Origin of the sequence: Herbiconiux aconitum, assembly GCF_024979235.1 — a bacterium.
GTDB lineage: Bacteria > Actinomycetota > Actinomycetes > Actinomycetales > Microbacteriaceae > Herbiconiux > Herbiconiux aconitum.
This window is the reverse complement of the sequence record NZ_JANLCM010000001.1, coordinates 2327376-2382068: the sequence shown is the minus strand read 5'-3', so window position 1 is coordinate 2382068 and position 54693 is coordinate 2327376. Positions and strand designations below refer to the sequence as shown.

The 54693-nt window shown below is 68.2% G+C and carries 59 protein-coding genes and 2 tRNA genes (2 of these 61 running past the window's edge); 31 read left to right on the top strand and 30 right to left on the bottom strand.

All coding sequences use genetic code 11. The features are described from left to right. On the bottom strand, positions 1-280 hold the 5' portion of the coding sequence (locus N1027_RS11355; RefSeq protein WP_259507801.1) for a histidine phosphatase family protein. 509 nt of this gene lie to the left of the window's left edge; 280 of the gene's 789 nt are visible here — the first part of the coding sequence; its start codon is at positions 278-280; its stop codon lies beyond the left edge, outside the window. Between the two features lie 170 nt (positions 281-450). Here N1027_RS11355 and N1027_RS11350 point away from each other — a divergent pair, with 170 nt between their 5' ends. From N1027_RS11350 to N1027_RS11300, 11 genes are all read left to right on the top strand, one after another. Continuing rightward, on the top strand, positions 451-1305 hold the full coding sequence (locus tag N1027_RS11350; protein WP_259507800.1) for a hypothetical protein: 855 nt from the start codon (positions 451-453) through the stop codon (positions 1303-1305). Beyond that, positions 1302-1718 (top strand): phage holin family protein, encoded by a 417-nt coding sequence (locus N1027_RS11345; protein WP_259507798.1) that lies wholly within the window; start codon positions 1302-1304, stop codon positions 1716-1718. The genes N1027_RS11350 and N1027_RS11345 overlap by 4 nt, the downstream gene beginning before the upstream one ends. Beyond that, positions 1715-2278, top strand: a complete 564-nt coding sequence (locus N1027_RS11340) for a DUF3618 domain-containing protein (RefSeq protein WP_259507796.1) — start codon at positions 1715-1717, stop codon at positions 2276-2278. Before N1027_RS11345 ends, N1027_RS11340 begins: the two co-directional genes overlap by 4 nt. A gap of 105 nt (positions 2279-2383) precedes the next feature. Continuing rightward, complete coding sequence (locus tag N1027_RS11335) at positions 2384-2719, top strand: hypothetical protein (RefSeq protein WP_259507794.1); 336 nt, start codon at positions 2384-2386, stop codon at positions 2717-2719. 64 nt (positions 2720-2783) lie between these two features. Then, positions 2784-3113 (top strand): DUF7882 family protein, encoded by a 330-nt coding sequence (locus N1027_RS11330; protein ID WP_259507793.1) that lies wholly within the window; start codon positions 2784-2786, stop codon positions 3111-3113. Next, positions 3110-3361 (top strand): hypothetical protein, encoded by a 252-nt coding sequence (locus N1027_RS11325; protein ID WP_259507792.1) that lies wholly within the window; start codon positions 3110-3112, stop codon positions 3359-3361. The genes N1027_RS11330 and N1027_RS11325 overlap by 4 nt, the downstream gene beginning before the upstream one ends. 61 nt (positions 3362-3422) lie before the next feature. After that, positions 3423-3635, top strand: coding sequence for a three-helix bundle dimerization domain-containing protein (locus tag N1027_RS11320; protein WP_259507790.1), 213 nt, complete (start codon positions 3423-3425; stop codon positions 3633-3635). Positions 3636-3717: 82 nt separating this feature from the next. Beyond that, the gene (locus N1027_RS11315) at positions 3718-4221 is read left to right on the top strand and encodes a pyridoxamine 5'-phosphate oxidase family protein (RefSeq protein ID WP_259507789.1); all 504 of its coding nucleotides are present in this window, start codon (positions 3718-3720) and stop codon (positions 4219-4221) included. Positions 4222-4299: 78 nt separating this feature from the next. Continuing rightward, on the top strand, positions 4300-5769 hold the full coding sequence (qcrB, locus tag N1027_RS11310; protein ID WP_259507787.1) for a cytochrome bc1 complex cytochrome b subunit: 1470 nt from the start codon (positions 4300-4302) through the stop codon (positions 5767-5769). Between the two features lie 19 nt (positions 5770-5788). Beyond that, entirely contained in the window at positions 5789-6163 is a 375-nt protein-coding gene (locus N1027_RS11305) for a hypothetical protein (RefSeq protein ID WP_259507785.1), read from the top strand. Positions 6164-6293: 130 nt separating this feature from the next. After that, positions 6294-6719 carry an SHOCT domain-containing protein gene (locus tag N1027_RS11300; protein WP_259507783.1) on the top strand — a complete coding sequence of 142 codons (426 nt, stop codon included), beginning with the start codon at positions 6294-6296 and terminating at the stop codon, positions 6717-6719. Positions 6720-6768: 49 nt separating this feature from the next. Here N1027_RS11300 and N1027_RS11295 read toward each other — a convergent pair whose 3' ends face one another. From N1027_RS11295 to N1027_RS11285, 3 genes are all read right to left on the bottom strand, one after another. After that, entirely contained in the window at positions 6769-6933 is a 165-nt protein-coding gene (locus tag N1027_RS11295) for a hypothetical protein (RefSeq protein WP_259507781.1), read from the bottom strand. Positions 6934-6979: 46 nt separating this feature from the next. After that, complete coding sequence (locus tag N1027_RS11290) at positions 6980-7438, bottom strand: DUF6325 family protein (RefSeq protein ID WP_259507779.1); 459 nt, start codon at positions 7436-7438, stop codon at positions 6980-6982. 85 nt (positions 7439-7523) lie between these two features. After that, positions 7524-8714: an AI-2E family transporter gene (locus tag N1027_RS11285; protein WP_259507777.1), complete on the bottom strand. Its 1191-nt coding sequence runs from the start codon at positions 8712-8714 to the stop codon at positions 7524-7526. A 76-nt stretch (positions 8715-8790) separates the two neighbouring features. On the opposite strand from N1027_RS11285, the gene N1027_RS11280 reads away from it, so the two are divergent. Next, positions 8791-9285 carry a GNAT family N-acetyltransferase gene (locus tag N1027_RS11280; RefSeq protein ID WP_259507775.1) on the top strand — a complete coding sequence of 165 codons (495 nt, stop codon included), beginning with the start codon at positions 8791-8793 and terminating at the stop codon, positions 9283-9285. On the opposite strand, the gene N1027_RS11275 is transcribed toward N1027_RS11280, so the two are convergent. Next, positions 9275-9463, bottom strand: a complete 189-nt coding sequence (locus tag N1027_RS11275) for a hypothetical protein (RefSeq protein ID WP_259507773.1) — start codon at positions 9461-9463, stop codon at positions 9275-9277. The two genes, N1027_RS11280 and N1027_RS11275, sit on opposite strands and share 11 nt — an antisense overlap. A gap of 151 nt (positions 9464-9614) precedes the next feature. Here N1027_RS11275 and N1027_RS11270 point away from each other — a divergent pair, with 151 nt between their 5' ends. Together N1027_RS11270 and N1027_RS11265 are read left to right on the top strand one after the other, a co-directional pair. Further along, on the top strand, positions 9615-10328 hold the full coding sequence (locus N1027_RS11270; RefSeq protein WP_259507771.1) for a GAF and ANTAR domain-containing protein: 714 nt from the start codon (positions 9615-9617) through the stop codon (positions 10326-10328). Between the two features lie 152 nt (positions 10329-10480). Next, complete coding sequence (locus N1027_RS11265; RefSeq protein ID WP_259507770.1) at positions 10481-11575, top strand: fatty acid desaturase family protein; 1095 nt, start codon at positions 10481-10483, stop codon at positions 11573-11575. A 3-nt stretch (positions 11576-11578) separates the two neighbouring features. Here N1027_RS11265 and N1027_RS11260 read toward each other — a convergent pair whose 3' ends face one another. The 6 genes from N1027_RS11260 to N1027_RS11235 all read right to left on the bottom strand — a co-directional run bounded on the left by N1027_RS11260 (position 11579) and on the right by N1027_RS11235 (position 16718). Further along, positions 11579-11791, bottom strand: coding sequence for a hypothetical protein (locus N1027_RS11260; RefSeq protein WP_259507768.1), 213 nt, complete (start codon positions 11789-11791; stop codon positions 11579-11581). 67 nt (positions 11792-11858) lie between these two features. Continuing rightward, positions 11859-12818 carry a sugar phosphate isomerase/epimerase family protein gene (locus tag N1027_RS11255; RefSeq protein WP_259507766.1) on the bottom strand — a complete coding sequence of 320 codons (960 nt, stop codon included), beginning with the start codon at positions 12816-12818 and terminating at the stop codon, positions 11859-11861. After that, positions 12815-14002, bottom strand: coding sequence for a dihydrodipicolinate synthase family protein (locus N1027_RS11250; RefSeq protein WP_259507764.1), 1188 nt, complete (start codon positions 14000-14002; stop codon positions 12815-12817). Before N1027_RS11250 ends, N1027_RS11255 begins: the two co-directional genes overlap by 4 nt. Next, positions 13999-15150, bottom strand: a complete 1152-nt coding sequence (locus N1027_RS11245) for a Gfo/Idh/MocA family protein (RefSeq protein WP_259507762.1) — start codon at positions 15148-15150, stop codon at positions 13999-14001. Before N1027_RS11245 ends, N1027_RS11250 begins: the two co-directional genes overlap by 4 nt. A gap of 88 nt (positions 15151-15238) precedes the next feature. Continuing rightward, a complete protein-coding gene (locus tag N1027_RS11240) occupies positions 15239-16279 on the bottom strand; it encodes a LacI family DNA-binding transcriptional regulator (protein WP_259507761.1) in 1041 nt (346 codons plus the stop codon). 85 nt (positions 16280-16364) lie between these two features. Beyond that, entirely contained in the window at positions 16365-16718 is a 354-nt protein-coding gene (locus N1027_RS11235) for an MmcQ/YjbR family DNA-binding protein (RefSeq protein WP_259507759.1), read from the bottom strand. Between the two features lie 58 nt (positions 16719-16776). Between N1027_RS11235 and N1027_RS11230 the strand changes: the two genes are divergently transcribed. Beyond that, positions 16777-17379, top strand: coding sequence for a histidine phosphatase family protein (locus N1027_RS11230; RefSeq protein WP_259507757.1), 603 nt, complete (start codon positions 16777-16779; stop codon positions 17377-17379). A 19-nt stretch (positions 17380-17398) separates the two neighbouring features. Here N1027_RS11230 and N1027_RS11225 read toward each other — a convergent pair whose 3' ends face one another. Further along, entirely contained in the window at positions 17399-18043 is a 645-nt protein-coding gene (locus tag N1027_RS11225; protein WP_259507756.1) for a TetR/AcrR family transcriptional regulator, read from the bottom strand. A gap of 117 nt (positions 18044-18160) precedes the next feature. Between N1027_RS11225 and N1027_RS11220 the strand changes: the two genes are divergently transcribed. Then, entirely contained in the window at positions 18161-19189 is a 1029-nt protein-coding gene (locus N1027_RS11220) for an App1 family protein phosphatidate phosphatase (protein ID WP_259507983.1), read from the top strand. A gap of 566 nt (positions 19190-19755) precedes the next feature. Here the strand turns inward: N1027_RS11220 and N1027_RS11215 are convergent. Beyond that, a complete protein-coding gene (locus N1027_RS11215) occupies positions 19756-21195 on the bottom strand; it encodes a helix-turn-helix domain-containing protein (protein ID WP_259507754.1) in 1440 nt (479 codons plus the stop codon). 112 nt (positions 21196-21307) lie between these two features. On the opposite strand from N1027_RS11215, the gene N1027_RS11210 reads away from it, so the two are divergent. The 5 genes from N1027_RS11210 (at position 21308) to N1027_RS11190 (ending at position 29029) form a co-directional block, all read left to right on the top strand. Continuing rightward, complete coding sequence (locus tag N1027_RS11210; protein WP_372499707.1) at positions 21308-23146, top strand: phosphoenolpyruvate carboxykinase (GTP); 1839 nt, start codon at positions 21308-21310, stop codon at positions 23144-23146. 79 nt (positions 23147-23225) lie between these two features. Next, the gene (locus N1027_RS11205) at positions 23226-25622 is read left to right on the top strand and encodes a wHTH domain-containing protein (protein ID WP_259507751.1); all 2397 of its coding nucleotides are present in this window, start codon (positions 23226-23228) and stop codon (positions 25620-25622) included. A 65-nt stretch (positions 25623-25687) separates the two neighbouring features. Continuing rightward, complete coding sequence (gene valS, locus N1027_RS11200) at positions 25688-28306, top strand: valine--tRNA ligase (protein ID WP_259507750.1); 2619 nt, start codon at positions 25688-25690, stop codon at positions 28304-28306. A 14-nt stretch (positions 28307-28320) separates the two neighbouring features. Beyond that, on the top strand, positions 28321-28767 hold the full coding sequence (locus N1027_RS11195) for a GNAT family N-acetyltransferase (RefSeq protein WP_259507748.1): 447 nt from the start codon (positions 28321-28323) through the stop codon (positions 28765-28767). 22 nt (positions 28768-28789) lie between these two features. Next, a complete protein-coding gene (locus N1027_RS11190; RefSeq protein WP_259507747.1) occupies positions 28790-29029 on the top strand; it encodes a hypothetical protein in 240 nt (79 codons plus the stop codon). Positions 29030-29110: 81 nt separating this feature from the next. Here N1027_RS11190 and N1027_RS11185 read toward each other — a convergent pair whose 3' ends face one another. The 9 genes from N1027_RS11185 to N1027_RS11145 all read right to left on the bottom strand — a co-directional run bounded on the left by N1027_RS11185 (position 29111) and on the right by N1027_RS11145 (position 37249). After that, positions 29111-30103: an aldo/keto reductase gene (locus N1027_RS11185; RefSeq protein ID WP_259507746.1), complete on the bottom strand. Its 993-nt coding sequence runs from the start codon at positions 30101-30103 to the stop codon at positions 29111-29113. 28 nt (positions 30104-30131) lie between these two features. Continuing rightward, a complete protein-coding gene (locus tag N1027_RS11180; RefSeq protein WP_504923085.1) occupies positions 30132-31292 on the bottom strand; it encodes a benzoate/H(+) symporter BenE family transporter in 1161 nt (386 codons plus the stop codon). Between the two features lie 29 nt (positions 31293-31321). After that, the gene (clpX, locus tag N1027_RS11175) at positions 31322-32599 is read right to left on the bottom strand and encodes an ATP-dependent Clp protease ATP-binding subunit ClpX (RefSeq protein WP_092555411.1); all 1278 of its coding nucleotides are present in this window, start codon (positions 32597-32599) and stop codon (positions 31322-31324) included. Between the two features lie 90 nt (positions 32600-32689). After that, complete coding sequence (locus tag N1027_RS11170) at positions 32690-33115, bottom strand: AAA family ATPase (RefSeq protein ID WP_259507743.1); 426 nt, start codon at positions 33113-33115, stop codon at positions 32690-32692. A 254-nt stretch (positions 33116-33369) separates the two neighbouring features. Further along, positions 33370-34035, bottom strand: coding sequence for an ATP-dependent Clp protease proteolytic subunit (locus tag N1027_RS11165; protein ID WP_259507741.1), 666 nt, complete (start codon positions 34033-34035; stop codon positions 33370-33372). Positions 34036-34072: 37 nt separating this feature from the next. Further along, entirely contained in the window at positions 34073-34666 is a 594-nt protein-coding gene (locus N1027_RS11160; protein WP_259507739.1) for an ATP-dependent Clp protease proteolytic subunit, read from the bottom strand. 112 nt (positions 34667-34778) lie between these two features. Beyond that, positions 34779-35645, bottom strand: coding sequence for a CPBP family glutamic-type intramembrane protease (locus tag N1027_RS11155; RefSeq protein WP_259507737.1), 867 nt, complete (start codon positions 35643-35645; stop codon positions 34779-34781). 112 nt (positions 35646-35757) lie between these two features. Further along, entirely contained in the window at positions 35758-37134 is a 1377-nt protein-coding gene (tig, locus tag N1027_RS11150) for a trigger factor (protein WP_259507735.1), read from the bottom strand. A gap of 40 nt (positions 37135-37174) precedes the next feature. Then, positions 37175-37249 (bottom strand) — tRNA-Pro (locus N1027_RS11145). A 105-nt stretch (positions 37250-37354) separates the two neighbouring features. Here N1027_RS11145 and N1027_RS11140 point away from each other — a divergent pair. Then, positions 37355-37425, top strand: a tRNA-Gly gene (locus N1027_RS11140). A 112-nt stretch (positions 37426-37537) separates the two neighbouring features. After that, positions 37538-38611 (top strand): epoxide hydrolase family protein, encoded by a 1074-nt coding sequence (locus tag N1027_RS11135; protein ID WP_259507733.1) that lies wholly within the window; start codon positions 37538-37540, stop codon positions 38609-38611. A 15-nt stretch (positions 38612-38626) separates the two neighbouring features. Here N1027_RS11135 and N1027_RS11130 read toward each other — a convergent pair whose 3' ends face one another. Then, positions 38627-39673, bottom strand: coding sequence for a DUF4190 domain-containing protein (locus N1027_RS11130; RefSeq protein ID WP_259507731.1), 1047 nt, complete (start codon positions 39671-39673; stop codon positions 38627-38629). Positions 39674-39806: 133 nt separating this feature from the next. Here N1027_RS11130 and N1027_RS11125 point away from each other — a divergent pair, with 133 nt between their 5' ends. Both N1027_RS11125 and N1027_RS11120 read left to right on the top strand, forming a co-directional pair. Next, positions 39807-40280 carry a hypothetical protein gene (locus tag N1027_RS11125; protein ID WP_259507730.1) on the top strand — a complete coding sequence of 158 codons (474 nt, stop codon included), beginning with the start codon at positions 39807-39809 and terminating at the stop codon, positions 40278-40280. Positions 40281-40353: 73 nt separating this feature from the next. Then, positions 40354-40839, top strand: coding sequence for a Dps family protein (locus tag N1027_RS11120; RefSeq protein ID WP_259507728.1), 486 nt, complete (start codon positions 40354-40356; stop codon positions 40837-40839). A 138-nt stretch (positions 40840-40977) separates the two neighbouring features. Here N1027_RS11120 and N1027_RS11115 read toward each other — a convergent pair whose 3' ends face one another. From N1027_RS11115 to N1027_RS11100, 4 genes are read right to left on the bottom strand one after another with little or no spacing between them, the layout of a single operon-like run. Then, complete coding sequence (locus tag N1027_RS11115; protein ID WP_443669353.1) at positions 40978-42579, bottom strand: amidohydrolase; 1602 nt, start codon at positions 42577-42579, stop codon at positions 40978-40980. Then, positions 42576-43211, bottom strand: a complete 636-nt coding sequence (locus tag N1027_RS11110) for an FMN-binding negative transcriptional regulator (RefSeq protein ID WP_259507726.1) — start codon at positions 43209-43211, stop codon at positions 42576-42578. Before N1027_RS11110 ends, N1027_RS11115 begins: the two co-directional genes overlap by 4 nt. A 1-nt stretch (position 43212) precedes the next feature. Then, positions 43213-44292: an Fpg/Nei family DNA glycosylase gene (locus N1027_RS11105; RefSeq protein ID WP_259507724.1), complete on the bottom strand. Its 1080-nt coding sequence runs from the start codon at positions 44290-44292 to the stop codon at positions 43213-43215. Between the two features lie 29 nt (positions 44293-44321). Then, positions 44322-44810, bottom strand: a complete 489-nt coding sequence (locus tag N1027_RS11100) for a ribose-5-phosphate isomerase (RefSeq protein WP_259507722.1) — start codon at positions 44808-44810, stop codon at positions 44322-44324. A gap of 46 nt (positions 44811-44856) precedes the next feature. On the opposite strand from N1027_RS11100, the gene N1027_RS11095 reads away from it, so the two are divergent. Further along, complete coding sequence (locus N1027_RS11095) at positions 44857-45648, top strand: DUF4184 family protein (RefSeq protein WP_259507720.1); 792 nt, start codon at positions 44857-44859, stop codon at positions 45646-45648. A 275-nt stretch (positions 45649-45923) separates the two neighbouring features. Here N1027_RS11095 and N1027_RS11090 read toward each other — a convergent pair whose 3' ends face one another. Next, a complete protein-coding gene (locus N1027_RS11090; protein WP_259507718.1) occupies positions 45924-46535 on the bottom strand; it encodes a mycothiol-dependent nitroreductase Rv2466c family protein in 612 nt (203 codons plus the stop codon). Positions 46536-46630: 95 nt separating this feature from the next. On the opposite strand from N1027_RS11090, the gene pepN reads away from it, so the two are divergent. Next, positions 46631-49183 (top strand): aminopeptidase N, encoded by a 2553-nt coding sequence (pepN, locus tag N1027_RS11085; protein WP_259507715.1) that lies wholly within the window; start codon positions 46631-46633, stop codon positions 49181-49183. Positions 49184-49405: 222 nt separating this feature from the next. Here the strand turns inward: pepN and N1027_RS11080 are convergent, their stop codons facing one another. After that, positions 49406-49987: a dihydrofolate reductase family protein gene (locus N1027_RS11080; protein WP_259507713.1), complete on the bottom strand. Its 582-nt coding sequence runs from the start codon at positions 49985-49987 to the stop codon at positions 49406-49408. Between the two features lie 106 nt (positions 49988-50093). Here N1027_RS11080 and N1027_RS11075 point away from each other — a divergent pair, with 106 nt between their 5' ends. The 3 genes from N1027_RS11075 to N1027_RS11065 are packed head-to-tail and all read left to right on the top strand — an operon-like array spanning position 50094 to position 53171. Beyond that, the gene (locus N1027_RS11075) at positions 50094-51086 is read left to right on the top strand and encodes a mechanosensitive ion channel family protein (protein WP_259507711.1); all 993 of its coding nucleotides are present in this window, start codon (positions 50094-50096) and stop codon (positions 51084-51086) included. Positions 51087-51110: 24 nt separating this feature from the next. Further along, a complete protein-coding gene (locus tag N1027_RS11070; RefSeq protein ID WP_259507977.1) occupies positions 51111-51494 on the top strand; it encodes a globin in 384 nt (127 codons plus the stop codon). 39 nt (positions 51495-51533) lie between these two features. Next, entirely contained in the window at positions 51534-53171 is a 1638-nt protein-coding gene (locus N1027_RS11065) for an FAD-binding dehydrogenase (RefSeq protein ID WP_259507709.1), read from the top strand. Between the two features lie 282 nt (positions 53172-53453). On the opposite strand, the gene N1027_RS11060 is transcribed toward N1027_RS11065, so the two are convergent. Then, a complete protein-coding gene (locus N1027_RS11060) occupies positions 53454-54137 on the bottom strand; it encodes a DUF8185 domain-containing protein (RefSeq protein ID WP_259507708.1) in 684 nt (227 codons plus the stop codon). A gap of 79 nt (positions 54138-54216) precedes the next feature. On the opposite strand from N1027_RS11060, the gene N1027_RS11055 reads away from it, so the two are divergent. Continuing rightward, positions 54217-54693, top strand: the 5' portion of a protein-coding gene (locus tag N1027_RS11055; RefSeq protein WP_259507706.1) for an acyl-CoA thioesterase. 396 nt of this gene lie beyond the right edge of the window; the window shows 477 of its 873 coding nt (coding positions 1-477); the start codon lies at positions 54217-54219; the stop codon falls past the right edge of the window.

The following is a 54693-nucleotide window of genomic DNA, read 5'->3' as shown; positions in this document are numbered from 1 at the left end:
CACGCATCGAGAGCCCCGCCTCGGCCAGGGCCAGCTCGATCGTCTGGCGCGCTCGCAGATACGACGAGCTCCAGACCGCCGAGGGGACTCCGTAGTGGGAGTGATCGGCGATCCAGCGGCCGAGCGCCACCGCCTGCTTCTCGCCGGTGGGCGAGAGCGGCACATCGGCGTCGCGCCACCCCACGTCGATCGTCTCCTCGCCCGCTTCCTGCGCCGCCGACGCGATGACGTTCGCGACGCTCTCGCCGTGCCGCACCAACCAGATCTCCGTGGCTCCCATACGCCCACCGTATGCCGGTCATTCCGTCGTGCCACCTCCGAATCCGGCCTGCATCCCGCGGGAACCGGCCTGCGCTCCGTGTTGCATACGACAGCCCGAGAATCTACCCCCTAACGCGATTCGTCTACCGGACGCACGGTGGGGCCATCCGCTCAACGAAAGGGATGACCATGACGGACAACTACCCCACCGAACCTCCCTCCGGATTCGGCGCATCCTCCCGCGACGACCTTGCCGGCGGCACCTCCGGTGGCACCTCCGCTGGAAGCACCGGCGGCAGCACCGGCGGCGCGCACGAGAAGATGGACACCGCCAAGGAGCAGGCAGCCGACGTGAAAGACACCGTGAAGACCGAAGCGGGCAACGTCGCAGGCACCGCGAAGGATGAAGCCGCGAACGTGGCGAGCGAGGCCAAGACACAGGCGAAAGATCTGCTGCGCCAGACCCAGCAGGAGCTCAAAGAGCAGGCCGCCACGCAGCAGGAACGCGTCGCATCCGGCCTCCACTCGGTCAGCGCCGAACTCAACGACATGGCGTCGACTTCTGAGAACCCCGGCGTCGCATCCGACGTCGTGCGTCAGGTCGCCCAGCGCGCCGACGGCGCAGCCGCCTGGCTCGAGGGCCGCGACCCCGGTTCGCTCCTGACCGAACTGAAATCGTTCGCGCGCCGCCGACCCGGAGTCTTCATCGCCGGAGCTGCTGTGGCGGGCGTTCTCGCCGGCCGACTCACCCGAGCCCTTGCCAGCGAGGCGAAGGACGACTCCACCGCCGCCGCTGCCGGTTCTCCGGATGTCGCTGCGGCGCCCTCGGCGACCAGCTCGGCGCCCGCTGCCGCACCCGCACCGGTTCCCGCATCCGTCGCCTCTGCGCCGACGCCCACCGGCTCGCCGACGCCCACCAGCTCCGAGACCCCGCTCTACGCGGAGCGGGTCACGAGCTACGGCACCGACCCGGTCGCCGACGAGCACGACGTCGACGACCTCGGCATCGGGCTCGGCGGATCGCGAGGAGGGCAGGGGCTGTGACCGACTCCGCCACACCCTCCGAACAGAAGGCAGCCTCCACCTCCCTCGGAGACCTGCTCGGCGAGGTGACGAAGGACATCTCGACGCTGATGCGTCAGGAGGTCGAACTCGCCAAGGCCGAACTCAAGCAGTCGGCGAGCCGGGCCGGAAAGGGCGCCGGTCTCTACGGCGGAGCGGGCTACGGCGCCATGATGGCGATCCTGTTCCTCTCGATCGCCCTCTGGTGGGCCCTCGGCACCCTGATCGGCGGCGGTTGGTCGGGCGTGATCGTCGCCGTGATCTGGGCCGTCATCGCGCTGATCCTGTTCCTCGTCGGCCGCAACCAGATGAAGACGGTCAAGGGAGCCCCCCAGACCGTCGAGACCTTGAAGAACATCCCCGCAACGCTGAAAAGGAATGAGGAGAACCGATGACTGACTCACCGGATGCCATCCGTGCCGACATCGAGAACACCCGCCGCGAGCTCGGCAGCGACGTCGACGCTTTGGCCGACAAGGTCACTCCGTCGAAGATCGTGCACCGCCAGACCGACAAGGTGAAAGAAGCCGTCGGCGGCGTGAAAGAGCGCATCATGGGTGCGGCCGACGACGCCCGCGATTCGGCGAGCTCGGCTGCCGGCTCGGCCGGGGAACTTCCGCACAAGGTGGTCGCGAAGGCCGAGGGCAACCCGCTGGCTGTGGGGCTGATCGCGTTCGGGGTCGGCCTTCTCGCCGCATCCCTCATTCCGGCCAGCTCGAAGGAGAAAGACCTCGCCTCATCGATCAAGGACTCGGCGCAGCCCCTCGTCGACGAGGTTCGGAGTGCGGCGAACGACGTCGCGGGCAACCTTCGCGAGCCGGCCATGGATGCCGCGGCGGCAGTGAAGGAGACCGCGACTGACGCCGCGGCAGCGGTGAAGGAGCAGGCGACCTCCTCAGCCGATGAGGTCAAGTCCGGGGCGCAGGACGCCCGCGACGCCGTGAGCGGTTCCTGACCCCGCGATGAGCACGGCCGATCGCACGCGGGCCGGGGTGTCGAAAGACGCCCCGGCCCGCATCCGGGAGTTGCCGAACAACGATGATCGCGGGTGAATTGACTCATGGACAGAATCCACTACGCGGGTGACTCCTTGCTCACGGGCACGGAGATCGCCCGGGCCCTTCTCGAGTACGCGAAAGCGCTGGCCAAGACGGAACAGTCGGCCACCGTCGACATCCCGGTGCGGCACGACGACGGCACGGTCGGGCGGGCGAACTTCCTGGTGGGGCCGGCCAGCCAACTCGTCTCCGAGTCGGAGGCCAGCCCTTTCGGTGAACTCGACGACCCGGCGCTGGTCGACGTGCTGACCAAGGAGACCCTGAAGCTGAAGCCGGCGCATCCGATGTCGTCGGACGGTGCACCGGATGCCGAGCTGAATCGGATGGACGATCTCTGATGTGGCCTTGCCAATGTCGCCCAACAGGCGGATGGTGGCAGGGAACGGAGGCAGTAGGACGACCATGGGAAAACTGACATACGACTCGACCCTCACGGTCGATTTCGACGATCGCACGCTGGCCCACCTCCAGCTCGTGATCGGAGCAAAACTCCGCCGCAGCGAGGCGTTCTTCTTCGGCTGGAAAGACGACCCGGCCAGCGGCGACGGGCGAACGACCATCTGGATCCACCCCGAGATCCCGATCGCCTTCAAGTTCTACGGGGGCCGCCAGCCCACCATCAACCGTGCCTGGGTCGATCAGCTGATGCTCACCGCGAACTCTCCTCAGGGACTCCAGATGGTTCCGGAGCCCGACGAACCGGCCGATCACGTGGCGGCGGTGTCGGAATGAAGCGCGTCAACGTGTTCTACGGCGGCCTGCCGTACTCGATCGGACATCGATCGGTCGAAGACGTGCAGGCCGAGATCGAAACCGGACTCGACGCCGGCGGCCGCACCTGGCTGACGGTGAACTACGGCGAGGGCCTCGCGCAGCAGACGAAGCTGCTCATCACCCCGGGTGTCGACATCGCGCTCGTGGGCATCGACGACCCGGATGCCGAGGGCGACGACGAGGCCGTCTCGCCGCCCGCCGTCTGACCGAGCGCCCCGGCCGCCGGGTTCACAGGCACTCGTAACCTCGGGCGGGAACTCTGGCGACATGCCCCAGAAGAAGAGCGAACGCGAAGCCATCGACGACGTGATCCGGCGGTTGAAGAAGAAGTACCCCGACGTGCCCGGCAAGGATCTCGAAAAGATCGTCGAGACCAACTACGCCGCGTTCCAGAACGCGAAGCTCCGCGACTACATCGCGGTGCTGGTCGAGCACGGCGCGAAGTCGGAGATCACGGCCCGTAAGCACAAGCGCCACTGAGCTGCTGCACGTCGCAGGTCGACAGCCTGAGCATCCACTGCACGCCGCCCCGAATCGGCCCCATCGCAGTACGGTCGGTCGCATGACTGACGACACGACCACCACCGCCGACACCGACCACGCGCGCGCCGAACTCGCAGACCTCATCAAAGACTTCCGCTTCGCCATGATCACCACGCTGGATGCGCAGGGCAAGCTCGTCGCCCATCCCCTCACGATCCAGGAGGCGGAGTTCGACGGCGATCTGTGGTTCCTGGTGTCGAAGACCTCCTCCCCGGCCACGAACCTCTACGCGAACGACCACGCGGGCGTGTCGCTCAGCTCCAACGACCACTGGGTGTCGCTCTCCGGCTCGGCGGCACTGGTCGACGACCGCTCGAAGGTGCGCGAGCTGTGGAACCCGGTGGTCGAAGCCTGGTTCACGAACGGGCCCGACGACCCGGATGTCGGTCTGCTGAAGTTCTCGGCCGACTCCGCGGAGTACTGGGACAGCCCCGGCGGGCGACTCGCATCCGTCGTGAGTTTCGTGAAGGCCAAGCTCACGGGCGAGAGCTTCGACGCCACGAACGAGAAGCTCGACCTCTGACCCACGGCGCGACTTCCGGTCGCGCGCGTCACAAAACTCTGCTCCGTTCTGTCTTAAGGGGTGACGGAAGGCAGAGAGATGAGCAGAGCGAGGAACGCGAGAGGCGGCCGATCGCTCAGCGACCGATTCGCCGTCCACCTGACCGACAGCACCGTGTTCGGCCACCGCATCGGCGACCTGCGAGCGTCGCTCCGACACCGGATGGTTCCGAACCACTGGTCGAGCCTGTTCGGCGTGGTCGCCGTCGCCAGCCTCGTGGTGATCATGGTGACCGGCCTCATCCTCATGTTCTTCTACGTACCCTCGAGCGAGCCCGTCTCCAGCACGACTCTCTACCCGCCGCTCGCCGGTGCCGAGACGTCGAAGGCCTTCGCCTCGACGCTCGAGCTCTCGCTCGAGGTGCAGGGCGGGCTGCTGCTGCGGCAGGCCCATCACTGGGCGGCCCTGATCCTGCCGGCGGCGCTGATCCTGCAGCTTCTGGCAACATTCTTCACGGGCGGGTTCCGACGGCCCCGTCGCGGCCAATGGGTGCTTCTCTTCCTCATCCTCATCGTCAGCCTCGTCGGTGGGTGGAGCGGCTACGCGCTGCCCGACGACATGCTCTCGGGCACCGGGCTCCGCATCGTCGAGGGCATCGTGCTCGGCATCCCGGTGATCGGCACCTGGGCATCCGGGCTGCTCTTCGGCGGCGAGTTCCCGGGCGAGATCATCGAGCACCTCTACCCCGTTCATGTCGCCGTGGTGCCGGTGCTGCTGATCCTGCTGATCGGACTGCGCGCGTTCGCGGCGTGGGTGCAGAAGCCGGCGCAGTTCCCCGGGCAAGGGCGCACCGAGCAGAACGTGGTGGGCGTGCCCCTGCCGAACGCCGGCGTGCGCGCGGTGGGCCTGGGGGCGTTGGTGAGCGGGGTCATCCTGCTCATCTCCGCCACGGTCACCATCAACCCGATCTGGGCCTACGGCCCTTCGTCGCCCGGCGACGCCTCGGCCGGCAGCCAGCCCGACTGGTACACCGGGTTCCTCGACGGAGCGCTGCGACTCGTACCTCCGGGGTGGGAGTTCGAGTGGCTGGGGCGCACCTGGACGCTCGCCGTGCTCATCCCGCTCGCCGTGGTCTCGGTCTTCCTCGTCGCCGTGGTGCTCTACCCGTTCTTCGAGGAATGGATCACCCGAGACCACCGCGACCATCACCTGCTCGACCGGCCACGCAGCCGGCCCACCCGCACCGGCGTGGGAGTCGCCGGAATCGTGTTCTACGGCACGCTCTGGGCCGCGGGCAGCGCCGATGTCATCGCCACGCAGTTCCAGGTCACGTTCGAGGGCGTCATCCTCTTCTTCCAGATCACCCTGCTGGTGGGCCCTCTGGTCGCCTTCTGGATCACCCGACGCGCCTGCATCGGATTGCAGCGGCGTGATCAGGACATCCTGGAGCACGGCTTCGAGACCGGGCGGATCGTGCGATTGCCCGGCGGCGAATACGTCGAGGTGCACGAACCGGTCGAGGGCGCCGACCGAGCCCGGCTGCTCGCTCTCACTGGAGGGCAGCGCTGAATCCGCGTAGCGTCGACGCATGACGAATCTCATCGAGAAATTGGCGGAATCCGTGCCCTCCTGGGGTGCCACGATGGCCTATGGCGAGAAGACGACGGTGGGTGGGCAGGAACTCGTTCCCGCCGCCCTCGTCATCTTCGGCTTCGGAGCGGGCGAGGGCTCCGGCGAGTCGCCCGAGGGCGGGCCGACCCCGGCGGGCACCGGCGAAGGCCGGGGCGGCGGCGGGGGCGGCTACGCGCTGCCGGTCGGCGCCTACGTCGGAGGACCGGACGGGCTGACGTTCCGGCCGAACCCGATCGCTCTGATGGTGGTGGCGGTTCCGCTGGTGGCAGCCGCCGGCCTCGCCCTGGCGCGCATCGTGCGTGCAGCCACGGGCGCCCGCGACGTCGGCTGATCCGCACGTCCTGCCCCAGCCGTGTCACCTTCAGGTCATCCGGTTGGGATGACGACATCCGTGCGCCGCTCCCCCAGGATTCCCTTCAAGGCGACGCACCGGTTCGCCGCGGATGAAAGGACTACCCGACATGAATTTCTGGGACCTCATGGTCACGTTCTTCTGGACGTTCGCCTTCATCGCCTACCTCATGGTGCTGTTCAGCATCATCGGAGACATCTTCCGGGATCAGAAGCTCGGCGGCTTCGCCAAAGCGGTCTGGATCGTGTTCCTCGTCTTCGTGCCGTTTTTGACCGCGCTGGTCTACCTGATCGCCCGCGGTCGCGGGATGAACGAGCGTTCTGCCGCGAGCGCGCGCGCAGCGCGGGCGGACACGGATGCCTACATCCGCTCGGTTTCTGGATCGAGCCCCGCGAACGATGTCGCGCAGGCCAAGAGCCTTCTCGACTCGGGCGCGATCACGCAGGCCGAGTTCGAGGTGTTGAAGGCCAAGGCCCTCGGCACGACCGCTGCCTCGTCGGTGCCCCCGGTTCCGGCGACGCCCGCGGCGGTGTGACGCAGGGCGCTGTGACCCGCGCCGCCGCCGGCTGAGCTGCCCGACGCACTCAGATCCGGCGGCGGCGACCCGGGGTCACGGCAGCGCCCACGACGGCGGCTTTGGCCACCGGGGAGCGTCCTGGCGTGACGGCGGCGCCCACGACCGCCGCCTTCGCGACCGGCGCGCGACCGGGGCTCGCCACCGCAGCTCCGGCGACCGCGACACGGGCCACCGGGGCCCCGATGACTCCGACTCGTCCTGCTCGTCGTCCCAACATGTCACTGACCTGCCGTTTCGAGTTCGGCGTCGGCTTCGATCGACGCGATGATGGCTTGGATCGGGATGCGCCCGTTCGCGATGAGCTGACCGCCGGCCCGGCGAGCCGCGGCCGCGAATCCGGCGCTCCAGAGATTCTCGTAGACGAGCACGCCGGCGACACTGCCCGGTTCCATCGCGGCCGCGAGGTGGGCGACGTCGTCGGCGGCTAGGAGTTCGGCGAGTTCGGCCTCGATCGAGACGAGACCCCCGAGATCCCCGGCCTCGGACAGTTCGAGGGCTTCGACGGCTCCGTCGTCGTCCTTCGCGAGAATCAGGATGTCGACGACCCTGATCAGACCGGCATCGACCAGTCGCACCAGCTCGTCGGCCATCTCGCCGGTGAAGTTTGACTGGCCCGCGGGGAATTCGACGACGATGAAGTCGACGGGGCCCAGTTCATCCAACGCTGCATCTGTCATGGCACTCTTCTCTCGTTCGGTGCCACGACGGTACCTGCCGCTCCCCTCGGCAGTGTCACCCAGAGAATGTGATCTTGGTTCTCGCTTAGACGCGTTCTGCTTGCGACGGCTCCGCGAACGGAGGCGCGGGTTGCGCCGGCGGATTCCACGCCTTCACGATGGCCCAGGCCACGGCGGCGATGGGCACCGACAGCACGGCGCCGACGATCCCGCCGAGAATGGTGCCCGCGGTCAGGGCGACCAGGATGACGAGCGGATGCAGCTTCAGCGATCGCGCTTGCACCACAGGCTGCAGGAAATTGCCCTCGAGCTGATTCACGGCCACGACGATCGCCACCACGATGAGAGCGACGACCGGCCCGTTGGCCACCAGCGCGACGAGCGCGGCCAGGATGCCGGCGACGGTCGCACCGACGATCGGGATGAACGCCCCGATGAACACGATGACCGCCAGCGGCAGCGCGAGCGGCACCTGCAGGATGGCCAGGCCGATGCCGATGCCGGCCGCGTCGACGAACGCGATGATGGCCGTGCCCCGCACGTAGCCCCCGAGCGTGCGCACCGCGGTGGCGCCGATCCGGTGACCTCGTTCGAGTCGACGGCCGGTGAAGGGGCGGAGGAAGAACGCCCAGATGCGGTCGCCGTCTTTCAAGAAGAAGAACAGCACGACCACGGCGAGCAACGCACCGGTGATGACCTCGGCGGCGGCTGAGACGCCCGCGAGTGCGCCGGTGCCGAACTGGCTGCTGGTGAGGAAGCCGCTGATCGCCTCGCGCGCATCGTCGAGCTGCGCCGAGTCGATGGGCAGGGCGCCCGATTGCAGGAAGTCGCCGATGCGGTCGATGCCGTCGACCGCCGACTTCGACAACTCCTCCCACTGCCCACGCACGGCCATCACGATCAGGGTCACGATGCCGCCGAACACCACGATGCCGCCGATCAGGGTGATCCAGGTGGCCAGGATCGCCGAGAGACCCCGTCGGCGCATCCATCTGATCACCGGCGAGAGAGCGGCCGCGAGGATCAGAGCGATCAGCACCGGAATCACGACGAGCTTCAACTGCACCAGCCCGAACACGATCACGGCGGCGAGCGTGAGCCCGAGCAGGATCTGCGCGCTCCGGATGCCGACCTCCCCCAACCGGTCGGTGAGGAGCGCACGGAGGGTCGGCCGCGGCTCGGGCGGTTCGGGTGCCGCCGGCTGCTCGGTCAGCGGCGCGGAGTCGGGCTGCGGCGCCGACGGGACGGAGGCGGGCGAGGAATCATCGGTGCTCATCTCACCACCTTGCACCCGACGAGGGCCTGCAGCGAGGTCGGCCACGGCGTTCGCGCGAAGTCGGCATACTCGATCCATGACTGCCGATCGCATCGAGCGCGTCGATCCCTCCTCCGACGACGCCCGCGACATTCTGCGCCTTTACTACGGCGAATTGGTGGGGCGCTATCACGGGCGTGACGCCGAGCCGGTCGAGGTCGAACAGGCGATGGCCGATGAGCCGAGCGATGACCTGGTGGGCGAGACCGGCTTGTTCGTGATCGCGCGCGACGCGCACGGAGTCGCGATGGGATGCGGCGGGCTTCGCTTCGTCGACGCCCGCGTGGCCGAGCTCACCCGCGTCTTCGTCGCGCCCGCGGGCCGGGGCTCGGGCACCGGCTCGCTCGTCGTGAGCGAACTGGAGCACCTGGCGCGCCTTTCAGGCCGCCAGACGATACGACTCGACACCCGGCGCGACCTGGTGGAGGCTCGGCGACTCTATGCCCGGCTCGGCTATCAGGAGGTCCCGGCTTTCAACGACGACCCCTACGCGGAGCACTGGTTCTCGAAGTCGATCGTCGCTACCGGGTGAGCGGAGGTTCGCCACCGGGGCGTACGGCCGCGTCATCGCGGATCTCGATGCGGCGGGGCGATCCGTCGCCCTCCTCCACCACCTCGATGCGCGGGTCGGCGTCGGCTTTTCCCGACTTCGGAGCTGTCGTCAGCTGGTCGCGGCGCTTCTGGGCGTCGTCCATGTCGTTGCGGGCCACGATGGAACCTCTCTCGAAAACGACCCTGAGAGGGTCATCTTCCAGCCTGCTCCCGACACTGCGCGTTCGCCAGCGTGCAACCGTCGATTCCTGCGACGTCGGCGCCGATTCGACCCGTGACGTGATCGACGACCGACGGTAAATTGAAGGGATGACGCGTCGGACTCGAGAAGAGCAACTCGCGGAGGCCTTCGTGAGTCTCGCTGACACGCTCGTCGCCGATTACGACGTCGTCGAGCTGCTGCACACCCTGGTGGTGCGGAGCGCAGAAATCCTCGGTGTCGCGGATGCCGGCATCCTTCTGCCCGCCGACGACGGCAATCTCGAAGTCATCGCGTCGACGAGTGAGCGGAGCCACCTGATCGGCCTGCTGCAACTCTCCTCGGGCGAGGGGCCCTGCGTCGACGCCTATGCCACCGGGCACCAGGTGTCGGTCGACGACATCGCCGCCACCTCGCTCCGGTGGCCGAGGTTCGCGGCCCGGGCAGGAAGCCTCGGCTACCGATCGATGTACGCCCTTCCGATGCGCCTCCGCGACCGCACCATCGGGTCGCTGAACCTGTTCAGCGACGAACTCGGGCCTGCCGACCCCCGAGACATGGCCGCAGCCCAGGCACTGGCTGACGTCGCCACGATCGGAATCCTCCAGGAGCGTGCGCTCCGCGAAGCCGACGTCGCCCGCGACCAGCTGCAACACGCGCTGAACAGCCGGGTGATCATCGAGCAGGCGAAGGGCGTGATCGCCCACACCGACGGGGTCGACATGGAAGAGGCCTTCCGGTTGCTCCGCGCGCGGGCCCGCAACAGCGGACAGATGCTGTCGATCGTCGCGCACGACGTGGTCGAATCGGCACGACGGTCCTGACCGGGCGGTCGGCTGCCCGGTCGTCCTCAGCGGATACCCAGCCACTCGGTAGCCGGCTCCCCTTGTCGGATCGGTGCTCCGGAGTAGCGTGAGAACCAGACGTACCCCGGACCCGGTTGCGATGCAGCTGGCCGCTCCGGCCAGTGCCGCAGATGGCAGGGGCCTTCGTGAGCACAGTCGATTCTCTTCCCCAGACGCCGACGCCGCGTCGCGGGAACAGCGAGTTCACGGAACTCGCGCAGCGCATCCAGGAGTCCGGACTGCTCCGCCGCCGCTACGGCTACTACTGGACCAAGCTGCTGCTGGTTCCGGTCACTTTTGCCGTGTGCATCTGGGTGTTCGTGCAGATCGGCGACACCTGGTGGCAGCTCGCGACGGCGGCCGTCTTCGCCGTACTGTTCACCCAGACGGCGTTCCTCGGCCACGACGCCGCCCATCGGCAGATCTTTCAGTCCGGGCGATGGAATGACTGGACGACACTGGTGCTCGGCAACCTCTTCGTGGGCCTGAGCTACGGATGGTGGCAGCACAAGCACACCCGCCACCACGCCAACCCCAACAAGCAGGGCTCCGACCCCGACATCGAGCTGCCCGTCATCGCCTTCACGCCCGAGCAGGTCGACCGGCGGCGCGGCCCACTCGCGTCGTGGCTGATGGCGCACCAGGGAGCGTTCTTCTTCCCGATCCTGCTGCTGGAGGGCCTGTCCCTTCATGCCTCCGGCGTGCGCCGGGTGTTCAGCGGGGAGCCGCTCAAACGGCGCGCCGTCGAGATCGCGTTCCTCGCCATCCGGATCGGCGGCTTCGTCACCCTGACGTTCCTCGTGCTCTCCCCCGGCGTGGCTGCAGCCTTCCTCGGTGTTCAGCTCGGCCTGTTCGGGTTCTACATGGGGTCGTCGTTCGCCCCGAACCACAAGGGAATGCCGCTGGTGCCGAAATCGATGAAGCTCGATTTCCTGCGCCGGCAGGTGATGATGAGCCGCAACATCCGGGGCAGCCGCGTGATCGACGTGGCGATGGGCGGACTCAACTACCAGATCGAGCATCATCTCTTCCCGTCGATGCCGAGGCCGCACCTGCGTCGGGCCGCACCGATCGTCGCCGCCTACTGCCGCGACCGCGACGTGCCCTACCTGGAGACCGGTCTGTTCGAGTCGTATGGCATCGTGCTGCGCTACATCAACCACGTCGGACTGGGCGAACGCGACCCCTTCGAGTGCCCGCTGGCGGCCCAGCGACAGGCGATCTGAGCGCTAGTCGGGCTGGCCGGTCTCGAGCAGGTGCCGGATCTGCCGGTAGCGCACCTCGAAAGCGGGCCCCGGCGGTTGCCGATCGTGCCGTATCTCTTCGAGGATCACCGCCAGCCGGCGCAACTGCTCCGACGGTATCTCGTCGATGTGGATCTCGTCGACCGGAGTCATGACCGCCAATGCGGCCACCTCATCGGTCCAATAACCTTTGTCCATTGTGGGTCCCAAGCTCGGTGCGGGTTCACCAGGGCGGGGTCTGGGCGCAGGCTGCGGTGCACCCACGTTACGCTCTGGGTCGCACCGTGTCGAGGCCTGCGGCTCCGAGCCACGGCTCGACCAGCTCCAGGTAGCGTCGCGCCAGGGTGGCCAGCACCGCGGCGCCCGGCGCTGCCCAGACGTCGGCGTTGAAGATCTCGACCTCGACGTCGCCCGTGTAGCCGGCCGCCGTCACGGCCGACGTGAAGCCGGGGAAGTCGATGTGACCGTCGCCCATCATCCCGCGCGAGAGCAGCGTGTCGGCCGGCAGAGGCGTGATCCAGTCGCACACCTGGTAGCTCACGATGCGATCGGATGCCCGCATGATCTGCTCCTCGACCGCCGGCTCCCACCAGAGATGGAAGGTGTCGACCACGACGCCCACCTCGTCGGCCGGGAACTGCTCGGCGATGTCGAGAGCCTGCCCCAGCGTCGAGACCACTCCGCGATCGGCGGCGAAGATCGGGTTCATCGGCTCGATGCCGAGCACGACGCCGTGCCGCTTCGCCACGGGCGCGAGCGCGGCGATGGCTTCGGCCGCGCGCGCCCGGGCGCCCGCGAGATCTTTCGACCCCTCGGGGAGGCCACCCGGCACCAGCACGAGGGTACGGGCGCCGAGCGCCGCCGCTTCCTCGATCGCCCGCACGTTATCGTCGTGGGCTGCGCGGCGGGCCGTCGGGTCGGCGGCGGTGAAGAACCCCCCGCGACACAACGACGACACGCGGACACCGGATGCCCGCACCCACTCCACCGCGGTCGCCAGACCCACCTCGGCCACGGGTTCGCGCCAGAGACCGATCGAGCCGAGACCGGCAGCGACCGTGCCGTCGATCGCCTCGCGCAGGCTCCAGTTCGCGGTGGTGCGCTGGTTCAGCGAGAGCCGCGCGAGACGCGGGTCGCCGGGCTGCGGCGTCGGGATGCGCGCGGGAAGGCCGCTCGGAACGTCGACAGCGGTCTCGACCAGCACGTCGCTGGATGCGTCGCTCATCGGCGCGCTCCCAGCGAATCGGCCACGAGCCCGAGGCGGTGCACCGCGAGCTCGGGGTCGGGAAGCAACCGGGCGTCGTTGAGCAGCTCGAACACGCGGGCGAGGTGGGGCAGGCTCCGGGCCGACTGCAGTCCACCCACCATCTGGAACCCGCTCTGCGCTCCGGTCAGCCACGCGGTGAACGCGATGCCGACCTTGTAGTAGAAGGTGGGCGCCTCGAAGATGTGCCGCGACAGCGCGAGCGTCGGTGCCATCTCGGCGTCGTAGCGGGCGAGATCGCCGTCGTCGAGGGCCGCGAGAGCCGCGGAGGCAGCCGGCGCGATGGCCGCGAACGCGCCGAGCAGCGCATCCGAGTGGCCCTCGTCGTCGCCGCGGATCAGCTCGGGGTAGTTGAAGTCGTCGCCGGTGTAGAGGCGCACGCCCTTGGGCAGCGCGCGGCGCAAGCTGATCTCGTGCGAGGCATCCAGCAGCGACACCTTCACGCCGTCGACCTTCGCGGCGTGGGCGCGCACCAGGCCGAGGAAGGTCTCGGTCGCGGTTCCGACATCCGTCGACCCCCAGTAGCCGCGCAACTGCGGATCGAAGGCCTCGCCGAGCCAGTGCAGCACGACCGGCTGCGACACCTGGCTCAGGATGCGGTCGTAGACGGCGAGGTAGTCGTCGGGCCCCGCCGCGGCTCGCGCGAGGTGGCGAGACGCCATCACGATGACCTGCGAACCCGTGCCCTCGACGAAGGCCACCTGTTCGAGGTAGGCGGCCTCGACCGCGGCCAGGCTGGCGGGCGTCGCCGCGGTCGCCGCATCGGGCAGGTGGTCGGTGCCGGCGCCCGAGGCGATGCGTGCGCCGAACTCGGCTGCTTGGGCGGCGCTACGCGAGACGAGCTGCTGGATGGCGGGCCAGTCGAGCCCCATGTTGCGCTGCGCGGTGTCCATCGCCTCGGCGACACCGAGACCGTATTCGAAGAGTCGGCGCCGGAAGCCGAGGGTCGCGTCCCAGTCGATCGCGGCCGGTGCTCCGGGCACGTTGTTCCCGTGCGGGTCGGCCACGACGTGCGCCGCAGCGAAGGCCACGCGGGAGGAGTAAGGCTCCGGATGCGCGGTCCAGTCGCGCGGCGCGTTCAGCTCGATCTCCCGCCACCCCTCGGTGGTCGGGATGGACAGCCGACGACCTGTCGCCGTGGTCACCGGGCGACCTGCTCGATCTCGACCCGGCGGCCCTCCGCCGAGGAGGTGAGCCCGGCATCCACGAGCTGAAGCCCGCGCACCCCGGCGGCCAGGTCGTAGGCGTGCGGCCGGTCGGCCACGACATCCTGCAAGAACTGCTCCCACTGCGCCCGGAAGCCGTTCGTGAACTCCTGGTTGTCGGGGATCTGGGTCCACTGCGACGAGAAGTCCTGATCCGTCGGCAGATCCGGATTCCACACCGGCTTGGGGGTATTGACGCGGGGCTGCACCTTGCAGCCGAACAGCCCGGCGACGGCCGAACCGTGTGTGCCGTCGACCTGGAACTCCACCAGTTCGCCGCGGTCGACCCGCACCGCCCAGCTGGAGTTGATCTGCGCGATGATGTCGCCTTCGAGCTCGAAGATTCCGTAGGCGGCGTCGTCGGCGGTGGCTTCGTAGCGGTTGCCGTGCTCGTCCCAGCGCTCGTGGATGTGGGTGACGGCCTTGCTCGACACGGCCTCGACGCGGCCGAAGAGGTTCTCGAGCACGTAGTTCCAGTGGCAGTACATGTCGAGGGTCATGCCGCCGCCGTCTTCGGCGCGATAGTTCCACGACGGCCGCTGCGCCGGCAGGTAGTCGCCCTCGAACACCCAGTAGCCGAACTCGCCGCGCACGCTGAGGATGCGGCCGAAGAAGCCCGAGTCGATGAGGCGCTTGAGCTTCAGCAGGCCCGGCAGGTAGAGCTTGTCGTGCACCACGCCGTTGATGACACCCGCCTGGTTCGCCGCTGCGACGAGTTCGAGACCGTCTGCGACGGTGTTGGCGATGGGCTTCTCGGTGTAGATGTGCTTGCCGGCCGCGATCGCTGCGAGGATCGCATCCTTGCGCGCGCTGGTCACCTGCGCGTCGAAGTAGATGGTGGCGGTGTCGTCGGCGAGCGCCTCGCTCAGATCGGTGGTGTATTCCGCCACACCGTGCAGAGCGGCCAGCTCGGCGAGCTTCTCCTCATTGCGGCCCACCAGGATCGGCTCCACCTGGATGCGGTCGCCGTTCGGAAGCAGGATGCCCCCGTCGGCGCGGATCGCAAGGATCGAGCGCACGAGGTGCTGCCGGTAGCCCATGCGCCCGGTGACGCCGTTCATGATGATGCGCAGGGTCGTCGTCGACACATCGTCTCCGTTCTGGTCGTGCCGTCCACTATTCGGGAAAGCGCTTTCCACCCTGGCACAGAACAGCGCCGTCGTCCAGCCGGACGGATCAGATTCCGGGAGTGCTCTCCCGCAGCACGACCGCGCCGACAATGCCCTCCGCGAGGCCTGACGGGTCGTCCGCCAGCGCGATCTCCAGCGCCCGCTCCCCGATCGCAGCCAGCGGCAGTCGCACCGTCGTGAGTTCCGGATGCACGTCTTGCAGCATCGGGATGTCATCGAAACCGGCGACCGCGATGTCGGCTCCGGGTCGGAGCCCGTACTCCCGGATCGCCGCCATGGCACCCACCGCCATGACGTCGGTCACGGCGAACACGCAATCGGGACGGCGTCCGCCTGCCAGGAGGTCGGCCATCATCGTGTGGCCGCCGTCACGGGAGAAGGGCCCGGTCAGCACGGCATCCGGCGCGACCGGCCGCCCCACCGACGCAGCTCCTTCGAGGAATCCGGCCGTGCGCTCGCTCGGCGTCAGGAGGAGTGGCGATCCGGCGAGCACCACGAAGTCGCGGTAACCGAGATCGACGAGCGCCACCGCCACGTCGCGGCCGCCTCTCCGGTTGCGCACGTCGACCACGCGGGCCGCCGGGTCGCCCGCGCGCGCACCCTCCCCCACGAACGAGACGCGGCCACCCCGAGCCTGGAAGTCGGCGAGCTCCCGATCGAGCAGGTTCTCCTCGCCGCGGTCGATCTGGCGGCTTCCGGCGAGCACGATCGCGCGGGGCCTCTGGGCGCGGAGGGCCGCGACCGTCGCCCGTTCGTCGGCGGCGTCGGACCCGGTCGTCGCCATGGTCACCGTCAGATGTCGGCGACGCGCCGCCGCGATCACACCCGCCGCGATACCGGCGAAGTAGGGGTCGGCGATGTCGCCGAGCACGAGTGCCACGGTCTGACTGGCGCCCTTGGCCACAGCTTGCGCCTGGGCGTTCACCACATACCCGAGCGTCTGGGCACTGGCGGCCACCCGGGCATGCAGGTCGGGTTTCACGGTCCGGGCGCTGCCGTTCAAGGCGCGCGACGCCGTGGCCAGAGAGACGCCCGCGTGCGCCGCGACGTCGGCGAGGGTGACGGATGCCCGTGTCACGTCATCCATGTGCGCCCCCTCCCCGCCACCTGCGGTAAGCGCTTCCAGCGTACTCTCGCCACCGCCGCACCGACGCAGTCGGCCGAGTGCGGCGTCAGGGACGCTTCGCTCGCGGCAGCCCCGCCACCACCAGGTCGTAGGAATTCACGATGAGGTCGGTCACGAGCTCGCCATCGGTCTGCGGGCCGAGCGTGACGGTGATCCAGTGCCGTTTGTTCATGTGGTAGCCGGGAATGATCCAGTCATGGTCGCGCACGAGGGCCTCGGCATGCGGAGGTGCTGCCTTGAGCGTCACGGTGCACGGCTCGTCGTCGAGATTCGTCAGCGCGAAGACCTTGCCCACCACTTTGAACACCGACGTCTCGGGCCCGAACGGCCGCACATCGGCGGTCGCGGGCAGTCCGGCGCACACGTCGAGAACCTCTTCGCGGGAGATGCGCGTGCTCATGGGTCGAGCGTAGCGGGGGCCACCGACACCGGCCAGAGCCACCCGCTAACCTTCACACATGACCGAGAGCGCCCCGGATGCCTCCACCCGCCAGACCCTGTACCTCGCCCGGCACGGGCGCACGGCCCTGAACGCGGCGGGGCGTCTGCGTGGGCTCGCCGATCCGCCGCTCGACGAGACGGGTCTCGCCGAAGCAGCTCGCCTCGGCGAGGCGCTCGCCCGCGAGGCAGCACGCCCAGGGCGTCAGCCCATCGTGCTCGTGCTCTCGAGCCCCTTGCAGCGTGCGGTCAGCACGGCCTCGGCCATCGCAGCCGCGGTGGGTGCGCCCCACCGCGCCGACGAGCGGTTCAACGATCGCGACTACGGCCCGTGGACGGGCCACCTGAAGTCCGATGTGGTCGCCGAGTTCGGCAGTGTCGACGCCGCCCCCGGTGTCGAACCGACCAGCACCGTCCTCGCCCGGGCCCTCCCCGCACTCGACGCCCTCCGCGCCGCCGGCGAGACCGTGGTCGTGGTCACCCACGACGCCGTCATCCGCCCCCTCCTGCTCTCGCTCAACCCCACCCTCGCCGACCTAACAGTCCCCACGGCGAGCTGGGCCGACCTCACGCCCGTCGACGCCGGTTGGAAGGTCGAGAGTTTCGACAACACCCCGACCTGACCGCCCGGTGGGTACCTGGCTAAGCCGAAACGGTAGTCCCCGCGAGATAAGACGCAACCACCCCGCGAGCCGCCGCAATTGCGGCCTCGTTCCCCTCAGGCGCACCGAGGAACGCGCGCACGAGCAGGGCGTCGGCGATGGTGAGGGCGATGTCGAGGCGAGCGGCCAATCCGTCGTCGTCGATCCCGAACTCTTCGGCCAGGATGGCGGCCAGCGGCCCGGCGATGCGCGCGGCGGCGGTGCCTTCTTGCACGTCGGGCAGGGCGATCTCGTCGCTCAGTCGCATGGAGGTGTAACCCGGCTCGGTGCGGTGCAGCTGCACGGAGGCGTCGATCAGGCATTCGAACACGCCGTCGACGGTGGTGGGTCGCGCGCGATCGAGGTTCTCGACCCCGAGTCGCAGGAAACGCTCGAAGCCGCGCAGGCTCATGGCGCTGAGCACCGCGATGCGGTCGGGGAAGTAGCGGTACACGGTGCCGATCGACGCGCCGGCGCGCTCGGCCACCATCGCTGTGGTCAGGCGCTCGATGCCGACTTCGGCCACCACGGCCGACGCTGCGTCGAGGAGCGCACCGATGCGCTCACTGCTCCGAGCCTGGACCGGCTCGTTGCGAACCTGTCCGGTCGAGGTGAGCGCTCCGTTGATTAGGTCGTTGAATGACACTCCGCCCGTTCCTTCCCGAATCCTGACACCCAAGTCTAGTTCCGACATGCTGGCAGTCGCATACACGAACGACGGCCGGTCGGGAAGACGTGACAGACTGACTGCGTGCCAGAAAAGATGGTCGCGGCACCTCGGCTGCATCGAGCCGCCCGTATCGACGACACGATCCACGCCGTCCGCATGAAGTGGGCCAGGCGTCGAGGGCACCTTCCGACGGTCATTCCGTACACCGGCTACGGCTCCACCACTCGCATCCGGGTGCTCGGCCGAGTGCTGCTGACGAAGCAGCCGAAACCCGGGTCGCGCGCCGCCCGCAAGATGCACCGCCGCGAAGAACGGGTGCGCGGCTGGCGCAGCTTCACCAGTGTTCCGGTGGGCGACGTGGATGTCACGATCGAGGTCGAAGGCATCGTGCGCACCGTGCGGGCCGACCGAGGAGGAGTGGTCGACACCGCCGTCGACGTCGAGCTCGACCCCGGCTGGCACACCATCACCATGCAGACGGAGGGCTCGGATGCCGTGCAGGCTCCGATCTACATCGTCGCTCCCGACAGTGATTTCGGCGTGGTCTGCGACATCGACGACACCGTGATGGTGACCGCATTGCCCCGGCCGTTTCTGGCGTTCTGGAACACCTTCGTGCTCGACGAGCACGCACGCATCCCCACGCCCGGCATGGCCGTCTTCCTCGAACGGATGATGGCGGAGCATCCGGGAGCCCCCGTCATCTACCTCTCGACCGGCGCCTGGAACGTCGCGCCGACGCTCTCGCGGTTCCTCTCCCGCAACCTCTACCCCCGGGGTCCGCTACTGCTCACCGACTGGGGGCCGACGCACGACCGCTTCTTCCGCAGCGGACGCGAGCACAAGGAGACGAATCTGCGGCGTCTGGCCGTGGAGTTCCCCGACATCCGCTGGGTGCTGATCGGCGACGACGGGCAGCACGACGAGGAGATCTACGGCGAGTTCGCGCTCGACCACCCCGATCACGTGCGGGCGATCGCGATCCGTCAGCTCTCCACGAGCGAGGCGGTGCTCGCCGGCGGTCGCTCGAAACTCGACCAGGTGCCCGCCGAGAACGCCACCCCCTGGGTCTTCGCCCCCGACGGTGCGGGCCTCAGCGACAAGCTCTCGAAGCTCGGTTAGGTACCGCCGCCTGGGGCGCGGGACTTGGCGCTCCGCCGCCTGGGGCGTTGGACTTGGCGCTCTGCCGCCTGGGGCGCGGGACTAGGCGCTCTGCCGCCTGGGGCGCGGGGCTAGGCGCTCTGCCGCCTGGGGCGCGGGACTAGGTACCGACCCGCCACTGCCCGCGCTGAGCTGCCCTGCCGGGTAGCTCGGCGCTCATTGCTCGCGCCGGTCCTTGCCCGGCGCGAGGCGTCATGTTCGGCTGAGGTCGCTGACGCGGCCTCGGCCTCACCCTGGGTCGTCGAGCGCGGCCCGCGGCCTGCGCTCTCGTTTCCCAAACACTTGGGACGCTCAACGAAACGACGGAGGGGGCGCGGAACTGCGGGCTGAGGCTCCGTCGTTTCCGCTCTGGGGCCCGAAACTCCGTCGTTTCGCACACGACGGGGCGGCACGGCACGCAACAGGCCCTACTCGACGACCCAAGGTGAGCGCGCGGCCGCGGCAGCGACCGCACGCGAACATGTCGCGCGGCGCCGGTCAGGGACCGGCGACGCCCGTGGAGGCCGCGCGAAGCACGGCCCCCACGGTCAGCTAGCAGAGTGCGCCTCCAAGAACTGGTACACCTCGTTCTCGTCCACTCCCGGGAACTTGCCCGACGGCAGGGGCGCCAGGATGTGCGCGTGCAGCTTCGCACTCGGCCAGGCGGCCGACGACCATCGTTCGGCCAGGCCCGAGTCGGGCTTGCGGCAGCAGGACTCGTCGGGGCAGGTGGACTGCACCCGCCCCTGGGTGTCGCGCCCGCGGAACCACTTCGCTTGCGAGAACGGCACGCCGAATGAGATCGAGAACTCACCGGCATCCGTCTTTCCGGTCTGGGTGGCGCACCAGAAGGTGCCGGCCGGTGTGTCGGTGTACTGGTAGAACTCGGTGGTGCGGTTCGTGCGCCCGAGCGCCCCGCGGGCGGCCCACTTGCGGCACACCAGCTGGCCCTCCACCGCACCCGTCACGTCGGCGGGCAGCGGCAGTCCGTCGTTCTCGTAGGCCTTGTAGATCGCGCCGTCCTCCCCCACGCGCAGGAAGTGCACCTCCATGTCGAGGTGCGCGGTGGCGAGGTTCGTCATGCGCAACGCCGCCGCCTCGTGGGTCACGCCGAAGGCGTCGCGGAAGTCTTCGACCGAGAGGTCCTTCCGCTGCTTCGCCGCACGGAGGAAGGCGACCGATGCCGTCTGCGGCATGAGACACGCGGCGGCGAAGTAGTTGATCTCGAGTCGCTGCTGCAGGAACTCGGCGTAGCTCTGCGGGGGCTGGTGCCCGAGCAAGCGGTGCGCCATCGCCTGCAACGCCATCGAACGGAGGCCGTGCCCCCCGGGGATCGACGCCGGTGGCAGGTAGATGCGCCCGTTCTCGAGATCGGTCACCGATCGGGCCGAGTGCGGCAGGTTGTCGACGTAGATCAGTGTGAAGCCGAGGTTCTCGGCCAGCAGGGAGACGCTGCGGTGCGTGAGCGCGCCCGAGGTGTGGCCCACCGTGGCGAGCGTCTCCTCGGCCAGTCGCTCGAGCTCGGGCAGGTGGTTGTTCTTCTGCCGCATGGCGAGACGATTCTCCGTGTTCGCACGCCGAGCCTCTTCGGGCGTCGCGATCGACTCAATGGCGCGACGTCGCAGTTCGCGGTGCAGGCCCACGAGCGATTCGAGGGTCTCGAGCGGCAGCGCCCGACTGGCCGGCACCGAGGGCAAGCCGAGCGAGGCGTAGAGCGGCGCCTGCTGCGCTTTGGCGAGTTCGATCTCGAGCGCGGTGCGCGCATCCGGAGCTTCGGCGCTCAGCAGATCGGGAACCGGCACGTGCAGAGCTGTCGAAAGGGCCTGGAGCAGCGACAGCTTCGGCTCCCGTCGCCCGTTCTCGATCAGCGAGAGCTGGCTGCCCACCACCCCTACCTTCGCGCCGAGTTGATCGAGGGTCAGCCCGTTCTGCTTGCGGTGATGACGGATGCGTCGCCCGAGCGTGATGAGGTCGCTGCTGTCGCTCACATTTTCCTCCTGTAAAGATCGGCCGATCTTTTCGCGATGGTGACCCGAATTTACTCGCGATTGCTCGCATAGTGGAAGAACCGCCAGAGAATTGACGAGAAAAAGGTCTCCGATGAGCATCCTCGAAACCAGGCACATGATCGATGTAGACGGCCCGAGCAAGAATTCCGCAGTCAACGAGTGGGTGCACGACGTGGCATCACTCACGAAGCCCGACAGCATCGTGTGGTGCGACGGCTCGACCCGGGAGTGGGACGAGCTCACCAAGATGATGGTGAGTCAGGGCACCCTCATCCGCCTCAACCCGGAGTGGCGACCGAACAGCTTCCTCGCCCGCAGCGACCCCGCCGACGTGGCGCGCGTCGAGGATCGCACGTTCATCTGCTCCGAGAACGAAGCGGATGCCGGCCCCACCAACAACTGGCGCAACCCCTTCGCCATGCGCGAAGAACTCACGCATCTCTTCGCCGGCAGCATGCGCGGCCGCACGATGTACGTGGTGCCGTTCTCGATGGGGCCGGTGGGTGGCCCCATCTCGCAGCTCGGCGTGCAGATCACCGACTCCCCCTACGTGGTCGTGAGCATGCAGCTCATGACTCGGATGGGCGCGGACGCACTCGACCTGATCGAGGAGGAGACCCCCTGGGTTCCGGCTCTGCACTCGGTCGGCGCACCGCTCATCGACGAGGACGGCACCCGCCACGACGACGTGGTCTGGCCGCACAACTCGACGAAGTACATCGCCCACTTCCCCGAGACCCGCGAGATCTGGTCGTTCGGCTCGGGCTACGGCGGAAACGCGCTGCTCGGCAAGAAATGCTTCGCCCTGCGCATCGCGAGCGTGATGGCCCGCGACGAGGGCTGGCTCGCCGAGCACATGCTGATCATCAAGATCACTTCGCCCGAAGGCAAGGTCTACCACGTGGCCGGCGCGTTCCCCTCCGCCTGCGGCAAGACCAACCTGGCGATGCTGAACCCGTCGATCCCCGGCTGGCGGGTCGAGACCATCGGCGACGACATCGCCTGGATGCGCCCAGGCGCCGACGGCAAGCTCCGCGCCATCAATCCGGAGCGCGGCTTCTTCGGAGTGGCGCCGGGAACCGGCATCACCACGAATCCCACCGCCGTCGACACCGTCTGGGGCAATGCGATCTTCACCAACGTCGCACTCCGCGACGACGGCGACGTCTGGTGGGAGGGCCTCACCCCCAAGGCGCCGGCACACCTCATCGACTGGGAGGGCAACGACTGGACTCCGGATGCCTCCACGCCGGCCGCGCATCCGAACTCCCGCTTCACCGTCACCGCCGACCAGTGCCCCACCATCTCCGACGACTGGGACTCCCCCGAGGGTGTCGTGATCGACGCGATCATGTTCGGCGGCCGTCGCCCCACCACGGTTCCGCTGGTCTCGCAGGCGCGGGACTGGTCGCACGGCGTGTTCCTTGGGGCCACCATGGCCTCGGAGACCACCGCCGCTGCCGAAGGCGCGGTCGGGCGCCTGCGTCACGACCCGTTCGCGATGCTGCCGTTCTGCGGCTACAACATCAACGACTACTTCGGTCACTGGCTGAAGGTGGGCGAGCAGCTGGGAGCGGATGCCCCCCCGATTTTCTCGGTCAACTGGTTCCGTAAAGACGCCGACGGCCGCTTCATCTGGCCCGGCTTCTCCGAGAACTCGCGCGTGCTCGAGTGGATCGTGCGGCGCATCGAGGGTGAGGTCGAGGTGGTCGACTCCCCCGTCGGCAAGCTGCCCCGCGTGCGCGACTTCAACGTCGATGGCCTCGATCTGGAATACGAAGACCTCCTGTCGATCCTCTCGGTCGACCGCAGCGCCTGGAGCCGTGAGGTCGACCAGATCGGCGCCTACTTCGACGAGCTCGCCGAGGCGGGCACCCTCCCCACCCAGCTCACGCGGGAGCTTGCGACCCTGCGCGCGAACATCCGCTGAAGATCTTTGTTCCGGGGCCCCGGACACGTACTGGCGCCCCGGAACAGCGAGTCGTTCGCCGCTGAGCTAACATCAGAGAATGGCTACTCGATCATTCCTCACCTTCGACCAGGAGGAGGGTGAGCCCCTTTCGTCGAGCGTCGTCGCGAGTGGTTTGCGGTTCCATCTGGCGGAGGATCGCATTCGAGCATTCCTGATGGGCGAGAACCTCTACGGTGAGCCCGAGCTGGCGGTGCGCGAGCTCTACCAGAACGCGCTTGACGCTTGCCGTCTCGCGACCGCCCGCCGCGAGTTCCTCAGGCTCCCCGGAGCTCCATCGTCGCGAGAAGCGCCGGAGATCGAATTCTTCCAGGGAGTTGATGACACGGGCCGCCCGTTCATCGACTGTCTCGACCATGGTGCCGGAATGGGGATCGCGGAAATGTCGCAGGCGTTCTGTCAGGCGGGAGTGCGTGCATCCGATCTGGCTGACCGCGCCGCGGAGACGGCTGCGTTCGCTGCGGCGTCTCCGCCCGTGGAACTCTGGCAGAACTCACGCTTCGGCATCGGCGTGCTGTCGTACTTCATGCTCGCCGACGCGGTGAGCGTCACAACTGCGCGACTCGAGCGCGACGGCTCGATCGGTTCGCTCCTCTCGATGCACATCCCCGGCCCGGCGGAGGCCTTCGACGTCGTCGACCATGGAGCATCGACGGACTACGGCACGCGCGTGCGACTCTGGCTGAAGCCGAACGTGTCCGTCTCCGCCGTCGCGACGCTCCGCGATCTGGTGATCACCTGTCCCGTGAACCTCCGCGCCGCCGACCAGCGCGGACTTGAGCACCGCTGGTCACCCGGCGAGCTCAACCAGGCCACGTCGAAGCTGTCGCTCTCGCCGCACAACTGCGTGCCCGCGATCCCGGGCACGCTGTGGTGGGTTCACGCGGACGGTCTCGGCGCAGTCCTGGCAGATGGCCTTTGGGCGGGCGCCTGGTTGCCGGGAATGGTGATGAACCTGCACGGGGCTCACTCACCCGCTCTGACGGCAGATCGGCAGAAGATCGTCGGTCTCGATTTTCAAGCGATCGAGTCCCAGTGCGAAGCGGCCGCGAGCACGGCAGTCGCTGACGCTTGGCACATCGTCGGGAACCCGGATTGGCTGTTGGGAGCGACTGGGCGATTTCCCCGGCTGGCCGACGCGATCATCGCACGCGCCTTCGATCGCGATGACCGCGCCATCACGATGCACAAGAGGCAGGTCGATGTGGCCATGGCCGGCTTCGTTCCTGGGGACGAAGAACACTCGACGAACAGCAACACCACACCGGTGGTGAACTGGCGACTGTCCCGACTGGCGGCCGGTGGTCTGTACACAGAGCTGGGGGTTTCTGCGCCAGCCCATCGATCGGTCGCGCCGGGGCGACCTTCCGATGCGATCATGCTCGGGATGCCGATCCGCATTGAACGGTCCGGCACAAACGATCGACCCAGCCGATGGTTCGAGAGCGCCGTCTCGATCTATGACGCAGAACGGCTCCTTCGCTATCCGTTGCGTCAGATCATTGCGCGCGCCCGCGAGCTCGGTCTGCCGGTTGCCGAAAACGCTGACGCGCTACCCGACACGAATACCGTGGTGCGAACCGCGCTATCGTTCGCCCGACGACAGACCGCCGACGGCACATTTCGACCGCTCAGCGCATTCGACCTGCAGCAGACTTCATGGCGTCTCGGAATTCCGGTTTCAGACGTCATTGGCGAACTCGAGATGCGAACCATCGAATTTGACGAACTGGCTCGCACCCTTGTCATGCGCCCCCTGCCCACGGCAGATCTGATCGCAGTGAGCGAAGATGCAACCGGCATCGCACCATGGTTGAGGCCGTCCGACGCGGTCGGGATGGGACACGTATCACGAGCGGCGCGAGCCAGCGGAAAGCTCTGCAGCGAGATCATCGAAACTCTCCGCTCGCTGGGGTTCGTCGATGTCCCCGTGCTCGACCTGACGGGTGCCGAGCCGACCGACCACGACGTGCGCTTACTGAGCCGGGACCTCGACGGCGAAGCACCGACTCTCCGGGCAGACCAGGTCTCGCCCATGGCACATCTCCATGACGTGTCGCGGGAGTTGGGCGAGCCGGTATCGGATCTGCGGCGGCGACTCGGCCGATTCGGAATCACCTTCTCTGATGACGTCCCCGTCCCAAGCGAGCACGGCGAAAGCAAGAGAACCCTTCTCCGAAGGCTTGGCCTGCCAAAGGAGAAGCGCCGTCTCGTGCGGTGGCGACACCTGAGAATGATCAGCCAGGATGGCGACGGGCAAGCACCGTGGCTCGATCCGTCGACGCCGGTGCCGGCCTGGCTCGTGGCGACAGTCGCATTGCACATGGGGTCGATCGACGAGGTGATCGCTGGATACCGATGGCTCGGCTACGACGTGAACGATCCGCGTACCGCATCGGTCACGGCCATACCAGGTGCGGCCGCCGCTCACCCGTAGAATGGCGTTGTCACGACTATCAGGCACCTTGGACTCGGTGCCGTCTATAGGGCTGGAGGCTCACAATGACCGCGAATGTTCCGGAGAAACCCGCGCTCGAAGGGCTCGAAGCCAAATGGGACGCCGAGTGGTCGACCCGCGGCACTTACCTCTTCCCCCGTGAAGGCGCGACACGCGAGACGGTCTACTCGATCGACACGCCACCGCCGACCGCCTCCGGCTCGCTGCACATCGGCCACGTCTTCAGCTACACCCACACCGACGTGATCGCGCGCTACCACCGCATGCAGGGTCAGCGCGTCTTCTATCCCATCGGCTGGGACGACAACGGCCTGCCCACCGAGCGCCGTGTGCAGAACTTCTACGGCGTGCGCTGTGACCCCTCGCTCCCCTACGACGCCGGCTTCGAGCCGCCGTTCGAGGGCGGCGACAACAAGAGCTCCAAGGCGGCCGATCAGCTGCCGATCTCCCGCCGCAACTTCATCGAGCTCTGCGACCGCCTCACTGTCGAAGACGAGAAGCAATTCGAGGCGCTCTGGCGCGACCTCGGCCTCTCGGTCGACTGGACTCAGACCTACCGCACCATCTCCCTGGAGTCGCAGACCGCATCGCAGCTGGCGTTCCTCCGCAACATCGAGCGCGGCGAGGCCTACCAGGCCATGGCCCCCACCTTGTGGGACGTGACGTTCCGCACCGCGGTCGCCCAGGCCGAGCTCGAAGACAAGGAGCAGCCGGGCGCCTACCACCGCCTCGCCTTCCACGCTCCGAACGGCGACGACGTGCTCATCGAGACGACCCGCCCCGAGCTGCTGCCCGCCTGCGTGGCCCTGGTGGCGCATCCGGATGACCCGCGCTACCAGGAGCTATTCGGCACCACCGTCACCACCCCGCTGTTCGGCGTCGAGGTGCCCGTAGTGGCCCACCACCTCGCCCAGGCCGATAAGGGCTCGGGCATCGCCATGATCTGCACCTTCGGCGACCTCACCGACGTCATCTGGTGGCGCGACCTCGATCTGCCCAACCGCGCGATCATCGGCTTCGACGGGCGCATCGTGAGCGACGCTCCGGATGCGATCACCACCGAAGCGGGCAAGGCCGCCTACGCGCAGCTGGCCGGCAAGACGGTGTTCTCGGCGAAGCAGGCCGTCGTGGAACTGCTGCGCGAATCGGGCGAGCTGATCGGCGACCCGAAGCCGATCGTGCACCCCGTGAAGTTCTTCGAGAAGGGCGACCGCCCGCTCGAGATCGTGTCGACACGCCAGTGGTACGTGAAGAACGGCGCGCGCGACGAGGAACTGCGCGCCCGCCTCCTCGAACTCGGCGCCGAGCTCGACTGGCACCCCGACTTCATGCGCGTGCGCTACGAGAACTGGGTGGGCGGCCTCACCGGTGACTGGCTCATCTCGCGTCAGCGCTTCTTCGGCGTGCCACTGCCGGTGTGGTACCCGCTCGACGGCGACGGCAACCCGAAGTTCGACGAGCCGATCCTCGCCACCCGCGACATCCTGCCGGTCGACCCGTCGTCCGACCCGGCGCCCGGGTATTCCGAGGCGCAGCGCGGTGTTCCCGGCGGCTTCCAGGGCGAGGTCGACGTGATGGACACCTGGGCCACCTCCTCCCTCACCCCGCAGCTCGCGGGCGGCTGGATGCGCGACGAGGAGCTGTGGGGAATGGTGTTCCCCTATGATCTGCGGCCGCAGGGGCAGGACATCATCCGCACCTGGCTCTTCTCGACGATGCTGCGCTCCACGCTGGAGACGAACGAGAAGCCCTGGGCGCACGCCTCGCTCTCCGGCTTCATCGTCGACCCCGACCGCAAGAAGATGTCGAAGTCGAAGGGCAACGTGGTGACGCCCGCCGACATCCTGAAAACCCACGGCTCGGATGCGGTGCGCTACTGGGCCGCGTCGTCGCGGCTCGGCACCGACGCGGCCTTCGACGAGAAGAACCCCACCCAGATCAAGATCGGGCGGCGCCTCGCCATCAAGGTCTTGAACGCGGCGAAGTTCGTCTACGGTTTCGAGCTGCCGTCGGGTCATACTGCGATCACCGAGCCCGTCGACCAGAGCATGCTCACTGCCCTCGACGAGGTCGTGCGCCAGGCCACGACCGCGCTGGAGAACTACGACCACGCCCGCGCGCTCGAGATCACCGAGACCTTCTTCTGGACCTTCTGCGACGACTACCTCGAACTCGTGAAGGAGCGCGCCTACCGCGAGGAGTCGGAGGCGGCCGGCAAAGCCTCCGCCGTGCTGGCTCTGCAGACCGCAGTCGACGTGCTGCTGCGTCTGTTCGCGCCCTACCTGCCGTTCGCCACCGAAGAGGTGTGGTCGTGGACGCACGAGGAGTCGGTGCACAACGCCGCCTGGCCCGCCTCGGTCAGCTCATCGCTGCCAGACGGCGTGAGCGCCGAGCTGCCGGCGCACGCCCCCCTGCTCACTCTCGCCGGCAAGGCGCTCGTGGGCATCCGTGGCGCGAAGACCGCTGCCAAGGCGTCGCAGAAGACCGCGGTCGCCTCCGCGACCATCGCCGGCCCCGACGAGCAGATCGCCCTGTTGCAGCTCGCCGCCGCCGATCTGAAGGCGGTCGGCCGCATCGCGGAGTTGCGGTTCGCCTCCGCGGCGGAACTGGTGGTCAGCGATATTGTTCTAGCACCCGACGAGACGACGGAGGGCAACCAGTGAGCCAGGAGGCGACGATGCCGATCGAGGTCAGACCCGTCCAGACGAGCGAGTTCTTTCCGTGGCACGCGGTGTACACCGGCTACGGAGAGTTCTACGAGACGCCGCTGCACGACGAGAAGGCCGTGCTGGTGTGGAGCTGGATCATCGACGACTCGAACGAGCTCGAGTGCCTGGTGGCGGTCGACGAGAACGGCGAGGTGGTGGGTCTCGCCCACTTCCGCGAGTTCGCCCGCCCCCTCGCCGGGAGCCGCGGGCTCTACCTCGACGACCTCTACGTGCTGCCCGAGAACCGCAAGCAGGGCATCGCCAGCGCGCTGATCGAGGGCGTTGCGGATGTCGGCCGTGCCCGAGGCGCGAGCATCGTGCGCTGGATCACCGCGAAAGACAACGAGACCGCGCGCTCGCTCTACAAGAACGTGGCCGAGAAGACCCAGTGGGTCACCTACGACAAGGAACTCTGATGATGCAGGGCGGAACCCTCTGATGATCCAGCTCGGAACCCGGTGGCTCGTCGGCGACGAACCGCCGTCGCGCCTCCCCCAGCCCGTGATCGACGCGATCTACGAGGTCGAGGGCGAGCTGGCCGAGGCGGGAGTCGCAGCATCCGAATGGAGCTGGACGCTGACCTGGCTCGAGGGCAAACCCGTCGTCGAGCTCGACGACGAGACCGTGATCGAGTACGACGCGGACACGGACGCCGCCGTCGTCACCCCCGGGGCGTAGCGCGCGCCCATCGAGTCGCCACAACACGCCGCAACGCTCCCCCGCATTCCGTCAGTTTTTGGCGATTCGGCGGCGGGCCTCTCAGAACCCTTCGGGAAGGCGGGGAGTGTAGGGCGCCTCGAGCGCGGCGAGCTCCTCGGCGTCGAGCGTGACGTCGAGCGACGCGATCGCGTCGTCGAGCTGCGACAGCTTCGTGGCGCCCACGATCGGCGCTGACACGGCGGTCTGCTGACGCACCCACGCCAACGCGACCTGCGCGCGACTCACACCGCGGGCATCCGCGATCCGCCCCACCGCCTCGACGATCGCGCGGTCGGCCTCCTCGGCCTGCCCGTACATCCGTTTCGTCACCTCGTCGGTCTCGGTGCGCGCCGTCTCCACACCCCACGGCCGCGTCAGACGCCCGCGAGCCAGCGGGCTCCACGGCAGCACACCCACGCCCTGATCGAGGGCGAGCGGATGCATCTCCCGCTCCTCTTCGCGCTGCAGCAGGTTGTACTGATCTTGCATCGATACAAAGCGCGTCCAGCCGTTCCGCTCGGCCGTGTGCTGCGCCTTGGCGAACTGCCAGGCCCACATCGACGAGGCGCCGATGTACCGCGCCTTGCCGGAGCGCACGACGTCGTTCAGGGCCTCCATCGTCTCTTCGATGGGCGTCTCGTCGTCCCACCGATGAATCTGGTAGAGGTCGACGTAGTCGGTGCCGAGACGGCGCAGACTCTCGTCGATGGAGGTGAGGATGTGCGCCCGCGAGAGCCCGCGGCTGTTCGGCCCGTCGTGCAGCGGACTGTGCTGCAGAGGGAAATACACCTTCGTCGCGATCTGGATCTCGTCACGCCGCGCGAATTCGCCGAGCGCCCGGCCGGCGAACTCCTCGCTCGACCCGGCCGAGTAGCTGTCAGCGGTGTCGAAGGTGGTGATTCCCGCCTCGAGGGCACGACGGTAGAACGGCCGCGACTCCTCCTCGGGCAGCGACCACGGGTGGGTTCCGCGGCCCGGCTCGCCGTAGCTCATGCACCCGAGCACGATCGCCGAGATCTCGAGCCCTGACCGACCGAGGCGTGTGTACTGCATCCGATTCCCTTCGACGCGTGACGGGGTCTCAGGACCCCTCGATCACTTTACGACGCCGCCACGGGAAGGCGCTCCACAGCATGATCACGCCCCCGACGAGCAGGCCCCAGAAGGCCGATCCGATGCTCACGATGGAGACTCCGGATGCCGTCACCAAGAAGGTGGCGATGGCCGGGATGCGGTGCGCCGGGTCTTCGATGGCGTTCGACACTGCCGCCACCAGGGCGCCGAGGAGCGCCAGCCCCGCCACGGCGGTGATGAGGATCGGGGGCGCCGCCGCGATGAGCGCGGTGGCGACGCCGGCCGCCAGGCCGAACACCACGTAGAGGATGCCGGCGGTCACCGAGGCCACCCACCGCTTGTCGCGATCGGGATGCGAGTCGGGCCCCGCCATGATGGCCGCGGTGATGGCAGCGAGGTTGACGGCATGACCACCGAAGAACGAGGCTGTCATGGTGCCGATGCCCGAGGCCAGCAGGGCCGGCCGAGGTGGCACGGCGTATCCGAAGGTCGACATCACGGCGAACCCGGGCACGTTCTGGCCCGCCATCGTCACGATGAACAGAGGAAGGCCGAGGCTCACGATCACCAGTGGATCGAACTCGGGCACCACGAAACTGAGACTCGGCGCGAGACTCGCCTCGGTCAGCCAGCCCGACCCGCCGGTCACGCCGATGCCGATGGCGGCCACCACCATGGCGGCGGGCACTGCCCAGCGCGGTGCGAGGCGGAAGAAGAGAAGCCAGGTGATCACCACGGGCAACGCGAGCCACGGGATCTCGACCGAGGCCTGGATGGGAGCCAGGCAGATCGGGAACAGGATGCCCGCGAGCATGGCGCTCGCCAGCGGCTTCGGGATGCGCGTGATCGCGCGCCCGAGCGCCGGCCACAGCCCACAGAGCACGATCAGAGCGCCGCAGACGAGGAAGGCGCCGACAGCAGCCCGGAAGTCGTCGGTGGTGGCGGCCGCTGCGACGAGCAGGGCCGCGCCCGGTGTCGACCACGCGAACGAGATCGGCATCCGGAACGACCACGCGAGCAGGATGCAGCAGAGCCCGCTGATGACGCAGACGGCGAGTAGACCGCTGGAGGCTTGTGCATCCGTGGCGCCGACGGCATGGAGGCCGGCGACCACGAGCACGAACGAACTGGCGAACCCCGTGATGGCGGAGACGATCCCCGCCGAGATGGGTTGGATGATGAGAGTGCCTTGCGCGCTTAGGCCGACTTCTCCTCGCGCCGCGGTTTGCGGGGAACGATCGTGGGCGCTGCGTTCTCGAGCACGGCCTCGCGGGTGACGATGACGCGGCCCACCTCGTCGGTGGAGGGCACCTCGAACATGATGGGCCCGAGCACCTCCTCCATGATGGCGCGGAGGCCACGGGCGCCGGTCTGGCGGAGCACCGCGAGATCAGCGATGGCCTCGAGGGCGTCGTGCTCGAAGTCGAGTTCGACTCCGTCGAGCTCGAACATCCGCTGGTATTGCCGCACGAGCGCGTTGCGCGGAACCGTGAGGATCTGCATGAGCGCGGCCTGATCGAGCGGCGTGACCGTGGTGACCACGGGAAGCCGGCCGATGAACTCGGGGATGAGCCCGAACTTGTGCAGATCTTCCGGCAGCACCTCGCCGAACAGGTTCGCTTCGGCCTTCTTGCTGTACAGCGGCGAGTTGAAGCCGATGCCGCGGCGGCCGGCGCGCTGGGAGATGATCTCTTCGAGCCCTGCGAAGGCTCCCGCCACGATGAACAGCACGTTCGTCGTGTCGATCTGGATGAACTCCTGATGCGGATGCTTGCGCCCACCCTGCGGCGGAACGCTCGCGACCGTGCCTTCGAGGATCTTCAGCAGCGCCTGCTGCACGCCCTCGCCCGAGACGTCGCGGGTGATCGACGGGTTCTCGGCCTTACGGGCGATCTTGTCGACCTCGTCGATGTAGATGATGCCGGTCTCGGCCCGCTTGACGTCGTAGTCGGCGGCCTGGATCAGCTTCAGCAGAATGTTCTCGACGTCTTCGCCGACGTAGCCCGCCTCGGTGAGGGCTGTCGCATCCGCCACGGCGAACGGCACGTTCAGCCGCTTCGCCAGGGTTTGCGCGAGATAGGTCTTGCCACATCCGGTGGGACCGATGAGCAGGATGTTGCTCTTCGCGATCTCGACCTCGGAGGCCTGCGCCTCGGCCGACACGATCGCCGTGCGGGCGCGGGTGCGCTTGTAGTGGTTGTAGACCGCGACGCTGAGGGCGCGCTTCGCTGCGTCTTGCCCGATCACGTACTCCTCGAGGAAGGAATAGATCTCCTTCGGCTTCGGGAGTTCGAACTCGCTGGCCGCCTCTTCGCTGGCCTCGGACAGACGCTCCTCGATGATCTCGTTGCACAACTCGACGCATTCGTCGCAGATGTAGACACCGGGACCGGCGATGAGCTGCTGAACCTGCTTCTGGCTCTTTCCGCAGAACGAGCACTTGAGCAGGTCGGCGCTCTCTCCTATGCGTGCCATGCCCAGCCTCCTAAACGCTGTGTTCTGTCGAGCCTAACCTGAACCCCGGACAAGCACGGCCAACGACGCCACATTCCCCTCATCCGTCGCTCAATCGACGATGTGACGCAGGTAACGGCCCGGCGCATCCAGAAAGCTGCGCCAGTGGTGCACGAGTTCGAGGTCGTGCCAGGCCGACTCGCGGATACCCCACTCGCCGAGTTCGAGGATGGTCGCACCGGGCAGCGAGGCCAGCACCGGCGAGTGCGTGGCGCACACGACCTGTGCGCCGGCCTTGGCCAGGGCGTCGAGCTGCCCGAGATACCGCAGCGTGGAGCCGAAGGAGAGGGCAGCCTCCGGCTCGTCGAGGCAGAAGAAGCCGGGCGAGTCGATCTTGCGGTCGAGCAGGGCCAGAAACGACTCGCCGTGGCTCATCTCGTGGAAGTCGCGATCGGGCGAATCCGGCAGCGCCTCGAGGTAGCTGTAGTAGCCGTGCATGGTCTCGGCCCGCAGGAAGAACCCCCACTTGGGTCCCACAAGCCCGCGGAGAACACGCGAGAGCCGCGCCTTTGCAGCTCCAAAATCACCGAATGGATGCGCTGGCTGCTGGTGAAATCGCATCCACTACGCCGGGATGCGAATCGAAAGCTGCGGGCCGTACTCGACGACCCTGGGTGGCGGCCCGGCCGCGAAGCGACCGGACCGCCACATGTCGCCTCGCGCCGCAGAAGCGGCGGCGCGAGCGGAGGGGCCCGCCGCCACAGGCGACGGGCCCCTCCGGACCAGCACAGCTAGCTGACGAGCGCCGGGACGTTCTTGCGCGACGTCAGAACCTGGTCGATGAGGCCGTACTCCAGCGCCTCGTCGGCCGACAGGATCTTGTCGCGGTCGATGTCCTTGTTGACCTGCTCCAGCGTGCGGTTCGAGTGGTGCGAGAGCGTGCCCTCGAGCCACTCGCGCATGCGCAGGATCTCGCGAGCCTGGATCTCGATGTCGGACGCCTGTCCGCCGCCCTGGCCGGTGGCCGGCTGGTGGATGAGGATGCGCGCGTTCGGCAGAGCGAGGCGCTTGCCGGGCGTTCCGGCCGCGAGCAATACGGCCGCAGCGGAGGCCGCCTGGCCGAGGCACACGGTCTGGATCTGCGGACGCACGTACTGCATCGTGTCGTAGATCGCCGTCATCGCGGTGAACGAGCCACCGGGTGAGTTGATGTACATCTCGATGTCGCGATCCGGGTCCTGCGACTCGAGCACGAGCAGCTGGGCCATGATGTCATCGGCCGAGGCGTCGTCGATCTGCACGCCGAGGAAGATGATGCGATCCTCGAACAGCTTCGCGTACGGGTCTTGGCGCTTGAAGCCATAAGCCGTGCGCTCTTCGAAGGTCGGCAGGATGTAGCGATCCGTCGGCATGGTGCCGTTGCGGTATGCACTCGCACCGAACGTGGGTGTCTCCATTAGTTGTATCCCTGTTTCTCTCGAAATCCGGTGCTGATCAGACCTGGTCGGCCGCGGTGCCGGCGCCGCCGATGACGTCGCTCGCGAACTCGCGAACGTGGTCGACGAATCCGTACTCCAGCGCTTCCTGCGCGCTGAACCAGCGGTCGCGGTCGCCATCTTCGTTGACCTGCTCGACGGTCTTGCCGGTCTGGGCGGCGGTGAGCTCGGCCAGACGCTGCTTCATGCTCAGGATGAGCTGGGCCTGGGTCTGGATGTCGGATGCGGTGCCGCCGAACCCGCCGTGCGGCTGGTGCAGGAGCACGCGGGCGTTGGGCGTGATGTACCGCTTGCCCTTGGTGCCCGACGTGAGGAGGAACTGGCCCATCGACGCGGCCATTCCGATGCCGACGGTGACGATGTCGTTCGGAACGAACTTCATCGTGTCGTAGATCGCCATGCCGGCCGTGATCGAGCCGCCGGGCGAGTTGATGTAGAGGTAGATGTCGCGCTTGGGGTCTTCAGCCGCGAGCAGAAGGATCTTGGCGCAGATCTCGTTCGCGTTGTCGTCGCGAACCTCGGACCCGAGCCAGATGATGCGGTCCTTCAACAGACGGTCGAAGACGCTGGATGGAAGAGCCGTTTCGGCCATGTGTGTCGCTCCAATTCACTTGCAGTGGTTTGAATCTACTGGAGCGGAGGTTCCGCGGCGCCCGTGTTCGCCGTCGGCAGAGTGTTCGGTTCGCTCCAGGGCCCGCGCCGGCTCAGCCCACGAGGAACATGGGGGGCCATTGCGGATTGTGCGCTCGGGCGATGACGAGGAACACCACCGCGTCGAACAGCAGGTGCACCGTCACGACGTAGCCGAGCGACTTCGTGCGACTGAAGATGAAGCCCTGCAGCAGCGCGAACGGGATGGTGAGCAGCGGACCCCAGGCCTGGTAGCCCAGTTCCCAGAGGAAGGAGACGAACACCGTCGCCTGCAGCAGGTTCGCCAGCCAGTCGGGGAAGTGCCGACGGAGGAGGGCGTAGATCGTGCAGATGAAGAACAGCTCGTCCCAGGTGCCGACCGCGTTGACGCCGATGAACAACCGGATAACCTCGTCGGGCTCACTGACCGTCGGCCAGTTGAGGTAGACCCCCGAGGTGATGAAGTAGAACGGCAGGATCAGCCAGCCGAGGCCGATGACGAGAGCGATGTAGCCCCAGTGGAACCGCCCCCAGCGCCCGCCACCACGCCAGGGGAAGCGGATGGCCCGGTCGCGGTAGAGGAACCGGGAGATCAGGTAGGGCACCGCCACCGCCAGGGCGAGCACCGTGCCCATCAGCGCCATGTTGCCGTAGCTGATGTCGGCCTCGACCGAGATGGTGTTCACGATGGCTTGGCCGAGAGCCACCAGCAGGAGATCGCGGCCGAACCCCGCGGTGGTGAGGCCCCGCCGTTCCAACAGGAACGCCAGCACGACCCCGCCGACCAGCATCAGGTATCCCGGCACCGGGAGCCGCAGCCCGAACAGGAGGATGGCCGCCCCGCAGACCAGCACGGCGGGCAGGAGGGCCCAACTCGCGGCGCGTCGATCGCCCGCGACACCCGCGTGCGGGTGGAGCGCGTCGGATGTCGGCGCGGTCATGCCCCCAGTCTGCCCTGGGTCGGGCGCCGGCGACACCCGTGAAACAGAAGAAGGGCCCGCATCCGTCTGGATGCGAGCCCTTCCCGAGTGCGGTGCGTGACCGCCGATGCGACTAGTGCGAGTGACCCGCGTGGTCGTGGTCGTGGTCGTGGCCGGCGTGGTCGTCGGCGCCGAGGGTGCTGGCCCCGACCAGGTTCTCGCCCTCGTCGTCGGCCGCGAGGGTGGTGAACTCGGAGATGTCGACGGCCTTGCCGTCGGTGTCGACGACCTTCGCCTTCGACAGGATGATCGCGAGTGCCTTGTTACGGGCCACCTCGGCGACCATGGCCGGGATCTGGTTCGACTCGGAGAGGATCTTCACGAACTCGTTCGGGTCCATGCCGTACTGGGCCGAGGACTGCACGAGGTACTGGGTGAGCTCGTCTTGCGAGACCTTGACCTCTTCTTTGTCGACGACCGCATCGAGCAGGATCTGCGTGCGGAAGGTGTTCTCGCTCGACTCGGTGACCTCGGCGCGGTGCACGTCGTCTTCGAGGCGGTTCTCGCTCTCGAGGTGACGCTGCACCTCGTCTTCGATGAGAGCCGGGGGAACCGGCACGTCGACCTTCTCGAGCAGGCTCTCGACGATCTTCGTGCGGGCCTCTGAGGCCTGGCCGAACGCCTTCTGCTTCTCGACCTGGCTCTTGAGGTCGGCCTTCAGCTCGTCGAGCGTGTCGAACTCGCTGGCGATCTGCGCGAAGTCGTCGTCGGCCTCGGGGAGCTCGCGCTCCTTCACCGCGTTCAGCGTGACCGTGACGAGCGCGTCGCGGCCGGCGTAGTCGCCGCCGAGCAGCGGGGCCTCGAAGGTGGTGGTCTCGCCCGCGGTGAGCGTGTCGAGCGCCTCGTCGATACCCTCGAGCAGCTCGCCGGAGCCGATCTCGTAGGAGATGCCGGACGCGGTGTCGACCTCGACGTCGTCGACCATGGCGACGAGGTCGAGCTGGGCGAAGTCACCGGTCTTGGCCGGGCGGTCGACCGTCACGAGCGTGCCGAAGCGGCTGCGCAGGCGCTCGAGCTCCTCGTCGACATCCGCGTCGCTGACGACGGCGGGCTCGACAGCCACCTCGAAGCCCTCATAGTCGGGCAGGTCGATCTCAGGGCGCACGTCGACCTCGATGGCGAGCTCGAGGTCGCCGGAGAAGTCGTCGGCCTTCGGCCACTCGACGATGTCGGCCTGCGGGCGGCCGAGCGGGCGGAGCTCGTTCTCGTCGACCGCGGCACGGTAGAAGCCGTCGAGACCGTCGTTGACGGCGTGCTCGAGCACGGCTTCTTTGCCGACGCGCTGATTGATGATGGGCGGCGGCACCTTGCCCTTGCGGAAGCCGGGGATGTTGATCTGCTCGGCGATGTGGCCGTAAGCGTGATCGATGCTGGGCTTCAGTTCGTCGGGGGTGACGAAGATGGCGATCTTCACACGCGTGGGGCTGAGCTTTTCGACCGTGGTCTTCACGTTGGGGTCTCTCCTGATGGTTGTGAGGTTCGGCGTCGTGTCGGGGCGACAGGATTCGAACCTGCGACCTCCCGCTCCCAAAGCGGGCGCTCTAGCCAAGCTGAGCTACGCCCCGGCGGCGAAATGGCCTCGGCAAGTCTACTGCACGCCCAGGTGCTGACACACAGCACCCCCGAAGCTGTACTACGATGTTCGGGTGCCTGGGGTGAAAGCCCCTCACGGGGATGTAGCTCAATGGTAGAGCCTCAGTCTTCCAAACTGATCACGCGGGTTCGATTCCCGTCATCCCCTCTCCTCTTTTCGCGACGCCGCCGCTCCTGCGGCGTCGCGCGGCCCGTCATGGCGCACCCTCACCCGGGCCGCTTCTCACCTCATCGCTTCGTCGTACGACTAGCTTCGGGGGATGGACGCTTTTCGTATCTCCGTTTCCGATGAGGTTCTCGACGACCTTCGGGCTCGACTGGCTCGCTCTCGGTTCACCTCGCCGAGTGCTGCGGGGTGGGATGCGGGGGTCGATCCCGCGTATTTGCGATCACTCGTGGCGTATTGGGGCGGGGAGTTCGACTGGCGGGCGGCGGAGACGCGGCTGAACGCGTATCCGCAGTTCATCGACCGGGGGCAGCACTTCGTGCATCGGCGACGCGACTCGAGCCGACCGCCGGTGCTGCTGGCGCACGGGTGGCCGAGCAGTTTCGTGGAGATGCTGCCGCTCGCCGATCTGCTCGACGTCGACGTCGTCATCCCGACGCTCCCCGGATTCCTCTGGTCGTCGCTGCCCGAAGGACCCCTCACCCGGGCGGCGATCGCCGAGGGGTTTCACCAACTGATGACCGAGACGCTCGGGTACGAGCGGTACTTCGCCTTCGGGGGTGACATCGGTGGCGCGGCATCCGGATGGCTCGCCACGATGTATCCGGGCGAGGTGGCGGGCCTGCATGTCATCCACGGGCCGTTCCCGGCCGACTTCGACGCGCATCCGATCACCCCCGCCGAACAGGCCTTCTTCGACGCCGAGGCGGCGCGCGACGAGTGGGACTCGGGGTACAGCGACATCATGAGCACCCGCCCCGACACGATCGCGGCCGCCCTCGCCGACTCCCCCTCCGGGCTGGCCGCCTGGATCCTCGACAAGTACCGCGCCTGGAGCGACTGCGACGGCGACCTCGAATCGCGCTGGGACCGCGACACCCTCTGCACCGCGCTCACGCTCTACTGGGTCACTGAGAGCATCGGCACGTCGTTCCGGCAGTACCTCGACTATCCCTCGAACGCGCCGCGGCCGACGATCACGGTGCCCGTCGCCGTCACGCAGAGCCACGAGATCGACATGGATGCGTTCCCGCGCTCCATCGCCGAACGCGCGGCCAGCGACATCCGGCAGTATTCGGCGCCCCATCGCGGCGGGCACTTCCTCGCCCTCGAGGAACCTCAGCTCATCGCCGATCAGCTCACCGCGTTCATGCGCGCGGTGAGCTGATCGGGATGCTGACGCTCAGTTCGTGAAGCGGGCGGTCGTGTATTCGAAGCCGGGCGCCACGTCGAAGACGACGTCGTTCGCGTCGGCGACCGAGTAGGCCTCGACGTAGGTCACGGTCTGCCCGGCAGGGATGGTGTCGACCGGCGGCAGCCCTTCGGCCCCGTTGTCGGGGTCGATGATGAGGCTCGCCTCTACGCCGCCGGAGGTGACGGTGGAGAACGAGAACGGCTGGTAGTCGGTCGCGGTGCCGTTGACGATCGTGACCGTGAACGAGAGGTTCGTCGCCTGGTCGGCGCCGACCGCATTGCCTGATGGTGTGAACGGTGTCGGCTCCGAAACCGAGATCTCCATGCCGTCGTCGTAGGTGACGACCTGGCCGAACTGGGCCGCGATCACGTCACCGAGGCCCCCGTCGTCGGTGCCGTCGTCGGTGCCTTCATCGGGCTCGGTCGTGGCGAAGGGGTCGTCGCTCGGCAACGGGTCGGCGGGGATCGGCGTGATGGTGGCCAGGCCCTCGTCGACGGCCTGGTTCACCGCGCCGATGAAGCCGACGGTGTAGACGATCGCGAGCACGATCGAGAGGATCAAGGCCACCGCGGAGAGGATCGTGCCTCCGATGGCGAGACCTTTGCTCTTGCCCTTGCGCACGAGTGCGATGATGCCGAGCACGAGACCGACCAGCGCGACGAACCAGACCGCGTAGTTGAGGAACGGGATGAACGCGCCGATGAAGGCGACACCGCCCACGATGATCGACGCGATCGCCAGACCGTTGACGCCGCCCGGCGGGGCTGCGGGCGGGGGGCCGCCGTACTGGGGTGGCTGGCCGTATTGGCCGGGAGGCACCTGCCCGGGAGGCACCTCCGCGTACGCCGGCGGCGGAACATACGCGGGCGGCGGCTGGTAGGGGGGCGGCGCATCCTGGCCCGAGGTCCCGGCGGGAGGCGGGCTGACCGGCGGCACCGGAGGTAGCGGAGGAACAGGCGGAACGGGCGGAACCGCGCCGTTGTTCTCGTCGTCGGAATTGTCGGTGGGCCCAGCTCCGGGCGGAAGATTCGTCACCTTTCCCAGTGTGGCACTGGGCCCAACGGATTGCACCCGTGTTCGAGGGTGAATTCGCCGGCCGCAGAAGTCAGGAGCGATAGTCTCGTCAGCACACAGCCGACGATCAGCACCGCCGACGAAAGGCCAGAACATGTCCGATGACGAACTCTCCGGTCCGGAATTCACCGACGAGCCGGCCCTGCTCGCCTCCCCCCTGGAGGTGAAGATCTCGTTCTGGCTCTGGATCGCCGAGGGCATCCTCACGGTCATCGGCGGGCTCGGCTTCGCACTCATCGCGGGCGCCATCCCGCTCGTCGTCGGGGTGGAGAACTCGGAGGCGGCAGCGCTGGTGGGCCTGTTCATCACGGCCGGCGTCCTGATCGCGCTCGTCGCAGTGCTCCGCATCGTGTGTGCGGTGTTCATGCTGCGGGGGCGGGTGTGGGCGCGCAACACCCTGACGGTGTTGGGTGTCATCGGTCTGGTCGGGGTGTATTACGAGTTCCTCAGCAACCCGGGCACCGCGATCGCCCATGCGCTCGTCGCGGTGGTGGCGATCGTGACCATGTACCTGCCCAACTCGAACGCGTACTTCCGGCGCCCGTTCCCGGCTTCTGAAGACATTTAGCCGAGCCTCAGCTTGCTTGCGGCATTTTTCTGGCTGAGTACCGTTGAGGCATAGGGAATCGGAAGGACACCCAATGACTGAGGTAATCACCACCCCCACCAGCACCACGAGCCCGGATGTCGCCGCAGCTGCGGCGCAGTTCCTCGGCCCGGTGGTCATCGAACTCCAGGCCCTCGCCGTGAACGGCAAGCAGGCGCACTGGCACGTGCGGGGCGCCAACTTCATCGGAGTGCACGAGCTGCTCGACCAGGTCGTCGACCACGCCCAGGACTACGCCGACACGGCCGCCGAGCGTGTCGTGGCCCTCGGCCTGCCGATCGATGCCCGCATCCAGACGGTCGCCGAAAAGACCGGCGCCGCCAAGATGCCGGCCGGATTCCTCGCCTCGGATGCGATGATCGCGACGATCATCGAGCAGATCGACGTGGCGCTCGTCGTGGTCAACAAGGCCGTGAAAGAACTCGACCTCATCGACCAGACCAGCCAGGACGTGGCGATCGAGATCGCCCGCGGCCTCGACAAAGACCGCTGGTTCCTCTTCGCGCACATCGCCGCGTAGTTCTCGAGCCCTTCGCGAAAGCGGGCGCGCCCTCCGGGGTGGCGCCCGCTTTTTCGTGCTCGGCGGCGTTTCTCGTCGAGTCGCCAAAATCCGTCGCTACGACCCGACACGTCACGGCGTGTTTTGGCGATTCGCGGGTCAGAGGGTGCGGTGGGTGGCACGCCCGGCGAGGAGCGTCAGCGCGACGGGTATGGTGCGCAAGCGGTCGGCAGCGGCGGTCGGGTCGTCGCTCGGCACGAGGGGGTCGAGGTCGGTCACCGCGAGATCGGCGGGGGCGCCGACACGGATGCGCGTGCCCGCCCGGGTGGACGCCGCGAGCGCCGCGGCAGCCGAGATGCGCTGCTCCGGATGCCACGGCTCGCGCCCGTCGCGGGTGCGCCCCACCGCGGCCGCCATCGTGACCCAAGGGTCGAGAGGCGCGACGGGGGCGTCGGAGCCGAGGGCCAGCGCCGCGCCGGCCTCGAGCAGGCTCGCGAGGGCGAAGGAGCGGCCGGTGCGGCCGGCCCAGAAGCGGTCGGCGACATCCCGGTCGTCCATCGCGTGCTCCGGCTGCACGCTCGCCACGACGCCGAGGGCGGCGAAGCGGGGGATGTCGGCGAGCGCGAGCAGTTGCGCGTGCTCGAGCGAGCCCGAGCATCCGATTCGCTCGAACGCATCGAGCACGAGGGTGTTGGCGTGGTCGCCGATGGCGTGAACGGCCGGCATCAGCCCGGCGGCGGTGGCCCGGGCGAGCAGCGCCTCGAGTTCCGCGGGCGGCACGGTGAGGAGTCCGCGCGAGTCGGGTCGGCCCTCGAGCCCCGGATATTCGTCGAAGCAGTAGGCGGTGCGGGTGTTCAGCGACCCGTCGGTGATGACCTTGAACGGGCCGACGCGCACGATGCCGCCGTCGACGACGTCGCCCGTGCGCAGGCCCGCCGCGATCGCGCGATCGAGGTGCTGCGGGTAGATGCCGAACTCGACGCGCAACAGGTCGTGACCAGCAGCCGCGCGGCGCCGCCAGACGTCGTGGTTCCAGGCCATCTCGAGATCGACGACACCCACCACGCCGCGAGCCGCAGCTGCCCGCGCAGCATCGAGTGCCCAGGCGTCGATCGTGGCGGTGGGCACGTCGTCGAGTGCGCGCTGCACCGCGAACGCGTCGTCTTCACGCAGCACGCCGGTGGGATGCCCGGCGCGGCCAAACCGGGTGAGCGCGGCCGAGTTCAGCCAGCAGCAGTGCAGGTCGCCGGAGACGAGCACGACCGGGCGACCGCCCGACACGGCGTCGAGGCCCGCGGCGGTCGGCTCGTCGGCCCACAGACCGTCACGGAACCCGAACCCCACGAGCACCCCGCCCCCGACTGCGGCTCCGCCCGTCGGCACGCCGTCGGTCGCTCGCGGCCGACCGTCCATCGCGTCGCGCACCAGGGCGATGACTTCGGCAGCCGAGCGGGCGGCCGAGACGTCGAGGCGGCGCGAGACGGCCGCCCAGGCGCTGAAGTGCACGTGGTTGTCCCAAAGGCCCGGGATCACCCAGCGGCCCTCGAGATCGATCCGTTCCGCCGATGCGCTGTCGTTTCGGGCGAACGTGGAGCTAAGCGACGCCTCCACAGGGCTCGCTCCCGTGCTCGTACGCCCGAAATCACCACGGCCGGCAGGAACGACGGCCATGACCCGGCCGTCAGCGATCGTGACGTCGACCGGCTCCGTCTCACCGGGCATCCGCGCCCCCGCCAGGAGCAACGAAGTCGCAGCGCTCACGCCCCGAAGACCTCGGGGTTGGCCAACCGCATCTCGCGCGCCAGCTCGGCGCTCGCGTAGGGCCCAGAACCCTCGAGCTCCCCCACGATGCGCTGCTGCGTCTCCTCGTCGCGGTTCTGGCTCATCTTGACCTTCGCCGTGAACCGCGTCACCGGCAGCCGGAACCCCACCGTTCCCGCGCTGATGCGATCGGCGTAGGCCGAGTTCTCGAGGGTGCCGCGCATCCGCCGCGGATTCGGCATCGGGTCTTCGAAGTGATCGACGAGCTGTTCGAGCACGCGGAGGTTCTCGTCGGCGGGGAGGATCTCGGGCACGCCGTAGAGGTGCGCCGTCACGAAGTTCCAGGTGGGCACCGCGGGCGACGGATCGTACCAGCCGGGCGAGATGTAGCCGTGCGGGCCCTGGATGATCACCAGCACCTCGTGGTCTCCCCACTCGTGCAGCCGCTCATCCGGCCGGCCGACGTGGCTCACGATCGCGAGCTCCTCGCGCGAGTCGTCGACCAGCACGGGGTAATGGGAGGCGACGAGACCGTTCGAGGTCGACGACACGATCGTGGCCCACGGGTTCTCGCCGATCAGCCGACGGATCTCGTCGGGGTCGGTGAGGTCGAAAACGGGATTGTGGCGCATGTCACACCTGATCGATCGGGCACCAGTAGAGCTTGCGGCCGCCGAGCTCCTCGAGCAGGATATGGGTTCCGCAGATGCGGCACGGCAGGCCTTCTCGCTTGTAGACCCAGTGCCGGTCGGCGCGGCTCGCCATCGCTTTGGCATAGGCCTCGTCGTCGAGGTCGTCCATCGTGAGCATCTGCCCGGTGCGCACGCCGAGGTCGAGCAGGTAGGCCCAGTCTCGCCAGAGAGCGCGCACGGTGTCGGTGGGCACGAGCTTGCCAGGAGTGTGCGGTTCGAGCCGGGCGCGGAACAGCATCTCGGCGCGGTAGACGTTGCCGATGCCGCTGACGACGCTCTGGTCCATGAGCAGCAGGGCGATCGGTGTCGGCTTCTTCGTGACCGCGGCGACGAAGCGCTCCTCGGCTGCCGCGGAGTCGTCGAGCAACGGATCGGGGCCGAGCTTCGCGATCACCGCATCCACCTGCGCCGGGTCGAGCACCTCGCAAGCGGTCGGGCCGCGCAGGTCGGCGACGGCCGTCTCCGTGAGCAGACGCACGCGAACGGCGCCGACCGGTTCGGGCGGGAAGCTGCCGTACTCCTCACCGGCCTTCTCCTGCTCGGCCATCCGCAGTCGGGCACGCCGAGGGGCGCCGATCGAGCTGATCGAGTCTTCACCGTCTGCGTCGTCGGGGCCTTCGGGCACGGTACGGAACGCATCCGTGCCGGCGGCATCCGCCTGGGCCGCCTCGCCGATCGCGATCTCGTCGATCGTGCCTTCGGGGGTGTCGCCCAGAACGGTGCCGCGTTGGTTGTTCTGCCCCATCCGGCCGCCCGCCGAACGGATCGTGGCGTCGGTCGTGATGTCGCCCGCGAAATCCCAGGCGCCGTAGATGCCCAGATGCACGCGCAACCAGATCACCCCGTCGAACTCGAGGAACATCTGCTTGCCCACGGCGCGTGAGGCCGTCATCGTCTTGCCGTCGAGCAACGACGCGCCCTCGGCGAAGCGGCCCTGCGGAGAGCTCGCCTCCACCCGCTTCCCCACGAAGTTGCGCGCGAACTGCCGCGCGATGCGGTGGACGGAATGACCCTCGGGCATCGGTGCTCCCTCTGGTGACGACGCGGGCGCTACGCGTCGATGTGGTGGCCGGCGATCGCGCCGGTGGTCTCGTACTCGGCGAGCTGAGCGATGCGGCGCGCGTGCCGCTCCTCGAGCGAGAACGGCTCGTTGACGAAGAAGTCGATCAGGGCGAGCGCCTCCTCGACGGTGTGCTGCCGGGCGCCGATGGCCACGACGTTCGCGTCGTTGTGCTGGCGGGCGAGTTTGGCGGTGGCCTCGTTCCAGGCGAGGGCGGCGCGCACCCCGTCGACCTTGTTCGCGGCGATCTGCTCGCCGTTGCCCGATCCGCCGAAGACGACGCCGAGTGCCTCGACCCCGGCACGCTGGTCTTCGACGACTCCGTGCGCGGCGTTGATGCAGAACGACGGGTAGTCGTCGATGGGGTCGTACGACTCGGGGCCGTGATCGATGACCTCGTGACCGGCGGCGGTGAGGTGCTTCTGGATCTGCTTGCTGAAGTCGAGCCCGGCGTGATCGGTGCCGATGTGGATTCGCATGGGATGAGTTTATTGCTGGGAGAGCACAGGCGGGTACGCTGCCGTGGTGCCGTTCACCGTGAGCCATGCGATCGTCGCGGTGCCGTTCGTGCGCACGGCGCTGCCGGCCGGGGCCGTCGCCGCCGGAGCCATGGCGCCCGATCTACCGCTGTTCCTTCCCGTGGGTTTCGACTACGGGTCGACGCACGAGCTGCCGTGGTTTCCGCTGACCGGGCTGGTGCTGGCGTTCGTGGCGTTCGCGCTGTGGCGGGTCGTGGTGCGACCGGTGGCTCGGGAGGTGTTACCCCGGGCGCTGGCCGAGCGGCTGCCGAGCGAGTGGTCGGGCACAGCGGCCGACGGATGGCGGTCGCTCGGTACGACGGCGGCCGGCATCGCGCTGCTTGTCGCCGCGTTGGCAATCGGGGTGCTGACCCACGTCGTCTGGGACGGCTTCACCCACGCCGGACGCTGGGGCGGCGTGCTCCTCCCCGCGCTCGACGAGCGTCTCGCGGGACTCCCCCTCGCCGTCTGGCTGCACTACGTGAGCTCGCTGCTGGGGCTCGTCGCGGTCACGGCTTGGCTGACGGTGTGGCTGATCCGGCGCCGCCCGTTCGCCCGGCCGGGCGACGCCCGCCGGGCCTCGGCGGTCTTCTTCTGGTCGGTGGTGGCGGCGGGCACGGCGGCCGGAGGCGCCGTCGCCCTCGCGACCACGTCGCACCGCGCCGGCGCGTCCGGAGCCTTCGACCTCGCGCTCGGAGTCGTGGAGACGGCCGGCGGCTGGCTGGCCGCAGCCACGGTGCTCGCCGCCGCCACTCTCCACCTGACCCGCACCCTCTTTTCGGGAGGAGCAGCGCGGTAAGACCCCCGCATACGGCCGTCGTGTGCGTCTCCTCCTCCCGTACGGGAGGACGGAGGCAGCGAGACCGGGATTTGCGGGCCGCAGCCTCATCCCAAACGCCGTGGGCAACGAGACCGCAGGCCGCAGGCCGCGCTCATCGACCCAGGGTGAGCGCGAGGCCGCGAAGCGACCTCACGCGAACATGTCGCCTCGCGCCGCAGCAGCGGCGGCGCGAGCAATAAGGGCCCGCCCAGCCGAAGGCCGGGCGAGCCCGAAGAGCGGCGGAGCGGTACCCCCTAGAACTGCGGCTCCCTAGTCCGCGACCGCTTGATCTCGAAGAACCCGTCGTACGACGCCGCGGCCACCACCCCGTCCCACAGCGTCAGCGCCATCTCGCCGGTGGGCACCGGGCTGATCACGGGTCCGAAGAAGGCGGTCCCGTTCACCGCGATCACGGGGGTTCCGACATCCTGGCCCACCCGGTCGATGCCGTCGAAGTGGGAGGCACGCATCTGCGGGTCGTACTCGTCGGACTCGGAGTAGGCGGCGAGCGACGCCGGCAGGCCGACCTCGGCGAGCGCCGCCGGAATCACTTCGTCGGGGTCGACGGAACCGCCCGGGTGGATGCGGGTGCCGAGCGCGTCGTAAAGCGGCTTCACCACCTGCTGCCCGTGCAGCTCTGCGGCCGCGGCCACGAGGCGGGTGTAGCGGAGAGCGCGGGGAAAGAACGCCTTGTACGAATCGGAGATGTCGTCGTTGTTCTCGTTCAGCACCGCGAGGCTCATGATGTGCCAGGTGACGTCGAGGTCACGGTGCTCCGCCACCTCGTCGACCCAGCGGGAGGTCATCCACGCCCAGGGGCACGAGGGGTCGAACCAGAAATCAACAGCTGTCTTCGAAGAGGTCATGTTTCATCGAACCACGCGCCCCCTGCGGATATGCCGGATGCCCTGACCGGGCGCCCCCATTAGGCTGATCGGGCAATCGAAAAGGAGAGCAACCAGTGCCAGGAGAAAACCTCACCCGAGCCGAAGCCCAGGAGCGCGCTGCGCTCCTCGCAACGAAGAGCTACGACGTCGTGCTCGACCTCACAACAGGTCCCGAGACGTTCCGCAGCACCACCACCGTCACCTTCACGGCCACCGAGGGGGCGTCGACGTTCATCGACGCCATCACGCGCACGGTGCACGCCGTGACGCTGAACGGCGAGTCGCTCGACCCCGCCACCGTCTCCGACGGCGTGCGCATCCAGCTGCCCGCTCTCAAAGCCGAGAACACGCTCGTGGTCGACGCCGACATGGAGTACACCAACACGGGTGAGGGCCTGCACCGCTTCGTCGATCCGGTCGACGACGAGGTCTACCTCTACAGCCAGTTCGAGGTGCCCGACTCGCGCCGCATGTTCGCGGTGTTCGAGCAGCCCGACCTCAAGGCCACCTTCACCTTCACCGTCACCGCCCCCGACTACTGGGAGGTCGTGTCGAACTCCCCCACGCCCGAGCCCGTGACGGCCAATCCTGGCGAGACCGCGACGTGGACCTTCGAGCCCACCCCGCGCATCTCCTCGTACATCACGGCCATCGTCGCCGGTCCGTACATCGTGGAGCGAAGCGAACTCACCAGCGCCGATGGCCGAGTCATCCCGCTCGGCGTGTTCTCGCGCGCTTCTCTCTCGCAGTACATGGATGCCGACTACATCTTCGAGAAGACCCGCGAGGGCTTCGCGTTCTACGAGGAGAAGTACGACTTCCCCTACCCCTTCGCGAAGTACGACCAGCTCTTCGTGCCCGAGTTCAACGCGGGCGCCATGGAGAACGCGGGCGCGGTGACCTTCACCGAGACCTACGTGTTCCGCTCGAAGGTGACCGATGCGGTGCGCGAGCGCCGGGTCGTGACGATCCTGCACGAGCTCGCCCACATGTGGTTCGGCGATCTTGTGACCATGCGCTGGTGGAACGACCTATGGCTGAACGAGTCGTTCGCCGAATACATGTCGACGCTCGCGACGGCCGAAGCCACCGAGTGGAAAGAAGCCTGGACCACCTTCGCCGCGATGGAGAAGAGCTGGGCCTACCGGCAGGATCAGCTGCCGTCGACGCATCCGATCGTCGCCACCATCAACGACCTCGAAGACGTGCAGGTGAACTTCGACGGCATCACCTACGCCAAGGGCGCCTCGGTGCTGAAGCAGCTCGTGGCCTGGGTCGGTCAGGACGAGTTCATGGCCGGCGTCGCCGCCTACGTCAACAAGCACCAGTTCGGCAACACCGAGCTGAACGACCTGCTCACCGAGCTCGAGACCACGAGCGGCCGCGACCTCACCGAATGGTCGCAGCTCTGGCTCGAGACCGCGGGGGTGAACACGTTGCGGCCCGCCATCGAGGTGAACGCGGATGGGATCATCACCTCGTTCGCCGTGCTGCAGGAAGCAGCGCTCGACTATCCCACCATCCGCCCGCACCGTCTGGCGATCGGCTTCTACAACGTCGCGAACGACCGCCTCGTGCGTGACTACCGGGTCGAACTCGACGTCGACGGCACGCGCACCGAGGTGCCGGAGCTCGTGGGCCGTGAGCGGCCCGACTTGGTGCTGCTGAACGACGACGACCTCGCCTACGCGAAGATCCGCCTGGATGCGTACTCGCTCGACATCGCGATCGAGCACCTCGCGTCGATCGAGAGCCCGCTGGCCCGATCGCTGGTGTGGGGTTCGGCCTGGGACGCGACGCGTGACGCCGAGACCCGCGGCCGCGACTTCGTGCGCCTGGTGCTCGGCAACATCGCCACTGAGACGGAGTCGACCACGATCCGCACCGTGCTGGGCCAGTTGGTGCTCACGGCAACGCAATACGTGGCTCCGGATGCACGCACCGAGACGATCCGCACCGCCGCCGACGCGCTGTGGAAGCTCGCACTCGACGCCGCGCCGGGATCGGATGCGCAGTTCCAGTTCGTGAAGTTCTTCGCCGCCCTCGCCAGCACCGACGAGCAGCTCGAGAACGTGGCGCACCTGCACGACGGCACCGTGATGCTCGAGGGCCTCGATATCGACACCGACCTCACCTGGGAGCTGCTCATCGCGCTCGTCGCGGGAGGCCGGGCCGGTCAGGCCGAGATCGACGCCACCCTCGAGGCCGACAACACCGCGTCGGGCCAGCAGTCGGCGGCGCACGCCACCGCGGCCATCCCGACACCCGAGGGCAAGGCTGCGGCGTTCGCGTCACTGGTCGACACCGACACGGCCCCGAACGCGATCGTGCGAGCCACCGGCCTCGGCTTCCAGCGTGGCAGCGACCCGGCGCTGTTCGCGCCGCTCGTTCCGCGCTACTTCGAGGCGCTGCAGCCGCTCTGGGCGAACCGCAGCTACGCGATCGCCGCCTCCGTCATCAACGGGCTGTACCCCGCCGCACTGGCGAACCAGGAGCTGCGGGATGCGACCCAGGCGTGGCTCGACGACCCGGCGAACGAGGGCATTCCGGCGTTGCGGCGCTTGGTGATCGAGAACCTCGCGGGAGTGGATCGGGCGCTGGCGGCGCAGGGGCGGGACGCTTCTTAGTTGCCTCGGGGGCCGTGCTTCGCGCGGCCTCCTCGGGCGTCGCCGGTCCTTGCCCGGCGCCGCGCGACATGTTCGCGTGAGGTCGCTTGCGCGGCCTCGCGCTCACCCTGGGGCGTTCGGGAGCGGCCTGTTGCGTCGTGTCCCGCGGCCTGCGCCAGTGCGACAGGCCGCGCCATCGCGCGACAAGCTGCGCAATGAGGACTGGGCCGGGCCCCAAGTCGGTCAGGGGCGGACTCGATAGCGCACGTGCAGCACTCGGTCGCCCTGGATGACGTCGTCGGGGCCTTCTAACAGGTGCTGGGCGTCGATCGGTCCGAAGTAGCGCTTGCCGGCGCCGAACACGACGGGAACGACATCCATCCGCACCTCGTCGACCAAGCCCGCGGCCAGCACCTGGCCACCGACGTCGCCGGCGGCGACCTCCACGATGCGGTCACCGGCCAGTTCCTGCGCCTTGGCCACAGCTGCCTCGACGCCGTCGACAAAATGGAACGGTGCCTCGAGGCCCCAGCCCGAAGGTCGACGCCGGTGCGTCACGACCACCACGTGGTCGATCCCGCTCGGAGGCGTGCCGTCCCAGCCGTCCGTCAGGTCGAAGACATGGCGGCCGGCGATCGTCACCCCGATCTGATCCCAGTACGGCCGGATGTAGTCGTAGGACGCTTGCGACACCTTCAGCACACCGCTCTCGTCCAACGCGACGTCACCACCGGTCAACCAGTCGAACAGCGGTCCGGGCTGATCGTTCTCGTCGGCGATGAAGCCGTCCACCGACACCGAGCTGTACATGACCACCTTGCCCATGGGGTCCTCCTCCGCTAGGGGTGCCTCATGGTAGCGAGGTGTGAGCGGGCGCGCGCAACCCGGCACTGAGCTTCTGCCAAGAGTCGGCCCGTAGGATCTTCCCCATATGGACTGGAACACGATCTGGGCGAACTTCAATTCGTTCCTCAACGACTACCGAGTGCCCATCAGCATCCTCGTCATCATCATCGGCGCGATCGTGCTGCGAGGAATTCTGCTCTTCACCGTGCGACGCCTGGTCGATCAGGTGGTCAACGGGGTCAAGAAGAAGCAGAACGTCACCGACACCCAGGCGCTGAACGCCTCGCCTCTGGCTGCGGTGCGCATCGTGCAACGCACACGCACGCTCGGAACGGTGCTCACCAACGTCATCAACGTCACGATCGTCGTGGTCGGTGTCATCCTGCTCGTCAACACGATCGACCCGACCGTGCTCGGCTCGCTCGCGCTGCTCACCGCAGCTCTCGGCGCCGGTCTCGGCTTCGGCGCGCAGAACATCGTGAAAGACGTGCTGAACGGCCTGTTCATGGTGTTCGAGGATCAGCTCGGCGTCGGCGACGTCGTCGACCTCGGCCCGGCCACCGGCGTGGTCGAGGGGGTCGGCATTCGTGTCACCCAGGTGCGTGACGTGAACGGAACCCTCTGGTTCGTGCGCAACGGCGAGATCCTGCGGGTCGGCAACATGTCGCAGGGCTGGGCCCGCGTCATCATCGACCTCGCCATTCCTTATGACGCCGATCTCGACGTTGTGCAGGACAAGATCCTCGAAACCGCCGTCACCATGTCGAACGAGCCCAAGTGGCGCTCGCGGGTGATCGAGAAGCCCGAGATCTGGGGCCTGGAGTCGATCTCGGCCGAAGCACTCGTCATCCGTGTCGTGGTGAAGACGCGCACCTCGGCGAAGGACGACGTGGCCCGCGATCTGCGCATCCGCCTGAAGCGGGCGCTCGACGAGCTCGACGTGACCTTGCCGTCTCTGAACACGGTCGTGCTCTCGGGCTTCGAGGGCGCGACCAGCGTGAAAGGTGCACGGCCGCCGCGCACCAAGTCGGTCGCCACCAGCGAGCCCACGCAATCGGGCTCGAAGGGACACAATTAGATCGTGATCGAGATCTCTCCGAAAATGCCCGAGCATCCGTTCTACGAGCAGATCGGCGGGCACCCGACCTTCGTGGCGTTGGTGACGAAGTTCTACGAGGGCGTGGCGACCGATCCCGTGCTGAAGCCGATGTATCCGGCCGACGACTGGGACGGCGCGGTCGAGCGACTCACCCTCTTTCTCGAGCAGTACTGGGGCGGGCCGGGCACCTACAGCGAGCAGCGCGGGCATCCGCGGCTCCGGATGCGCCACAACCCATTCAAGGTCAACCCGGATGCGCGCGACCGTTGGCTCGCACACATGCAGGTGGCCGTGGACTCGATCGAGTTGTCGCCGCTCGACAGAGAAATCCTCTGGGGTTACCTCGAGCGCGCAGCGCATGCGATGGTGAATACTTTCGACGAGTGACGAATACCGGTCACGAGTAACCGACGACGAAGGAGTCGCATGCCAGACGCGATCGTGGTGGGGGCCGGTCTCGCCGGCTTGGTGGCTGCCTGCGAACTGCTGGATGCCGGCAAGCAGGTGACGATCGTGGAGCAGGAGCCCGCGGCATCCCTCGGTGGGCAGGCCTGGTGGTCGTTCGGCGGCATCTTCCTCATCGACAGCCCGGAGCAGCGACGGATGCGCGTGCGCGACAGTCTCGAGCTCGCCCGGCAGGACTGGATCGGCAGCGCCGGCTTCGACCGCCCCGAAGACGACTGGCCGAAGAAATGGGCCGAGGCCTACCTGCAGTTCGCGGCCGGTGAGAAGCGGGCCTGGCTGCACGAACGCGGCGTACGGTTCTTCCCCGTGGTGGGCTGGGCCGAGCGTGGCGGCTACACGGCCAACGGGCACGGCAACTCCGTGCCGCGCTTCCACATCACCTGGGGCACGGGCCCCGGGGTACTCGCGCCGTTCATCGCGCGGTTCCGGGCGGGCCTCGACGACGGGCGGGCGAGCATCCTGCACCGTCACCGCGTCGACGAGATCGTGACCTCGGACGGCATCGTCACCGGTGTGCGCGGCGCGGTGCTCGCGCCGAGCTCGGCCGCGCGCGGCGAATCGAGCTCACGGGACGTGGTGGGCGACTTCGAGTTGTCGGCCGGCGCCGTCATCGTGACCAGCGGCGGCATCGGCGGCAACCACGACCTGGTTCGTGCCTCATGGCCCTCGCGGCTCGGGGCTCCCCCGGCCACCATGCTGTCCGGCGTTCCCGAGCACGTCGACGGCCGGATGCTCGCCATCAGCGAGCGCGCCGGAGCCCGTCTCGTGAACACCGACCGGATGTGGCACTACACGGAAGGCATCACGAACTTCGACCCCGTCTGGCCGCTGCACGGCATCCGCATCCTCCCCGGGCCGTCGTCGCTGTGGCTGGATGCGACGGGCGCGCGGCTGCCGGTGCCACTGTTCCCCGGATTCGACACGCTCGGCACCCTCGAACACATCCTGGGCACGGGCTACGACTACAGCTGGTTCGTGCTGACGCAGTCGATCATCGAGAAGGAGTTCGCCCTCTCGGGCAGTGAGCAGAACCCCGATCTCACGGGCAAGGACCTGCGGTTGCTGGCGCAGCGCATCCGTCCGGGCGCTCCCGGTCCAGTGGAGGCGTTCAAGTCGCGGGGCGTCGACTTCGTGGTGGCCGACACACTGCCGGAGTTGCTGCACGGCATGGCGCGACTCGAGCCGTCCGGTGCGCTCGATGCGGCCCGCGTGACCCGCGAAGTCTTCGCGCGGGATCGCGAGATCGCCAACACCTTCACGAAGGATGCGCAGATCACCGCGGTGCGCGGCGCCCGGCGTTACCTCGGGGACAAGCTGATCCGGGCCGCCAAACCGCACCGGCTGCTCGACCCGAAGGCTGGGCCGCTGATCGCCGTGAAGCTGCACATCCTCACCCGCAAGAGCCTCGGTGGGGTGTCGACGGATCTCGACGGACGCGTGCTCGACGCATCCGGAGCACCGATCGCCGGTCTGTATGCCGCCGGTGAAGTGAGCGGCTTCGGTGGAGGCGGGATGCACGGCTACCGGGCGCTCGAGGGCACCTTCTTGGGTGGGTGCCTGTTCTCGGGCCGCCAGGCGGGGAGAGCGGCGAGTCGGTAGCTGCCTCGGGCGCCGTGCTGCGCGCGGCGTCCTCGGGCGGCGCCGGTCCTTGCCCGGCGCCGCGCGACATGTTCGCGTGCGGTCGCTGACGCGGCCGCGCGCTCACCCTGGGGCATCGAGTAGGGCCTGTTGCGGTCGCTCTCGGGGATGTGTTGCTCGGACAACTCCAAACGAGGGGGAAACCGCGCCCGTATGGGGATGCGGTGTGCGCCACGTTTGGAGTTCTCCGCCCCGCGCGATCGTAGGCCGCGGGCCGCGTTCGATGGCCCAGGGTGAGGGCCTCTAGCGCCTCACGAGAACGAGCACGTGTCCGCGGCGCAAGGTGAGGCGGAGCCACGGGCCAACGTGGAACACGCGCACCTCCTCGTCGTCGCGGCGCACGAAGCCCAGGCTCACAGCGCAGAAGGCGGCTCCGGCCGGGATGCGCGGATGCAGGTCGGGGAGCTCGTTCTCGGCGAGCTCCCGCCCCCAGACCTCGGAACGCACGCGGTGCACGAGTTGCTCGCCGGTGTCGGCCGGCACGGCGGCCGCGACTTCGGCGATGCCGGTGCGCGCGACGGTCTCGAGCAGCTTCGAGGGCAGGGTTCCGGCCGGCTGCCACCCTCCTCGCGGGGGGCTGATGCCGGCCCAGGCGATTCCGGTGTCGGGCGGCGGCAGAGGAACGTCGATCGGCCCCGACTCGGAGTTGCTGACCAGCGAGAGCTGGGCGAGGCGATCGAGGAGCGCACGGATGCTCACCACGACGTCGAAGGCATCCGGGCTCCCCAGAGCGAAGGTGCGGAGACCCAGCACCGTCGGCGTCGAATCGAGCAGCCCCTTGGGGGTCAGCACGGCGGTGTAGGCGGCGAGGACACCGAGACCGCCGATCAGGCGGACCGAGCCGTTCTCGACGCGCGCGGCGCGGCCGAGGAAGACCTTGAGGTCGCCGAGCGACGCGGCGTCGATGAGCGTGAAGAACTGGACCATCTCTGCTGTCTAAACTACTTCACAGTGAACGAGAACGACTTTCGTCACGACGCCGCGTCCTGAACTCTTCGGAGGAACCATGTCCGACGCCCTCTCCGGCTTCCTCACCACGCTCGATCTCGCCGACACCGGCGCGAGAACCGAAGAAGACATCTTCACCGGTCCGTCGCAGTCGATGCCGAACGGCCGTGTCTTCGGTGGCCAGGTGCTCGCCCAGTCGGTGATCGCCGCGGTGCGCACCGTCGAGCCCAGCCGCGTCGTGCATTCGCTGCACGGCTACTTCCTGAGGCCCGGCGATTCCGCCCTGCCGATCACCTTCGCGGTCGAGCGCATCCACGACGGCCGGTCGTTCTCGACCCGGCGCACCCAGGCCTACCAGAACGGTGTGCCGATCCTCTCGGCCATCTTCTCGTTCCAGACCGAGGATGCCGGCATCGAGCACCAGGTCGAGATGCCCACCGACCTGCCCGGGCCCGACGACCTGCCGAGTGCCGCCGAGGTGCTCTCGAAGATCGACCACCCGATCGCCCGCACCTGGGCTCGCGAGCGCGCCTTC

What these genes read in the sequence shown, in the direction of transcription:
- N1027_RS11185 (WP_259507746.1), bottom strand. Translation starts at nt 30,103, where the DNA reads ATGCAGTACACACGCCTCGGTCGGTCAGGGCTCGAGATCTCGGCGATC.
- N1027_RS11060 (WP_259507708.1), bottom strand. Translation starts at nt 54,137, where the DNA reads ATGGTCCAGTTCTTCACGCTCATCGACGCCGCGTCGCTCGGCGACCTC.
- clpX (WP_092555411.1), bottom strand. Translation starts at nt 32,599, where the DNA reads ATGGCACGCATAGGAGAGAGCGCCGACCTGCTCAAGTGCTCGTTCTGC.
- N1027_RS11110 (WP_259507726.1), bottom strand. Translation starts at nt 43,211, where the DNA reads ATGCGCCACAATCCCGTTTTCGACCTCACCGACCCCGACGAGATCCGT.
- N1027_RS11315 (WP_259507789.1), top strand. Translation starts at nt 3,718, where the DNA reads ATGACTGACGACACGACCACCACCGCCGACACCGACCACGCGCGCGCC.
- N1027_RS11340 (WP_259507796.1), top strand. Translation starts at nt 1,715, where the DNA reads ATGACTGACTCACCGGATGCCATCCGTGCCGACATCGAGAACACCCGC.
- N1027_RS11350 (WP_259507800.1), top strand. Translation starts at nt 451, where the DNA reads ATGACGGACAACTACCCCACCGAACCTCCCTCCGGATTCGGCGCATCC.
- N1027_RS11065 (WP_259507709.1), top strand. Translation starts at nt 51,534, where the DNA reads ATGCCAGACGCGATCGTGGTGGGGGCCGGTCTCGCCGGCTTGGTGGCT.
- N1027_RS11210 (WP_372499707.1), top strand. Translation starts at nt 21,308, where the DNA reads ATGAGCATCCTCGAAACCAGGCACATGATCGATGTAGACGGCCCGAGC.
- N1027_RS11255 (WP_259507766.1), bottom strand. Translation starts at nt 12,818, where the DNA reads ATGAGCGACGCATCCAGCGACGTGCTGGTCGAGACCGCTGTCGACGTT.
- N1027_RS11195 (WP_259507748.1), top strand. Translation starts at nt 28,321, where the DNA reads ATGCCGATCGAGGTCAGACCCGTCCAGACGAGCGAGTTCTTTCCGTGG.
- qcrB (WP_259507787.1), top strand. Translation starts at nt 4,300, where the DNA reads ATGAGCAGAGCGAGGAACGCGAGAGGCGGCCGATCGCTCAGCGACCGA.
- N1027_RS11335 (WP_259507794.1), top strand. Translation starts at nt 2,384, where the DNA reads ATGGACAGAATCCACTACGCGGGTGACTCCTTGCTCACGGGCACGGAG.
- N1027_RS11080 (WP_259507713.1), bottom strand. Translation starts at nt 49,987, where the DNA reads ATGGGCAAGGTGGTCATGTACAGCTCGGTGTCGGTGGACGGCTTCATC.
- N1027_RS11165 (WP_259507741.1), bottom strand. Translation starts at nt 34,035, where the DNA reads ATGGAGACACCCACGTTCGGTGCGAGTGCATACCGCAACGGCACCATG.
- N1027_RS11280 (WP_259507775.1), top strand. Translation starts at nt 8,791, where the DNA reads ATGACTGCCGATCGCATCGAGCGCGTCGATCCCTCCTCCGACGACGCC.
- N1027_RS11325 (WP_259507792.1), top strand. Translation starts at nt 3,110, where the DNA reads ATGAAGCGCGTCAACGTGTTCTACGGCGGCCTGCCGTACTCGATCGGA.
- N1027_RS11240 (WP_259507761.1), bottom strand. Translation starts at nt 16,279, where the DNA reads ATGGATGACGTGACACGGGCATCCGTCACCCTCGCCGACGTCGCGGCG.
- N1027_RS11320 (WP_259507790.1), top strand. Translation starts at nt 3,423, where the DNA reads ATGCCCCAGAAGAAGAGCGAACGCGAAGCCATCGACGACGTGATCCGG.
- N1027_RS11125 (WP_259507730.1), top strand. Translation starts at nt 39,807, where the DNA reads ATGTCCGATGACGAACTCTCCGGTCCGGAATTCACCGACGAGCCGGCC.
- N1027_RS11120 (WP_259507728.1), top strand. Translation starts at nt 40,354, where the DNA reads ATGACTGAGGTAATCACCACCCCCACCAGCACCACGAGCCCGGATGTC.
- N1027_RS11135 (WP_259507733.1), top strand. Translation starts at nt 37,538, where the DNA reads ATGGACGCTTTTCGTATCTCCGTTTCCGATGAGGTTCTCGACGACCTT.
- N1027_RS11220 (WP_259507983.1), top strand. Translation starts at nt 18,161, where the DNA reads ATGGTCGCGGCACCTCGGCTGCATCGAGCCGCCCGTATCGACGACACG.
- N1027_RS11265 (WP_259507770.1), top strand. Translation starts at nt 10,481, where the DNA reads ATGGCAGGGGCCTTCGTGAGCACAGTCGATTCTCTTCCCCAGACGCCG.
- N1027_RS11155 (WP_259507737.1), bottom strand. Translation starts at nt 35,645, where the DNA reads ATGACCGCGCCGACATCCGACGCGCTCCACCCGCACGCGGGTGTCGCG.
- N1027_RS11285 (WP_259507777.1), bottom strand. Translation starts at nt 8,714, where the DNA reads ATGAGCACCGATGATTCCTCGCCCGCCTCCGTCCCGTCGGCGCCGCAG.
- N1027_RS11190 (WP_259507747.1), top strand. Translation starts at nt 28,790, where the DNA reads ATGATCCAGCTCGGAACCCGGTGGCTCGTCGGCGACGAACCGCCGTCG.
- N1027_RS11300 (WP_259507783.1), top strand. Translation starts at nt 6,294, where the DNA reads ATGAATTTCTGGGACCTCATGGTCACGTTCTTCTGGACGTTCGCCTTC.
- N1027_RS11205 (WP_259507751.1), top strand. Translation starts at nt 23,226, where the DNA reads ATGGCTACTCGATCATTCCTCACCTTCGACCAGGAGGAGGGTGAGCCC.
- N1027_RS11235 (WP_259507759.1), bottom strand. Translation starts at nt 16,718, where the DNA reads ATGAGCACGCGCATCTCCCGCGAAGAGGTTCTCGACGTGTGCGCCGGA.
- N1027_RS11305 (WP_259507785.1), top strand. Translation starts at nt 5,789, where the DNA reads ATGACGAATCTCATCGAGAAATTGGCGGAATCCGTGCCCTCCTGGGGT.
- N1027_RS11260 (WP_259507768.1), bottom strand. Translation starts at nt 11,791, where the DNA reads ATGGACAAAGGTTATTGGACCGATGAGGTGGCCGCATTGGCGGTCATG.
- N1027_RS11075 (WP_259507711.1), top strand. Translation starts at nt 50,094, where the DNA reads ATGGACTGGAACACGATCTGGGCGAACTTCAATTCGTTCCTCAACGAC.
- N1027_RS11230 (WP_259507757.1), top strand. Translation starts at nt 16,777, where the DNA reads ATGACCGAGAGCGCCCCGGATGCCTCCACCCGCCAGACCCTGTACCTC.
- N1027_RS11070 (WP_259507977.1), top strand. Translation starts at nt 51,111, where the DNA reads ATGCCCGAGCATCCGTTCTACGAGCAGATCGGCGGGCACCCGACCTTC.
- N1027_RS11105 (WP_259507724.1), bottom strand. Translation starts at nt 44,292, where the DNA reads ATGCCCGAGGGTCATTCCGTCCACCGCATCGCGCGGCAGTTCGCGCGC.
- N1027_RS11270 (WP_259507771.1), top strand. Translation starts at nt 9,615, where the DNA reads ATGACGCGTCGGACTCGAGAAGAGCAACTCGCGGAGGCCTTCGTGAGT.
- N1027_RS11160 (WP_259507739.1), bottom strand. Translation starts at nt 34,666, where the DNA reads ATGGCCGAAACGGCTCTTCCATCCAGCGTCTTCGACCGTCTGTTGAAG.
- N1027_RS11290 (WP_259507779.1), bottom strand. Translation starts at nt 7,438, where the DNA reads ATGACAGATGCAGCGTTGGATGAACTGGGCCCCGTCGACTTCATCGTC.
- N1027_RS11330 (WP_259507793.1), top strand. Translation starts at nt 2,784, where the DNA reads ATGGGAAAACTGACATACGACTCGACCCTCACGGTCGATTTCGACGAT.
- valS (WP_259507750.1), top strand. Translation starts at nt 25,688, where the DNA reads ATGACCGCGAATGTTCCGGAGAAACCCGCGCTCGAAGGGCTCGAAGCC.
- N1027_RS11100 (WP_259507722.1), bottom strand. Translation starts at nt 44,810, where the DNA reads ATGCGAATCCACATCGGCACCGATCACGCCGGGCTCGACTTCAGCAAG.
- N1027_RS11090 (WP_259507718.1), bottom strand. Translation starts at nt 46,535, where the DNA reads ATGACCTCTTCGAAGACAGCTGTTGATTTCTGGTTCGACCCCTCGTGC.